The sequence below is a fragment of the Clostridium sp. AM49-4BH genome (genome assembly GCF_003478335.1).
Classification (GTDB): domain Bacteria; phylum Bacillota; class Clostridia; order Lachnospirales; family Lachnospiraceae; genus Butyribacter.
The window spans coordinates 1-57,671 of record NZ_QUFB01000004.1; the positions used below are offsets into that span (position 1 = coordinate 1).

Annotated in this window: 56 protein-coding genes, 1 tRNA gene, 2 pseudogenes, 1 riboswitch and 1 other annotated feature (1 of these 61 running past the window's edge); of the genes and pseudogenes, 47 read left to right on the top strand and 12 right to left on the bottom strand. The window is 42.2% G+C overall.

The window, feature by feature from the left end:
• The first annotated feature begins 507 nt into the window (after positions 1 to 507).
• From DW981_RS01815 to DW981_RS01835, 5 genes are all read left to right on the top strand, one after another.
• Complete coding sequence (locus tag DW981_RS01815) at positions 508 to 1,491, top strand: Rpn family recombination-promoting nuclease/putative transposase (protein ID WP_118506570.1); 984 nt, start codon at positions 508 to 510, stop codon at positions 1,489 to 1,491.
• A 76-nt stretch (positions 1,492 to 1,567) separates the two neighbouring features.
• On the top strand, positions 1,568 to 1,774 hold the full coding sequence (locus tag DW981_RS01820; RefSeq protein WP_147352585.1) for a hypothetical protein: 207 nt from the start codon (positions 1,568 to 1,570) through the stop codon (positions 1,772 to 1,774).
• Positions 1,775 to 2,028: 254 nt separating this feature from the next.
• Positions 2,029 to 2,874: a hydroxyethylthiazole kinase gene (gene thiM, locus DW981_RS01825; RefSeq protein WP_182434086.1), complete on the top strand. Its 846-nt coding sequence runs from the start codon at positions 2,029 to 2,031 to the stop codon at positions 2,872 to 2,874.
• Between the two features lie 40 nt (positions 2,875 to 2,914).
• Complete coding sequence (gene thiE / locus DW981_RS01830; protein WP_243034635.1) at positions 2,915 to 3,550, top strand: thiamine phosphate synthase; 636 nt, start codon at positions 2,915 to 2,917, stop codon at positions 3,548 to 3,550.
• 188 nt (positions 3,551 to 3,738) lie between these two features.
• Positions 3,739 to 4,392, top strand: coding sequence for an HAD family phosphatase (locus DW981_RS01835; protein ID WP_118506572.1), 654 nt, complete (start codon positions 3,739 to 3,741; stop codon positions 4,390 to 4,392).
• Here the strand turns inward: DW981_RS01835 and DW981_RS01840 are convergent.
• Complete coding sequence (locus DW981_RS01840) at positions 4,382 to 5,272, bottom strand: hydroxymethylpyrimidine/phosphomethylpyrimidine kinase (protein WP_118506573.1); 891 nt, start codon at positions 5,270 to 5,272, stop codon at positions 4,382 to 4,384. The genes DW981_RS01835 and DW981_RS01840 overlap by 11 nt on opposite strands.
• Before the next feature lie 207 nt (positions 5,273 to 5,479).
• On the bottom strand, positions 5,480 to 6,787 hold the full coding sequence (gene thiC, locus DW981_RS01845) for a phosphomethylpyrimidine synthase ThiC (protein WP_182434087.1): 1,308 nt from the start codon (positions 6,785 to 6,787) through the stop codon (positions 5,480 to 5,482).
• A 150-nt stretch (positions 6,788 to 6,937) separates the two neighbouring features.
• Positions 6,938 to 7,047, bottom strand: a riboswitch (TPP riboswitch).
• 196 nt (positions 7,048 to 7,243) lie between these two features.
• Between thiC and DW981_RS01850 the strand changes: the two genes are divergently transcribed.
• The 6 genes from DW981_RS01850 (at position 7,244) to DW981_RS01875 (ending at position 14,470) form a co-directional block, all read left to right on the top strand.
• Positions 7,244 to 7,693, top strand: coding sequence for a hypothetical protein (locus DW981_RS01850; protein ID WP_022025845.1), 450 nt, complete (start codon positions 7,244 to 7,246; stop codon positions 7,691 to 7,693).
• 193 nt (positions 7,694 to 7,886) lie between these two features.
• The gene (locus DW981_RS01855; protein WP_118506645.1) at positions 7,887 to 8,348 is read left to right on the top strand and encodes an Lrp/AsnC family transcriptional regulator; all 462 of its coding nucleotides are present in this window, start codon (positions 7,887 to 7,889) and stop codon (positions 8,346 to 8,348) included.
• Positions 8,332 to 8,820 (top strand): deaminase, encoded by a 489-nt coding sequence (locus tag DW981_RS01860; protein WP_022025843.1) that lies wholly within the window; start codon positions 8,332 to 8,334, stop codon positions 8,818 to 8,820. The genes DW981_RS01855 and DW981_RS01860 overlap by 17 nt, the downstream gene beginning before the upstream one ends.
• 456 nt (positions 8,821 to 9,276) lie before the next feature.
• Entirely contained in the window at positions 9,277 to 10,221 is a 945-nt protein-coding gene (locus tag DW981_RS01865) for an ROK family glucokinase (RefSeq protein ID WP_118506575.1), read from the top strand.
• Between the two features lie 187 nt (positions 10,222 to 10,408).
• Positions 10,409 to 11,575 carry an exonuclease SbcCD subunit D gene (locus tag DW981_RS01870; RefSeq protein ID WP_118506576.1) on the top strand — a complete coding sequence of 389 codons (1,167 nt, stop codon included), beginning with the start codon at positions 10,409 to 10,411 and terminating at the stop codon, positions 11,573 to 11,575.
• Between the two features lie 141 nt (positions 11,576 to 11,716).
• Entirely contained in the window at positions 11,717 to 14,470 is a 2,754-nt protein-coding gene (locus tag DW981_RS01875; RefSeq protein WP_182434088.1) for an SMC family ATPase, read from the top strand.
• 50 nt (positions 14,471 to 14,520) lie between these two features.
• Here DW981_RS01875 and DW981_RS01880 read toward each other — a convergent pair whose 3' ends face one another.
• Positions 14,521 to 14,817, bottom strand: a complete 297-nt coding sequence (locus DW981_RS01880) for a helix-turn-helix transcriptional regulator (RefSeq protein ID WP_118506578.1) — start codon at positions 14,815 to 14,817, stop codon at positions 14,521 to 14,523.
• A gap of 372 nt (positions 14,818 to 15,189) precedes the next feature.
• Here DW981_RS01880 and DW981_RS01885 point away from each other — a divergent pair, with 372 nt between their 5' ends.
• From DW981_RS01885 to DW981_RS15505, 5 genes are all read left to right on the top strand, one after another.
• Complete coding sequence (locus DW981_RS01885) at positions 15,190 to 17,775, top strand: leucine-rich repeat domain-containing protein (RefSeq protein WP_118506579.1); 2,586 nt, start codon at positions 15,190 to 15,192, stop codon at positions 17,773 to 17,775.
• Positions 17,776 to 18,543: 768 nt separating this feature from the next.
• Positions 18,544 to 19,587 (top strand): reverse transcriptase/maturase family protein, encoded by a 1,044-nt coding sequence (locus tag DW981_RS01895; protein WP_118506581.1) that lies wholly within the window; start codon positions 18,544 to 18,546, stop codon positions 19,585 to 19,587.
• Positions 19,588 to 19,660: 73 nt separating this feature from the next.
• On the top strand, positions 19,661 to 20,035 hold the full coding sequence (locus DW981_RS01900) for a hypothetical protein (protein ID WP_118506582.1): 375 nt from the start codon (positions 19,661 to 19,663) through the stop codon (positions 20,033 to 20,035).
• On the top strand, positions 19,963 to 23,883 hold the full coding sequence (locus DW981_RS15500; protein ID WP_243034640.1) for a DUF6273 domain-containing protein: 3,921 nt from the start codon (positions 19,963 to 19,965) through the stop codon (positions 23,881 to 23,883). The genes DW981_RS01900 and DW981_RS15500 overlap by 73 nt, the downstream gene beginning before the upstream one ends.
• Positions 23,884 to 23,930: 47 nt before the next feature.
• Positions 23,931 to 24,236 carry a leucine-rich repeat protein gene (locus tag DW981_RS15505; protein WP_243034636.1) on the top strand — a complete coding sequence of 102 codons (306 nt, stop codon included), beginning with the start codon at positions 23,931 to 23,933 and terminating at the stop codon, positions 24,234 to 24,236.
• Positions 24,237 to 24,276: 40 nt separating this feature from the next.
• On the opposite strand, the gene DW981_RS01910 is transcribed toward DW981_RS15505, so the two are convergent.
• The 3 genes from DW981_RS01910 to DW981_RS01920 are packed head-to-tail and all read right to left on the bottom strand — an operon-like array spanning position 24,277 to position 26,152.
• Complete coding sequence (locus tag DW981_RS01910) at positions 24,277 to 24,720, bottom strand: hypothetical protein (RefSeq protein WP_118506584.1); 444 nt, start codon at positions 24,718 to 24,720, stop codon at positions 24,277 to 24,279.
• Positions 24,698 to 25,168, bottom strand: a complete 471-nt coding sequence (locus DW981_RS01915; protein ID WP_118506646.1) for a DUF3990 domain-containing protein — start codon at positions 25,166 to 25,168, stop codon at positions 24,698 to 24,700. Before DW981_RS01915 ends, DW981_RS01910 begins: the two co-directional genes overlap by 23 nt.
• A 33-nt stretch (positions 25,169 to 25,201) precedes the next feature.
• Positions 25,202 to 26,152, bottom strand: coding sequence for a Gfo/Idh/MocA family oxidoreductase (locus DW981_RS01920; protein ID WP_118506585.1), 951 nt, complete (start codon positions 26,150 to 26,152; stop codon positions 25,202 to 25,204).
• A 206-nt stretch (positions 26,153 to 26,358) separates the two neighbouring features.
• On the opposite strand from DW981_RS01920, the gene DW981_RS01925 reads away from it, so the two are divergent.
• Both DW981_RS01925 and DW981_RS01930 read left to right on the top strand, forming a co-directional pair.
• Complete coding sequence (locus tag DW981_RS01925; protein ID WP_118506586.1) at positions 26,359 to 27,777, top strand: ATP-binding protein; 1,419 nt, start codon at positions 26,359 to 26,361, stop codon at positions 27,775 to 27,777.
• 41 nt (positions 27,778 to 27,818) lie between these two features.
• The gene (locus tag DW981_RS01930) at positions 27,819 to 28,778 is read left to right on the top strand and encodes a DNA methyltransferase (RefSeq protein ID WP_118506587.1); all 960 of its coding nucleotides are present in this window, start codon (positions 27,819 to 27,821) and stop codon (positions 28,776 to 28,778) included.
• Between the two features lie 66 nt (positions 28,779 to 28,844).
• On the opposite strand, the gene DW981_RS01935 is transcribed toward DW981_RS01930, so the two are convergent.
• Both DW981_RS01935 and DW981_RS01940 read right to left on the bottom strand, forming a co-directional pair.
• The gene (locus tag DW981_RS01935; RefSeq protein WP_022024284.1) at positions 28,845 to 29,432 is read right to left on the bottom strand and encodes an NADH peroxidase; all 588 of its coding nucleotides are present in this window, start codon (positions 29,430 to 29,432) and stop codon (positions 28,845 to 28,847) included.
• A gap of 218 nt (positions 29,433 to 29,650) precedes the next feature.
• Positions 29,651 to 30,046 carry a transcriptional repressor gene (locus DW981_RS01940; RefSeq protein ID WP_022024283.1) on the bottom strand — a complete coding sequence of 132 codons (396 nt, stop codon included), beginning with the start codon at positions 30,044 to 30,046 and terminating at the stop codon, positions 29,651 to 29,653.
• Positions 30,047 to 30,260: 214 nt separating this feature from the next.
• Between DW981_RS01940 and DW981_RS01945 the strand changes: the two genes are divergently transcribed.
• From DW981_RS01945 to DW981_RS01960, 4 genes are all read left to right on the top strand, one after another.
• Entirely contained in the window at positions 30,261 to 31,541 is a 1,281-nt protein-coding gene (locus DW981_RS01945; protein WP_243034637.1) for a chloride channel protein, read from the top strand.
• A gap of 141 nt (positions 31,542 to 31,682) precedes the next feature.
• Positions 31,683 to 31,823, top strand: a sequence feature (ribosomal protein L10 leader region).
• A 99-nt stretch (positions 31,824 to 31,922) separates the two neighbouring features.
• A complete protein-coding gene (gene rplJ / locus DW981_RS01950) occupies positions 31,923 to 32,423 on the top strand; it encodes a 50S ribosomal protein L10 (protein WP_118506589.1) in 501 nt (166 codons plus the stop codon).
• Between the two features lie 104 nt (positions 32,424 to 32,527).
• The gene (gene rplL, locus DW981_RS01955) at positions 32,528 to 32,893 is read left to right on the top strand and encodes a 50S ribosomal protein L7/L12 (RefSeq protein WP_182434089.1); all 366 of its coding nucleotides are present in this window, start codon (positions 32,528 to 32,530) and stop codon (positions 32,891 to 32,893) included.
• Between the two features lie 484 nt (positions 32,894 to 33,377).
• Positions 33,378 to 34,133, top strand: coding sequence for an SDR family oxidoreductase (locus tag DW981_RS01960; protein ID WP_118506590.1), 756 nt, complete (start codon positions 33,378 to 33,380; stop codon positions 34,131 to 34,133).
• Between the two features lie 120 nt (positions 34,134 to 34,253).
• Here DW981_RS01960 and DW981_RS01965 read toward each other — a convergent pair.
• The 4 genes from DW981_RS01965 to DW981_RS01980 form a co-directional block, all read right to left on the bottom strand.
• Positions 34,254 to 34,326 (bottom strand) — tRNA-Lys (locus DW981_RS01965).
• Between the two features lie 135 nt (positions 34,327 to 34,461).
• Positions 34,462 to 35,352, bottom strand: a complete 891-nt coding sequence (locus tag DW981_RS01970) for a hypothetical protein (protein ID WP_118506591.1) — start codon at positions 35,350 to 35,352, stop codon at positions 34,462 to 34,464.
• Positions 35,349 to 37,919 (bottom strand): HAMP domain-containing sensor histidine kinase, encoded by a 2,571-nt coding sequence (locus DW981_RS01975; protein ID WP_182434090.1) that lies wholly within the window; start codon positions 37,917 to 37,919, stop codon positions 35,349 to 35,351. The genes DW981_RS01970 and DW981_RS01975 overlap by 4 nt, the downstream gene beginning before the upstream one ends.
• A gap of 81 nt (positions 37,920 to 38,000) precedes the next feature.
• Entirely contained in the window at positions 38,001 to 38,690 is a 690-nt protein-coding gene (locus tag DW981_RS01980) for a response regulator transcription factor (RefSeq protein ID WP_022024276.1), read from the bottom strand.
• 705 nt (positions 38,691 to 39,395) lie between these two features.
• Between DW981_RS01980 and DW981_RS01990 the strand changes: the two are divergent.
• From DW981_RS01990 to cyaB, 25 genes and pseudogenes are all read left to right on the top strand, one after another.
• Positions 39,396 to 39,614, top strand: a pseudogene (locus tag DW981_RS01990) (hydrolase); the annotation flags it as partial.
• A 134-nt stretch (positions 39,615 to 39,748) separates the two neighbouring features.
• Complete coding sequence (locus DW981_RS01995; protein WP_118506594.1) at positions 39,749 to 40,624, top strand: C39 family peptidase; 876 nt, start codon at positions 39,749 to 39,751, stop codon at positions 40,622 to 40,624.
• A 73-nt stretch (positions 40,625 to 40,697) separates the two neighbouring features.
• Complete coding sequence (gene vanR / locus DW981_RS02000) at positions 40,698 to 41,393, top strand: VanR-ABDEGLN family response regulator transcription factor (RefSeq protein WP_118506648.1); 696 nt, start codon at positions 40,698 to 40,700, stop codon at positions 41,391 to 41,393.
• A 424-nt stretch (positions 41,394 to 41,817) separates the two neighbouring features.
• Positions 41,818 to 42,501 (top strand): annotated as a pseudogene (locus DW981_RS15510) (HAMP domain-containing sensor histidine kinase); the annotation flags it as partial.
• Positions 42,479 to 42,616, top strand: coding sequence for a hypothetical protein (locus tag DW981_RS14965; protein ID WP_182434091.1), 138 nt, complete (start codon positions 42,479 to 42,481; stop codon positions 42,614 to 42,616). The pseudogene DW981_RS15510 and the gene DW981_RS14965, both read left to right, overlap by 23 nt.
• A 178-nt stretch (positions 42,617 to 42,794) precedes the next feature.
• Positions 42,795 to 43,811, top strand: a complete 1,017-nt coding sequence (locus DW981_RS16030) for a PTS transporter subunit EIIC (protein WP_118506595.1) — start codon at positions 42,795 to 42,797, stop codon at positions 43,809 to 43,811.
• Positions 43,694 to 44,932 carry an EAL domain-containing protein gene (locus DW981_RS15870; RefSeq protein WP_347474488.1) on the top strand — a complete coding sequence of 413 codons (1,239 nt, stop codon included), beginning with the start codon at positions 43,694 to 43,696 and terminating at the stop codon, positions 44,930 to 44,932. The genes DW981_RS16030 and DW981_RS15870 overlap by 118 nt, the downstream gene beginning before the upstream one ends.
• Positions 44,933 to 44,961: 29 nt before the next feature.
• Positions 44,962 to 45,369, top strand: a complete 408-nt coding sequence (locus DW981_RS16035; RefSeq protein WP_347474481.1) for a cation:proton antiporter — start codon at positions 44,962 to 44,964, stop codon at positions 45,367 to 45,369.
• A complete protein-coding gene (locus DW981_RS02020; RefSeq protein ID WP_347474482.1) occupies positions 45,357 to 46,157 on the top strand; it encodes a cation:proton antiporter in 801 nt (266 codons plus the stop codon). The genes DW981_RS16035 and DW981_RS02020 overlap by 13 nt, the downstream gene beginning before the upstream one ends.
• 124 nt (positions 46,158 to 46,281) lie before the next feature.
• Positions 46,282 to 46,677: a C-GCAxxG-C-C family protein gene (locus DW981_RS02025; protein ID WP_118506597.1), complete on the top strand. Its 396-nt coding sequence runs from the start codon at positions 46,282 to 46,284 to the stop codon at positions 46,675 to 46,677.
• Between the two features lie 184 nt (positions 46,678 to 46,861).
• Positions 46,862 to 47,854, top strand: coding sequence for a Fic family protein (locus tag DW981_RS02030; protein ID WP_118506598.1), 993 nt, complete (start codon positions 46,862 to 46,864; stop codon positions 47,852 to 47,854).
• A gap of 347 nt (positions 47,855 to 48,201) precedes the next feature.
• Positions 48,202 to 49,065 carry an EamA family transporter gene (locus tag DW981_RS02035; protein ID WP_118506599.1) on the top strand — a complete coding sequence of 288 codons (864 nt, stop codon included), beginning with the start codon at positions 48,202 to 48,204 and terminating at the stop codon, positions 49,063 to 49,065.
• 29 nt (positions 49,066 to 49,094) lie between these two features.
• Positions 49,095 to 49,385, top strand: coding sequence for a nicotinamide mononucleotide transporter (locus DW981_RS02040; protein ID WP_118506600.1), 291 nt, complete (start codon positions 49,095 to 49,097; stop codon positions 49,383 to 49,385).
• A gap of 128 nt (positions 49,386 to 49,513) precedes the next feature.
• Positions 49,514 to 49,975, top strand: coding sequence for an S-ribosylhomocysteine lyase (locus tag DW981_RS02045; protein WP_118506601.1), 462 nt, complete (start codon positions 49,514 to 49,516; stop codon positions 49,973 to 49,975).
• Positions 49,976 to 50,047: 72 nt separating this feature from the next.
• The gene (locus DW981_RS02050; RefSeq protein WP_118506602.1) at positions 50,048 to 50,740 is read left to right on the top strand and encodes a 5'-methylthioadenosine/adenosylhomocysteine nucleosidase; all 693 of its coding nucleotides are present in this window, start codon (positions 50,048 to 50,050) and stop codon (positions 50,738 to 50,740) included.
• A 41-nt stretch (positions 50,741 to 50,781) separates the two neighbouring features.
• A complete protein-coding gene (locus DW981_RS02055; protein ID WP_118506603.1) occupies positions 50,782 to 51,585 on the top strand; it encodes a PfkB family carbohydrate kinase in 804 nt (267 codons plus the stop codon).
• A gap of 108 nt (positions 51,586 to 51,693) precedes the next feature.
• Positions 51,694 to 52,158 carry a GNAT family N-acetyltransferase gene (locus tag DW981_RS02060; RefSeq protein ID WP_022024056.1) on the top strand — a complete coding sequence of 155 codons (465 nt, stop codon included), beginning with the start codon at positions 51,694 to 51,696 and terminating at the stop codon, positions 52,156 to 52,158.
• 420 nt (positions 52,159 to 52,578) lie between these two features.
• On the top strand, positions 52,579 to 53,580 hold the full coding sequence (locus tag DW981_RS02065) for a calcium/sodium antiporter (RefSeq protein WP_022025719.1): 1,002 nt from the start codon (positions 52,579 to 52,581) through the stop codon (positions 53,578 to 53,580).
• A gap of 106 nt (positions 53,581 to 53,686) precedes the next feature.
• The gene (locus DW981_RS02070; RefSeq protein WP_022025720.1) at positions 53,687 to 54,577 is read left to right on the top strand and encodes a TMEM165/GDT1 family protein; all 891 of its coding nucleotides are present in this window, start codon (positions 53,687 to 53,689) and stop codon (positions 54,575 to 54,577) included.
• Between the two features lie 24 nt (positions 54,578 to 54,601).
• Positions 54,602 to 55,444, top strand: coding sequence for a hypothetical protein (locus DW981_RS02075; protein ID WP_118506604.1), 843 nt, complete (start codon positions 54,602 to 54,604; stop codon positions 55,442 to 55,444).
• Positions 55,441 to 55,698: a PqqD family protein gene (locus tag DW981_RS02080; RefSeq protein ID WP_022025724.1), complete on the top strand. Its 258-nt coding sequence runs from the start codon at positions 55,441 to 55,443 to the stop codon at positions 55,696 to 55,698. Before DW981_RS02075 ends, DW981_RS02080 begins: the two co-directional genes overlap by 4 nt.
• The gene (locus tag DW981_RS02085; protein ID WP_118506605.1) at positions 55,695 to 56,090 is read left to right on the top strand and encodes a S24/S26 family peptidase; all 396 of its coding nucleotides are present in this window, start codon (positions 55,695 to 55,697) and stop codon (positions 56,088 to 56,090) included. The genes DW981_RS02080 and DW981_RS02085 overlap by 4 nt, the downstream gene beginning before the upstream one ends.
• A gap of 147 nt (positions 56,091 to 56,237) precedes the next feature.
• Positions 56,238 to 56,471 (top strand): hypothetical protein, encoded by a 234-nt coding sequence (locus DW981_RS02090; protein WP_347474483.1) that lies wholly within the window; start codon positions 56,238 to 56,240, stop codon positions 56,469 to 56,471.
• A gap of 1 nt (position 56,472) precedes the next feature.
• Positions 56,473 to 57,408 (top strand): cysteine-rich small domain-containing protein, encoded by a 936-nt coding sequence (locus DW981_RS16040; protein ID WP_118506606.1) that lies wholly within the window; start codon positions 56,473 to 56,475, stop codon positions 57,406 to 57,408.
• Between the two features lie 36 nt (positions 57,409 to 57,444).
• Positions 57,445 to 57,671, top strand: partial view of a class IV adenylate cyclase gene (gene cyaB / locus DW981_RS02100; RefSeq protein WP_118506607.1) — the start only. It continues 421 nt past the right edge of the window; only the first 227 of its 648 coding nucleotides appear in the window; the start codon lies at positions 57,445 to 57,447; its stop codon lies off the right edge, out of view.

Consider the following 57,671-nt stretch of genomic DNA (forward strand, 5'->3'; position numbering starts at 1 on the left):
TCTGTTAGCGTTCATCGCTGTAATATTGTGTTGTACTATCATAGTAGTTACCTCCTTGTGATAAATGTTCGGGGTGAATCCTTTCGCCCCGGTGTTAATATGTTTCGATGTTCCATGAATGGCGTGAACCATCTGGAAATATCATGAATTACATGTTGTTGTGCGGTTGCCTCCTTCCTCTTCAAACAGAAACAATTGTTTACAAAGTGTTGCGTAGAAAGCGTTTTAAGATTTATGCCTCTTTAGAAATGGTAATTATTGATAAATGCCATGTTTATTGTGACAAATGAAATAAAATATTGAAATGATGCTGAAAATCTTATATACTAAAATTCAAACAAGCAACATTCAACGATATAGCAGGGTAGGAGGGATATTATTAAGGATACAATCGTTAAAGAGTACATAGGAAACCCGGAGATTTTTGCGGATGTCTTTAACTTTTTTCTTTATAATGGAGAACAAAAGATAAAGCCGGAGAATCTTACGGAGAAGGATGTTACGGAGTTGGTTACGTTGCCGGCAGCAATTGGAGAACATGGATCGTCACGAGAAGTGGACATTAGTACAGAAGGTTCTCAAATGAAGAAGCGTACCAAGAAGAAAACGCGCGACAGTAATTTGGCGCAGAAACATCGTGATCTGCTAAAGTTTGCAGCAATGATGCAGGACTCTCACGCAAACTATGTGATATTGGGGGTTGAGAATCAGATGGAGGTGCATTATGCAATGCCGGTGCGTAACATGGTTTATGATGCGCTGCAGTATGATAAACAGGTTGCTATGATCGCAGCAGCTAATCGAAGGAATAAGAGGTTTTCCAGTGGAACCATGCGAAATAACGGAGAGTTTTTGTCGGGATTTTTAAGGACAGATAAGATACTTCCTGTTATTACGTTGACATTATATTTCGGGACAGAACCATGGGATGGACCGCTTTCTTTGCGGGAAATGTACGACATTAATGACAGTAAATTACTTGACTTCGTTCCTGACTACAGAGTACAATTAATTCAACCAATGACACTATCAGAAGATGATTTTGAGAAGTTTCACACAAGTTTGCGGGAGGTGCTGCAGACGATAAAGTATTCTGTGGACGCTCAGAAGCTGACAGAATATATAACGCAAAATGAACGGATGCATCGTCTTGATCTGTCAGCAGCTAATGTGATCAATACGGTTGCAGGGATAGGATTGGAAATTAAGCAAGACAGGGGGAAAGTGGATATGTGTAAAGCGATTGAGGATCTAAAGGCGGAGAGCAGAGCGGAAGGTCGCGAGGAAGGACGTGTAGAGGGTCGTGAGGAGGGTCGTGAGGAAGGTCATACAAAAGGCCGTGCGGAAACTATAGAGCAGACAGTAGCCATGCTGAGAAATATGAAGATACCGAAAGAAACGATATTATCAGAATTGCAAAGAACATTTTCACTCAGTGAGGAGGAAGCTGACAGAATATATAACGCAAAACGAACGGATGCATCGTCTTGATCTGTCAGCAGCTAATGTGATCAATACGGTTGCAGGGATAGGATTGGAAATTAAGCAAGACAGGGGGAAAGTGGATATGTGTAAAGCGATTGAGGATCTAAAGGCAGAGAGCAGAGCGGAAGGCCGTGAGGAAGGTCATACAAAAGGCCGTGCGGAAACTATAGAGCAGACGGTAGCCATGCTGAGAAATATGAAGATACCGAAAGAAACGATATTATCAGAATTGCAGAGAACATTTTCGCTTAGTGAGGAGGAAGCTGACAGAATATATAACGCAAAATGAACGGATGCATCGTCTTGATCTGTCCAGATAAGAGTGCATCATCTTGATCTGCCTAGATTTGACAAGTTTTATGTTATATGATAACCTTAATATAGATTTTGTCGTGAGGCAGAAGAAGGGGCATACCACCATCGGTATGGCTTTTTCTTCTGCCTTTTTCTTTTAAGGATAAGGATGCAGGATGATGCGACTTCCCTTGGTTGGCGTAAACCTTATGACAAAATAACATAGCATAAGAAAGATGAGGTATACAGATGACAGGCGATATTTTAAAAGACAGTGCAGAGATTTTTGCAAATATTCAGGAAAAAGCACCAGTGGTGCATAATATTTCGAATTATATTACGGCAACAGATTGTGCCAATATGACATTGGCGTGTGGAGGGTCCCCAACGATGGCAGATGATCCGGATGAGGTTGAGGAGATTGCAGCGGCATGTGCGGGCAGTGTTATTAATATGGGAAATACGGCGGGACATTATCAGGAGAGTATGTTGCGCACAGGTATGGTTAATAACAAGGTAGATCATCCGTTGGTGTTTGATCCGGTTGGAGCAGGAGCGGCTGCACATAGAAATGCAGTGTTGGAAAATTTATTGGATAAAGTTCATTTTTCGGTAATTCGTGGAAATATTTCGGAGGTGAAATTTGTCGGAGATAAAAGTTCTAAGGCAAATGGGGTAGATGCAGCATCGGAAGATCTTGCATCGGAAGATACAATTGATGGAATTGCTGAGTATGCGAAGAAATTGAGCGAACGATTGAATACAGTAATTGCCATTAGTGGCCCGATCGATGTGGTGGCGGATGCAAATAAGGTATATCTTATTCGAAATGGGCATCCAATGATGTCACGAGTAACGGGTACGGGATGTATGTTATCCAGTGCAGTGGGAGTATTTGCGGCTGCCAATCCCGATAACTTGCTGGAAGCGACGGCAGTTTGTATTAGTGCGTATGGATATGCAGGAGAGCTTGCTTATGAAAAGGTGCAGAGCACGAATGGTGGTACGGGATCTTTCCGTATGTTTTTGATGGACGCAATGAGCAATATGGATAATGAAACCTTTTTGCAGGGTGCCAAAATTGAAGAAGTGTAAGAAAGAGTGCAGAGAACTTGTAGAAAGAATGGAGACTAAAATGAAAGCGGAAGATTTGATGGTGTACGCAATTACGGACAGATATTGGCTGAATGGGGCTAAGCTGGCCGATCAGGTGGAAGATGTATTGAAAAATGGAGCAACTTTTTTGCAGTTGCGTGAGAAATCATTCACACATGAGGAGATGGTGGCAGAGGCAAAGGAAATTAAAGCTATTGCAGCCAAATATCAAGTGCCTTTTGTCATTAACGACGATATTTATGCAGCAAAAGAGATTGATGCAGATGGTGTTCATATTGGACAAAGCGACATGGAGTATCGCAAGGCGCGTGAAATTTTGGGAGAGGATAAGATTATTGGTCTGTCGGCAGGAAATTTACAGGAAGCGATAGACGCTGAGAAGATGGGAGCAGATTATATCGGTGTTGGAGCGGTATTCCATACGGATACCAAAAAGGACACGACGGCGATGAGTTTTGAGGAGTTAAAAGAAATCACAGATACCGTGTCAATTCCGGTGGTTGCCATCGGTGGAATCAGTGCAGACAATTTGATGCAGCTTGCCGGAACAGGAATTGATGGGATCTCTGTAATTTCAGCGATTTTTGGTCAGGAAGATCCGGGTGCAGCAACAAAGAAACTGGTGGAATTGACTCGTGAGATGCTATCAAAGTAAAGTGTCGTAATGCACTGAAAAAATATTAGGTTATAGGTAAGGGCGAGATAATCAAATATCGAGCCTAAATTAGTATAACAACTGATATAAAGGGTGGGATGATCGGATACAAAGATTGTATTAGTATAACAACTGCGTATAAAAGGGTGGTATATCCGATCATAAAACATAGAGAGGATTTCTGAATCATGGATAGGAATGATATACGTAAAGTGTTGGCGAAGGACGCAAAACTTTACATTTTTGATATGGATGGAACAATCTTGAATTCTATGGTAGAGTGGTTCCATCTTGGACGTAATTATCTGGTTGCGCAGGGAGTGGCGGTTCCGGATGATCTTGAGCAGCGGATAGAGACAATGACGATGGACGAATCGGCGGAATATTTTCAGTCGCTTGGAGTGGATAAATCTGTCCCGGAAATTAATGAAGGAATTTTTGCCTATATTCGAGAAAAATATCGTACGTCGATCCCGGCAAAGGAAGGAATGTTAGATTTGATCCGGCAACTATCCCAAAAAGAGGACAGCATTCTTTGCATTTTGACGACATCGGAGCGAAAATGTGCAGAGATGGCAATGGAGAGATTGGGTGTTTTGAATTGTTTTCGGGATATCTTTGACAGTGAGCAGATTGGCTTGAATAAACGCAGTGGGGCAATATATCAATGGGTATGTGAACATTATGATGTTGCACAGAAGGATACGATAATTTTTGAAGATGCAATATATGCAGTGAAAGCGGCAAAAGAAACGGACTGTTATGTATATGGTATGAAAGATTCTTCCAATAGCACAGTGTGGAATGAAATTTGTGAAATGGCAGATGATATTATTTGCTAATATTCCAACAGTGATTAAGTGGCCCGTTTCCGTGTCCAAGATCAAGTCCGGTAGACATTGCGCCACGGACATATTCTTTGGCTGAGTATACCGCATCGGGAAGTGTTTTGCCTAGACAAAGGGCACTTGCAATGGCAGAGGATAATGTACATCCGGTACCGTGTGTGTTCGTGCAGTTTATGCGGGTGGCGTGGAACCAATGAACAGTTCCATTGTAAAGCAGATCGTCTGCATTCCCGGTGGCATGTCCGCCTTTTAACAAAATAGCACATCCATAATGGCGGTACATGATTTGTGCCGCTTTTATCATATCGTCAGCATTTGTTATCGCGCAAGGTTTTGGTAACGCATTGAAAATACGATTGCAGAGATATTCACTTTCGGGAATATTAGGGGTTATGAGCGTTGCCATTGGGAAAAGCTGTTCGGTTAGAACACGGATACCATCCTCGTCAAGTAAAGTTTTGCCACTGGTAGAAACAAGTACAGGGTCTATCACGATGGGCATAGTATTCGCATGAGATGGGATGGAAGAATTGGGAATAGCATTTTCGTGAGCTTGTAAGGAAAAAGGTGATTGCATTGATGGTGAGAAAAAATCCTGTAAGATTTCGGCAACAGCAGTGGCAATTTGTCCATTTCCTAACATACCGATCTTGATGGCGTTTGGGGTGATGTCCGACAATACGGACATAAGCTGTGCAGATACGACGTCAGCATTTATTAAATTGTTCTGTGTAACGCCAAGTGTGTTTTGCGCAGTCAGGGCAGTGATAACACTCATTCCATATACGCCATAGGCAGTCATTGTTTTTAGGTCGGCTTGAATACCTGCGCCGCCGCTGCAATCAGATCCTGCAATAGTAAGTGCTGTTTTCATAATCCCATCTTCCTTTCTCTTTCTACTGAAAATGTGGCCTTCGCATCTGATGTTTTGTATGCGAAGGCCAAAATATAATCATTATAAAATATAGCTCAATAGTTGTAATTGCTTCATCAGGCAATAGTTAATATAGCTGTGATTATTTTGTCAGACAATAGTTAATATTACTGTGATCATTTATTCCGCAGCTATAACTGCTGTCAATTATTCGTCAAAAATGGATACGATCTCGCCATCCAAAATACGGTTCATATTTTTGACTGCACAGAAGTTACCGCACATAGAACAGGTATCTTCTTTCTCTGGTTTTGCACCTTCACGGTAAGCCTTTGCCTTTTCCGGATCGATAGACAGTTCAAAGGTTTTGTCCCAATCAAGATCATGACGTGCGGCGCCCATTGCGTCATCCCAGTCGCGTGCGCCCGGCAGTCCCTTGGCAATATCTGCAGCATGAGCAGCGATCTTGGAAGCGATAATTCCTTCTTTTACGTCGTTAAGATCCGGTAATCTAAGATGCTCGGCCGGTGTAACATAACACAGGAAAGATGCACCATAAGTAGCGGCGATCGCACCACCGATTGCGGAAGTGATGTGATCGTATCCCGGTGCAATATCAGTAACCAAAGGTCCTAATACATAGAATGGGGCACCTTTACAGATTGTTTTTTGAATTTCCATATTTGCCTTGATCTGGTTGAGCGGCATATGTCCCGGACCTTCGATCATTACCTGGACATCTTTTTCCCAAGCGCGGGTTGTTAATTCGCCCAAAGTAATAAGTTCCTGAATCTGAGAAATGTCAGATGCATCTTTGAGGCAGCCCGGACGGCATGCATCACCGAGGCTCATCGTGACGTCGTACTCGCGGCAAATATCAAGAACTTCATCATAGTATTCATAGAATGGATTCTCTTGTCCGGTCATTTCCATCCAAGCGAAAATAATTGAACCACCGCGGGAAACAATGTTCATCAGTCGCTTGTTACGCTTAAAACGGGCAGCAGTTTCTTTGTTGACACCGCAATGGATCGTCATAAAGTCAACGCCGTCTTCTGCGTGCATACGCACAATATCGAGCCATTCTTTAGCGGTGATGTCTTTTAATGCTTTGTGATAATAAACAACAGCATCATAAATTGGTACAGTACCGATCGTAGCCGGACATTCACTCGTCAGCTTGCGGCGGAATTTCTGTGTATCGCCGCAGGAGCTCAAGTCCATGATTGCTTCTGCACCCATGTCTACCGCACTTTTTACTTTTTCCATTTCCATGTCTAGGTCCGTCCAATCTCTGGAAGTTCCGAGATTTACGTTGATCTTGGTGCGTAAGCGGCTGCCGATACCGTTTGGCTTTAAGCATTTGTGATTTTTGTTGGCAGGAATAATAACCTGACCGAGAGCGATCAGCTCACGAAGTTCGTCTTCGGCAATGTGTTCGCTTGCTGCGACCGCTTTCATTTCCGGTGTGATGATGCCCTGTCTGGCAGCATCCATCTGTGTTGTATAACTCATAATTTCCTCCTTGTCTGAGGGGCTGCATTGGCAAAAATAATAGCTGGAGTTTCCTATTAAGCAAAAAAGCACCTCAAAAAGTATCTGAGGTGCTTATTATAAGCGAAAGTACATATAGTCTGAAACACATTTCGGATAGAATGTGTGCCTTATATATGGAATCCATCTCCCTACGCCGGTATTAGCCGGATCAGGTATATGGGTCGGAACAGGTCCCTCTCAGCATAGGAGTAATCTCCTTAGCTCCCCAGATTGTATTAGTAATAACATTTATCAGTATAAGGTGGTTTGGCAATTCTGTCAATCATCAACCATATAGAAAAGAGAATTGCGCACAGTACAGAAAAGAGAATTGCGCGTGGCATAGAAAAGTGATTTGTGGTATGATGAAAGAAGTTATTTGCAGGACAAAGATTGTGTTTATTGAGAGATAGCACATGGAAAGGAAAGATGCGTATGGCAGATTTTGCAAAGTTGACCCATGTTGCCAGTGAAGTAGAGGGAAATATGCTGGTAGGACGATTAAAAGATGCAGGATTGCAAGCTTTTGTGCAGCCATCAGTCAGTCCGGTGCAGGGAAAGCTGTATACGGGCGAGTTGGGAATGGCGGCTTCCGGTGCAGATGTTTGTGTTGCTGCAGAGCGCTTGGAAGAGGCGAAAGGCTTGCTAAATCAGTGGAATGCAATACAGCCGGATGAAGCAGAGCTTGCGGCAGAGTCTGAGGAGACCGGAGAAATTCCGCCGGAAATATTAGAATATTTGGAAGAGATCACAAAGGACAAGCAGCAATCAAGGTTAAATAGTATGCTTTGGATGGGAAGATCCAAAATGATTGCACGCATTTGTGCGGGAATTATGTTTATCATGGCGGTGATCTGCATCATATTAAGCGTGACCATGCAGTGATTCAAATGAGGGCTGCCGATGTGCGATCGTGCAGTGATTCAAATGATGGATGTAAGTATAAAGAATCACTATCAATTGCCATGTTGAGCAGGGGCTGCGAAAGTGAATATAGTGATAGAAATTGTAATTCATAGCAACGGAAGAAATTGACAGAATATATGGGCATGGAGGTTTTGCGATGAAGAATAAGGAATTGGATCATGTAGACAGGGAAATATTGCGTATGCTGCAGGAAAATGCGAGAATGTCATTAAAAGACATTGCGGAAGCAGTGTTTTTGTCATCGCCTGCGGTATCGGTGCGCATTGACAATATGATTGAAGCTGGTTATATAGAGGGCTTTCATGCGACGGTTAATCCGGTCAAGATGGGCTATCATATCAAGGCGTTTATCAACTTGGAAGTATCGCCGATCGATAAGGAGCAGTTTTATCCGTATATCAAAGCCTGCCCGAATGTGGTAGAGTGCAATTGTGTGACGGGAGATTATTCTATGCTTTTGGAAGTGTGGTTCCCTAGTACACATGAGTTGGATCAATTCATTGGTGAATTGCAGCAATATGGACGAACCAAAACACTGATCGTGTTTTCTACTTCTGTAGAACACAGAGGGGTTCATGTGGATGGAGGTTTTAATGATGGAAAGGCGCGATAAAGTTAATTATTATTTGGATCTGGCAGATGTCGTGTCGCAGAGGGGAACCTGTCTGCGAAAGCGTTACGGTGCTGTCATTGTAAAAAATGACGAAGTAATTGCAACGGGATATGTAGGAGCGCCGAGAGGCCGCAAGAACTGCACAGATATTAATCGATGTATTCGCGAAGAAATGAAAATACCGCGCGGAGAGCGTTATGAATTATGCCGCAGTGTGCATGCGGAAGCGAATGCGATTATCAGCGCAGAGCGGGAAAAAATGATTGGATCGACGATGTATTTGTCGGGTCGTGAGGTGTCAACAGGAGAATATGTACACAATTCTAATAGTTGTTCGATGTGTAAGCGAATGATCATTAATGCGGGAATCAAGCAGGTGATCGTACGTGATGATGAAGAGCATTATCGGGTGATCGAGGTGCAAAGCTGGATAGACAATGATGAGTCCTTATCCGGGATTTCAGGATATTAAGATGTGAATTTTGCTGGGAAAGATGTGGAAATTGGTTTGGAAATGGGACAGGTTAATAAATTGGACAGAGAGCCGAAAACAGGGACAGACCAATAAGCCGGACAGGGAGCCGGAAACAGGGACAGACCAATAAGCCGGGCAGGGAGCCGGAAACAGGGACAGACCAATAAGCTGGACAGTGTGTCGGAATAGGGACAGACCATAATACAGGTCATTTGTCCGGAATTGTGGATAACTGTCCTGTTTTGCGGACAATTAGTGGATAACTCAACAAAAATGGGGAGAAATCCACAGGTTATCAAAGTTATCCACGAAAAATCAGTACATTTATTTTCTTTCGGATGACAGATTACAGAAAATTTGGTACACTTATTACAAAATATTATGAAGGATGTACGCTCGAAATTCTTCGTTCAGTAGATTCGGAGAGTACATAAGGAAGAAATGGAGGAAACTATGGCAGACTATATATATGGTATCGATATCGGGGGAACAACGGTAAAGATGGGACTTTTTGATGAAGAAGGAACCATGATCGATAAATGGGAGATCGTGACACACAAAGAAGATGGCGGGGAGCAGATTTTGCCGGATATTGCGGCATCGATCAAAGAAAAGAATGAGGAGAAAAATATTGCGACAGAAGATATTCTTGGAATCGGCATGGGTGTACCGGGACCGATCACAGAAGAGGGTGTTGTTTTGAAATGCGCAAATCTCGGCTGGGGAATCTTTTCGGTGGCAGATGAGGTAACCAGACTGACAGGGGTTCAGAAAGTCAAAGTTGGTAATGACGCAAATGTGGCAGCTCTTGGCGAGCAGTGGAAAGGCGGCGGCCGCGGATTTAACAGCATTGTAATGGTGACGCTTGGAACCGGTGTCGGCGGTGGAATCGTTATGAATGGTAAGATTGTAACAGGTTCCCATGGTGCGGCTGGTGAGATCGGTCATTTGACGGTCAACCTGCATGAGACGAGAGTGTGTGGCTGTGGTAAGAGGGGCTGCTTGGAGCAGTATTCTTCCGCAACAGCAATCATGCGCAGTGCCAGAGAAAAAGTTGCCAATACGGATACGCCTTCTTTATTGCGTGATTATCCGGAGATCACCGGCAAAGAAATTTTCGATGCATACAAGGCCGGAGACGACATGGCAGAGGATGTGGTTAATGAATTTGCAGAGTATTTGGGACTTGGACTTGCTCATACAGCGCAGGTTATTGATCCGGAGGCATTTGTTATCGGTGGCGGTGTTTCTAAAAACGGACAGGTCGTAGCTGATATCACCAAAGAAAAATATGAGAAAAATGTTATGTTTGCATTAAAAGATAAAGAATTTCGTCTTGCAGAGCTTGGAAATGATGCGGGAATGTATGGTGCAGTTCGCATGGTATTAGTAGATTAATCGCGGTTTCAAAAGATAGGTAACAGGGACGTCACACGTAATTGGTGACGTTCTTGTTGCCTATTGTTTTCTTATTTATTGGGATATTGCTGCTTTGCAATGTAGCTCATTACAAAATGTTGGTGTTGCTCTTACTTTTTAGGCAGTAGTATATGTTTGCAGATGGAGAAAGGGATGAGAAATTAGCATGAAATTATTTCATATATCAGACTTGCATATTGGAAAACAATTGTACGCGTATAGTTTGCGCGAGGAACAAGAAGATATTTTGCATCAAATTGTGGAACAGGCTGCAATTCACTGCCCCGATGCGATATTGATCGCGGGTGATATATATGATAAATCGGTGCCGTCGGGTGAGGCGTATGAGATCTTTGATCATTTTCTAAATGAGATAGCATCGTTGGATCCACAAATCCCGGTGTGTATGATCGCAGGAAATCATGATAGTGCTCTCCGATTAAAATATGCAAGTTCTTTTTTGGAAAGACAGAAGATAGTCGTATCAACTATGATCCCGACGATAGAGGAGGAACATCTGCGCAAAGTGATCTTGCAGGATGAGTATGGAGAGGTGGCGGTATATTTACTGCCTTTCTTGAAACCGGGTCAGGCTAGAGTCCTTTTTCAGGGACAGGAAATTACGGACTATGACATGGCGGTCCGTAAAGTGTTAGAACGGGAAGAAATCGATTTTACGAAAAGAAATATATTGGTGGCGCATCAATTTTTTGTGGGTGGTAATGGCGAAGTTGAGCGCTGCGATTCGGAACTAATGTATTTGTCAGTGGGTGGTATCGATAGTGTTCATACTGATATGGTAGAGGCGTTTGATTATGTTGCACTGGGACATATTCATGGAGAGCAGCCGGTGGGCAAGGCGCATATTCGTTATAGCGGAACGCCGTTAAAATATTCTGTCAGCGAAGAGCATCATGAGAAAGGAATTACCATGGTGACGCTGGGCGAAAAAGGGGACAGTCCGAAAATAGAACGAATACCGCTGCGACCGCTTCGGGATGTCTGCAGTCTGCGGGGAACTTTGGAAGAGGTAATTCAGGGTGCCGAGGCGCATCGGGACGATTATGTGAGCATTGTTTTAACAGATGAAACGGGTTTATACCGTCCAAAAGATCAGCTGGATGAATGCTTTGACCGTATTTTGGAGGTACGGATTGAGAATACGCGTACCATGGCAAGAATGAAACAGCAGGAAATAGAGAATACACAGTTAAGTCCATTAGAAGCATTCCGGGAGTTCTATCAGATGATGAATGATCAGCCGATGAGTGAAGAGGAAGAATTGGAATTACAGCAGATTATTGCTAAGTGTGATGGAAGCAAAGAGGGTTGAGCTATGGCGTTGTGTGATGAGAGAATGTGATAAGCATAACTGCAAGATGTTAATTGGCTTGGAAATGTGAAATGGAAAGCAGGAAAAGCATAGCTGCAAGTTGTCAATTGTCTTGAAGATATTATTTGAGAGGAAATGAGTATGAAACCAATATATATTGAAATGAAAGCGTTTGGCTCTTATCGGGACGAAAAAATTGATTTCACCGGCAAAAGTCAGGGGTTGTTTTTGATCACAGGAGATACCGGTGCGGGAAAAACCACAATTTTTGATGCAATATGCTATGCGTTATATGGGGAAACCAGCGGTGGCAAGCGCAGCGGTGAGATGATGTGCAGTCAGTTTGCAAAACCCGGAGAAAAGACAGAAGTAAGATTTTGCTTTGACTACGATGGTCGGGAGTATTTGGTTACGAGAAGTCCGGATCAGCCCAAATGGAACAAAAAAGGGGAGCGGTTAAAGACAACGACGGGCACAAAGGTGAGTCTTATATTGCCGGATGGTACAGAATTTGCCGGGAAAACCAAGGAAACAAACGAAAAAATACAGCAGATCATTGGATTGGGGTGTAATCAGTTCACACAGATCGCAATGCTTGCGCAGGGCGACTTTATTAAGCTTTTGCATGCGACATCGGAAGAGCGCAAAGAAATTTTTGCGCGGATTTTTGATACATCGATCTATGAACAGATTCAGCGGGAATTGGCGTTGGAGGCAAAAAGCGTTTATGGAAAGCTGATCGGAAATCGAGAAGATATCATCAAAGAACTTGGGCGCATACAGGCGGTTGATGCGGTACTTGACGAGCAGTGGAATGATTTGGAAGTGCTATTTAGTGAGACACATCGCGATGAATTGCTTGCTCTGGCAAAGCGTATATGTGAAGACAGCAACCAGCAGCTTGGACAAGTGGAAAATGACAAGGAAAATGTAGGAAAGACATTAGAAAAAATATCGGCACAGATCGAAGCGGGCACCAATATCAATCGATTGTTTGAAGAGTTAGAACGCCACCATAAGAAAGCAGAACAGTTGTCAGTGCAGAAGGAAACAGTGGATGTAATGCGGCTTAAGCTGGATGCTGGTCGGCGTGCGATGGTTGTCGACAAGGATGCCAAAATTGTAACGGAACGCAGAAAAGAATCTGCAGATTGCAAGCAGCGATTGGAACAGTTAAAACAATGGTTTGAAGAAAATGTCCCGAAAATGGAACAGATAGAAAACGATTACCAGTCATTGGGAAAGCAATTGGAAACAGAAGTTCCTGTGCTGGAAGAAAAGGTACGTGTCCGTAAAGATGGACTTATTCGGTTGCAGGAAATACAAAAATTACAGGCAGAGTTTATGGCGTGCCAAGGAAAACTGCAGGAAGCGGAGACTCTTTTGCAGCAAAGTGAACAGGAGTATGAGGAAATTCATGCCCAGATCATGGATAATCAGGCATTGCAATTGCGTTTGACGCTGGTGGAGGGGGAACCTTGTCCGGTGTGTGGAAACGTGCATCATCCGGTGATGGAACACGATGTGGATCATGATCAGAAATCTGATAGGATGGACAATAGTGAGCAGCCGGTGGGAAAGAATCATGGTCGGAAATCTAATGTGATGGGATCTGCGGATACTGTGTTTGAAACAATGGTAGAGCAGGAAAGACGTTTGCAATCGAAACGGGAACAGGATCAAAAACAGGTAGTGCAGTTGCAGCAAAAGTTGGCGGGGATACAGGGGAAATGGGAAGCCCTGCAGTCGCAACTACACGACGATGAGATGCCAACTGTTTCACAACGAACAATACAAGATGCCGTGTTGCAGGATATCCCGGATCAGTTCCAAAATGACCTTAATGAATGGCAGGCAAGGATTGCGCAGATCAAGCAGAAAGCAGCCGCTGCAGAAAAGAAGCATGAAAAATTTGCTCGGGAAAAGCAGGAACGAGAGGGAGAACGTAAGGCAGAGACTGCTCATTTAGAGCGTTGTGTTGAGGCAGTGGCGCAGGCAGAAACGGCGTATACACAAAGCTTAACGGAGCAGGACTTTGAAAATGAGGAAGCGTACCAAAATGCGCGCATGGACAAACAGCGATTAGATGCATTTCAGCAGCAGATTAATGAGTATGAGCAAGCGTGCAAGCTGACCGAAGAACGTGTCCGTGATCTGGAACAGCAGACCAAGGATAAGAAACCAATAGAACTACAGCAATTATTGCAGCAAAGAGAGGAACTTGGGCGCCGACAGAAATCATTAGAGGCACAGGTGAAAGAACTTTATCATGTGGCGAAAGAAAATGAGCGTGCATATGAAGCCGGAACGAAGCTGTACGAAAAAAGGGACAGCATGAAACGGCATGCGGAGATATTAGCCAACTTAGATAATACTGCGAATGGAAGAATCTCTAAACGGCACGTTAATTTTCAAACATATATTCAGCGGCGTTATTTTGCACAGATTATTGACCGCGCTAATCAGCGTCTGGTGCGGATGACGAATCATCAATTCGAACTTCGATGTCGGGATCTGGAACATTTGCGGACCGTGGGACAGGTTGGTCTGGATCTGGATGTGTATAGCATCGTCAATGATCAGGTGCGTGATGTGAAAACGCTATCGGGTGGCGAATCTTTTGTTGCAGCGCTTGCGATGGCGCTAGGGATGGCTGACATGATACAGGACAGCCGAGGCAGTGTACACATAGATACGATGTTTATCGATGAGGGATTTGGAGCGTTGAGCGAGGAGACGAGAAACCAAGCAATCGCTGTGTTGAATGAATTGTCAGGCGGCAAGCGCTTGGTTGGAATCATCTCGCATGTCAGCGAATTAAAGGCGCAGGTAGGAACGAAGCTTGTTGTGACAAGAACGGACAAAGGCAGCCATGCGCACTGGGAGATGGATTGATCATAAAGAAAGGCTGTGATTTTTGGTAAAAGTCACAGCCTTTCTTTATATTATTTTCTAAGTAATTCTTTATAGTCATTAGCAATTTGCTGAAGATGAACAATTTGTTGATCTTCCAAACCATAGGTATCAATAAACAGTTCCGTCGAGCTTTGATTTAATTCTAACAGATAATCAGTTGAGCAAGAAAAATAGATAGATAATTTTTTTAGTAATTCTACAGAAGGCATAATATTGTTGTTTTCCCAATTGCTGACGGTCTGCTTCGTGACGCCGATTTCTTCAGCAAGCTTCACTTGACTAATTTTGTGCAGATGACGCAGGTATTTAATTTGGTCTCCAAGCATATTTTCCTCCATTTCCCGTTAGGTATATTATTAAGAACGTATTCCACATGTTGAAAAAGTCGTAAACATGCAGAAATCACTCCTTGTTAAAGTTAGTGATGGAGTCCTCTAGGGGTTCTTATAATTATTAGTTTATAAAAGAAAAGTATATTTACAAAATACATTAGTATTGTTATAATTGACCATATAGTAATCTAGAGGAAGATATTTAATTGTCATATGCAGGAGGTAAATATGGAGATAGTTATTAAAACATTGATTGAATGCGTAGTGAAGAGGTAACGGTTGCACTTGAAAAAGTATGAAGAGAATCAAAAACTGTATTGTAATAGAGAGATACAATATAGTATAGCAAGCAGGGAGGAATGAAGAATGATACACAGAAAAAGAAGATTTGAAATTGCCGTAGGATTAGTGCTGGCACTGATTGTAACATCGTGTTGTGAGGGAACAGCAATGGAAACGATGCGTGCATATGCAGCCAGTGCAGAAAATTGGTCAGTAGTTTATTCTGATGATTTAGGATTTTCCAAGGTCTACGCAGTAGGAGGGCATGTAGTTGTCGGAATGAAAGACGGTGTGGTATGTTTCTATAACTTATCTACTAAAAAAGAAACAAAGACAAAATATGATGGGATATATGCTTTTTGGAGGACATATAGACCGGTATCCGGGGCGGATTGTGGTTCTGAGGAAAAAGCAACCATACTATGTTATCAGACCATTAATTCTGATGAAAAACAATATGATGTGGTGAAATTGGATGGAACGATAAAAAAGGAAATAGGAAGATATTATGATGTAGATTCTGAGGGCTCTATTTGTAGAAAAGAAGGAGATAAGTTGTATTACGGTGCCATTGACCAAGAGGGAAATGTTGTAGTGCCCGCAAAATATGCCAATGTAAGTTCGTACGGCGACAAATATATGGTTAATGAAACTGAGGATGGTTTGTGGGCGTTATATAAACCAGGTGAGGGATTGATTACAGATTTCGAATATGAAACATTTAATTATGAAAATAGGGATGTAATTTATGGGGATGATTATGATGTGATTAGTCGAATGGAAGTAGGAGAAAAGGCATCCGGAGAAATCGGAATCATTCTGGATGGTAAGGAATTATCTTTGGATAGTAAAATTTATGGCGCAACAGGAGAGCAGTATATGGTCTTTAATAGATTTTATGCGAATGGTACAATGTATTTTCGCAAATTAATCTGCCCGGATTACGATTATTATCGTAAAGCAACTGAGCCGGAGTCATCTACGCATATAGCTGGTATTCACATATATAATAGTATGTCGGAAGATGGTATCTTAGATTCTATTGAAAGCCTTATGAAAAATACAGATGTGGAAGTTGTATATTATACAGCACAAGGAAAAGAAATTAGTGTAGAAGATATGCACACGATGGTAAAGGCGGTGGTTGATGAAAATGACGAAAAAAATGCAGCCGCGATGCAAAAGGTAAATGCTTCACTAAAAAATATAAACTATACAAAATTTTATACTGGAACATCGTATAAGATTACTAAGATAGAGAAACCGGAAGTGGAGCCTTCATGGGGAGATGGAGATAAGTACTATAAGGTTACGGTTCCTATAGTATTAGATGCAAATGAATCGCAGGAAAAGATTGTATCATATTATAATCACGAAGGCGATTTGATGGTACAGGGATGTTTAATTGCAGGTAGGCAATATCTTAGAGATGAAAAAGGGAACATTCATTATATCGAGGAGGAACCTAGTAAGGGGAAAATAATAGATGATATTATTTATAAGGATTCTAAAGGTGATTTTAGAAATTATGTAGACCTTCAGTTTAATTATGAGAATAATATAGGAGAGGACTATTATGTAATAGCAAAAAAATTAGTACCTGATGATGAGGAGTATATAGATCATACAGTGGATGATAACGAGCGAGGAAATACAAAGTATTTATTATTATGGAAACAAGATGTGTCACAGATGCTGTATTCATTTGATATCTATGGATATGGAAACGAATTTGAAATATGCGAATATAATAATGGAAAAAGCGAATTTGAAATCTATTATTATTACAATGGCAAATTAAATAAGGATCCACAAACAGAAGATAGAAAAGTGGAAATTCGTAAGACACAAATTAGTGATACTTTGAAACAATATGAGGTGTTTGATGAGGATGGCAATAGTATATTTGACATTACTCAACCAGATAGAGAGTATTATACTTCGGTATTCGCATATCAAGACTGCAAAATTATATTTTGTATAGATAAGGGATGGTATGCTCAGGAAGATGATATAAATATGGAACCAACAGTAAAGCCAACCATAAAACCAACGGTAAAACCGACAAAAACGCCAGAAGTAACCAAGACGCCAAACGCAACTGATGCTCCAACTCCAACTGTATCCCCTAGTCTGACACCTGCACCAACACCTGGTGTTGCACAAGATACACAGGGAACAGCAACACCAAGTACACCCCCTTCAAATACCAAGGCTACATTATCTCCAGCAGCGGTCGGCACAACAATAAAGGACAAGACTGCTTCATACAAGGTCATATCAGCAGACAAAAAGCAGCCTGCGGTAGCTTATACCAAAGCAATCAAGAAAAATGCAAGCAGTGTTACCGTTCCTGATAAGATCAAGATCAACGGAGTGACATACCAAGTGAAGAGCATTGCGCCAAAGGCATTTGCGAACAATAAAAAGCTGAAAAAGATCACGATCGGAAAGAATGTTACTTCCATCGGAAAGCAGGCATTTGCCGGATGTAAGAAGTTGAAGAAGATCACGATCAAATCGGCGAAGTTAAAGAGCAGTTCCATTGGCAAAAATGCCTTCAAGGGAACGGCGAAGAAGCTGACCGTCAAAGTGCCAAAGAAAAAATATAAGGCATATAAGAAGTTCCTGAAGAAAAAGGGCAATAAGACGGTGAAGGTAACCAAGTAAAGGATTAAAAGAATAAAGATGTTGAAATGAGTAAAATAACAAGCGAATTATTTGTAATAACAAAAGCTAAGGAATTATCGTCATATATATTGGTAATTACGGACAAATCACCAAAGAAATTTCGATTTACATTGACGAGTCGATTACAGAACTTGTCACTTAATGTATTGGAATATCTTATTAGAGCTAACGATGTATATATAGGCAAAAATGCAAATGTACATCAGATTAGACTTAGATCTGAATGGCAGCAAAGGGCAATTACTGATTTAAAATTATTGAGTTATATGTCGATGATAGCAATGGAACAAAAGTGTATATTGTCAAAACAATATGAGCAAATTGCGAAGCTTAGTACGGAGACATTGGCACTGACAATCCGTTGGAAACAAGGTAATAAGAGAGATCTATAATCTCTCTATTATCGGGATGAGGTTATAAGAGCTTAGCGACTATTGGTGGTTGCGTTCGCCGGGCGGCTCTGCTAATAATGCATCAAATGTCAATAACAATGGCTACGGCAACTACAACAATAACAATGTCAACAATGAAAGTGTCGCTGTACGCCCCGATTTGAATGTACTTTGCCTGAAAGCAATATCAAGTGATACTGCTCTGTGCACACCTTCAAAGGAATCTCATTCCGTTTCTGTCAGACTATGACAGAAAGAATATATGCTGTTGGATATAAAGACGATTTGAATCTTTTTTATTTTGAAAGCTGAGATTTGTTCTTGGCTTTCCCAACAGCCAAAGGAGAAAGATAATGTGAATAGATTGGATAATATGGCAAGTTTTGAACATTTATACCAAGCACATAAAAAATGTCGTTTGGGCAAACAGGGGGAAGAGGCGGTAATACAGTTTGAGATGAATCTTGCTTTTGAATTAACGATGCTCCATAATGAGCTGCTGGATTATTCGTATCGCTTAGGGGATTATCATGAATTTGTGATACATGATCCAAAATTGCGGATAATACAGGCGTTAGGATATCGAGATCGAGTGGTGCAACATTCACTATGTGATAATGTGTTGCAACCTACACTGGAACCAAAACTGATATATGATAACAGTGCTTGTCGAGTTGGAAAGGGGACACATTTTTCTTTGGATCGGCTTGAAAGTTTTTTTCACAAATATTACAAATTGCATGGATCAGATGGGTTTATATTGAAATTTGATATTCGCAAATATTTTGATTCCATTGATCATCAAGTGCTATTTGCACAAATGAAAAAAATTTTCTTTGACGACAGAGAGATACAAGGGCTTTTGAAAATGATTATAGAAAGCTATTCCCAAAAAGAAGGAAGAGGATTGCCTATGGGAAATCAAAGTAGTCAGTGGTTTGGAATTTATTATTTAAATGAGCTTGATCATTTTATTAAAGAAAAATTGCAAATGAAATATTATACAAGATATATGGATGATGGGATTATTTTGCATCACAATAAAGAACATTTAAAATATGTTTTGCAACAAATGGAATCGTATATTAACGAGAAACTTAATTTGGAATTTAATGAAAAGACGCAAATAGTGCCAATGGCACAAGGGGTGGATTATCTGGGGTTTCATTTTTATTTGACTGATTCCGGTAAGGTGGTTCGTAGATTGCGTACATCCTCTAAAAAGCGTTTTAAAAAGCGACTTCGTGCTTATGAGAGGGCATATAAAAAAGATAAAATCTCCATGCAAGCAATAACACGTAGTTTAGCAAGTTACAAAGGACATTTGTCACATGGTGATACGCATGCGCTATGGAGAGAGCAAATGCAACAGTTTGTCTTGACAAAGAAACAGTATTAGTTGTGTAATGATGGTAAAGGGAATTTATGCATTTATTACAATAAAAAAATAAAAGACGAGGAGGAGACACAAGATGAAACAACACAAAACAACACTCAAACGCTCCATCGCCATACTCATGACATTGGCGATGGTATTGTCGCTGCCGACAGGGATCACCACATCCCGTCAGGCACAGGCGGCTGATTATGGATTAAACAATCCGACCACAGATAGTAATGGAGTGACGACATGGGACTGCGTATACTTCGGAAACTACTGGCAGAATGACACAAACGGTGACGGCGTTGCCGATGAGAATGATGCCAAGCAGCCGATCAAATGGCGTGTGCTGTCGGTAGATGGTGATGATGCGTTCTTGTTGGCGGATCAGAACTGGATGCAGGATCATATAATAAATCCTATACGGATGTTACTTGGGAGACTTGTACCAGACGCAGTTGGCTGAATGGATATGGTGCATCATCTAATGTGGACAGCATTGATTATAGCAGTGACAATTTTATCGATGCAGCGTTTACATCGGCAGAGAAGAATGTCATTAGGCAGGTGACGGTTGTGAATGAAGATAATCCCTACTATGGCACAGAGGGCGGAAATGATACGAAAGACAAGGTGTTTCTATTGTCTATCGCAGAGGCAAGTAATGCGTCATATGGATTTAATAGTACATTTGATACGGATAGTAAGACTCGAGTGGCAACAAATACTGCATATGTTGCCGGAAAAAGCGGGATATCTGGTGTCGGTAAAGCCGACTATTGGTGGTTGCGTTCGCCGGGCGGCTCTGGTAGTACTGCATCGAGTGTCAATAACTATGGCTGCGGCCACTACAACAGTAGCTTTGTCGACTATGTTAGTGTCGCTGTACGCCCCGCTTTGCATTTGAATCTTTCCTCCTCTAATCTTTGGTCCTATGCGGGCACCGTATCTTCCGAGGGAGGAAGCGTATCCGTTGCAACCCCCACGCCGTCAGATGCTGCGAGTGCGCAGGAAAGAAAGTTACAGTGCGATGCCGTATGCACCGTGGATGTAGGTCACACAGCGACAATGTGTGCCAAGGCGTATGAGGATAGTCTGGATGCATTGAAGCAGATGACAAGTCAGGTCACATGGACTTCTTCGAATCCGAGCGTGGCACGGGTCAATTACTATGGATTTATCCTGCCTACGACAGCGACAACGCTTGCTACGGCAAATGGCTCTAAGGAAGTATGGGATGCGACAGGTTTGTGGTCCGTGGACGGAATCTCGGAGGGAACGGCAACCATTACCGGAACGGCGGCTGACGGTTCTACGACCACCTGTGAAGTGACGGTGACAACTCCGACATCGGATAGTGAGACCAAAGGAAATGGCGGCAGTTTGATATTGGGAGAGGATGTTTCCGGTACGACAGACGATGAGACAGCCCAATTCTTTCCGCAGAACTGGACTTTAAAAATTTCTTCTTTTCCGATCACGATAACTCGTAAAGTGGATCAGGAAGATGGCAGCTATACGATCCGCGGAAGTGTTGGAATTGGAAAGAGCGACTGGTTGGATGAAGATGCGAAGTGGACGACTTTCAAGAAAGATGTAGAGGAAGCGAAAAAGAATTCAGGGCAATATAATTGTCTGAACGAATGCAGAAACACATGGGGTGTACAGGCACTGAATGTGATGGATGTCAGTAAATTAAGCAAAAAGCCAACAATATCTGCGATGGGATATTTTGAAAACAAATATGACAAAAATGGCAATAAAATATCAGGGACAGGAGCACTGGCTATGGACGCGGAATGGAAAGGGAGTGTAAGCTGGCAGTTTGCGACACCGATCGGTCCGATGTACCTGAATTTGAGCGGTTCCGGAAAACTGTCCGGAGAGATTAAGGGGGAGTATGACTATGCACAAAAAACATTTCCGTCACTTGGCGGAAGTGTAAAAATCACACCGGCCATCGGCTTAGAAGGTGGTTATGGAATTGATAAGGTTGCGGCAATTGGTGCGAAAGGATCTGCTTCATTTCCTGTCACGATACTTCCTGCAACAAAGGGGGAGATTCAAGTAGAGGCAGGGGTTCATGTCAAGGTGGCATTTGTCATTGATTGGAATCACACTTTGGCAAAAAAGAGTTGGACAATGTGGGATACGACAGGCAAAAAGAAGCTGGGGATCCTAGACGATGTTTCCCTGAGTGACGGGGTTCTGTCTGCGATGGACACATCCTTTGCGAAGGCAGAAAGCAAATGGTATCCGAAGAAGGATCAGACGAGCTCTTCCCGCAAGAAAGCACAGGCGCAGTCGGATACAAGGGGTATCGTGACGACTTTGAAGGAAGGCATCCTGCCGGCATCGCTGCCAAAGCAGGTACAGATCGGAGACCGGAAAGTTATGGTGTATCAGGCATATGACGCAAGTCGTGAGACGCTCGACAGCTCTGTGCTGAAATATTCTGTATGGGAGAATGGCAGATGGTCCGAAGATCGTGCGGTCTGTGATGATGGCAATGCGGATTTGTTTGCGGATATGAAGGTCGTGAATGGAAAGCTTGTTCTCGTATGGCAAAAGCAGAAAGCGAAGACGGCAGGAGACATCAGTGCCGACAGTGATGCAGTGCTGAAAGAGATGGCACAGAATTCGGAGATTTATTGTTCGATCTTTGATGAGGAGACGGGAACTTTTGGAGAGGCAGTCCGTGTGACGGACAATGATGTTTGTGACATGATGCCGCAGATTTGTGCCAACGGTGAGGATATTACTGTCGCATGGGTCAGAAACGATGCGGGAGACATGATGCAGGAGAGTGGAAACAACAGTATCTGTACGGCTAAGTGGAATGGTACGGGATTTGACGGCGAAGAGGTGCTGTCACAGGCACCCGGCACGATCGATTCTTATACGGTATATGAGAAGGATGATGAGACGGAGACGGTCTATGATGGACAGGCAAACGGCATCAATGCTGTTTTTAATACGAACGGACAGGTAATACCGGCATTGGAAGATTTGATGATGGACACAGAGGATGGTGCAGTATCCGGTCTGCAGTATACAGACGGGGCTGTCAGTATGGTGGTAAATGGTACATTGTATCGTTATCAGATATCCGATGGCAGCGTCGCTTCCTTCTCGGCAGGGGAGAGTGCGTTTGGTTCTGCCGTGCAGTATTGCACCAATGGGGACAAGAGCGGTTATATCTGGAGCAGATATGAGGAAGAGACCGGCAAGGGGCAGATCCTGGCATCTATGAAGACAGGCGATGGATGGTCAGAACCGGTCGTGGTCTGTGAGCAGGAAGGCACTTACTGGAGATATTTCTCACCGATCCTGAAGGAAGACGGTAACTGGGAGATCGTGGCAAATGCGGAAAATGCCGATTCCGGTCTGAATGCTTTGGTGGACATTACGAAAGAGCAGGCAAATCATTTGCAGCTTGTCAGTGCGTATGTGGATGAGAGTGACATACAGGATGGCAAGACAGCGGTCAGATATATGGTTACCAATACGGAGGATACAGCGATCGATCATCTGGATCTGCTGGTGAAGCTTGCGGATGGAACCATCGTGAAGAAAACGATCTCCGTAAATATCGCACCGGGAGCGAGTGTGGTCGATACAGCGTATGTGGATCTGAGTGATGTGGATACGGAACAGAGTGTGAACATATCGGCAGTGGCAGAGGGCCAGGACGACACGACAGACAGCAGTGTGACGGATCAAGTCGGTCAGGCGGATGTTGCAGTTGAAGCGTCCGGTGAGGAGACAGAAGATCAGCTTACGATCACGGCAGTTGTGAAAAATACAAGTACCATGGCGGCAGACACGGATGTATATTTGTATGGAGATGAGAAAAAGTCATCCCTGCTACAGAGCAGGAAAGGGATTACTCTGCAGGCCGATGGCTCCAAACAGCTCACTTTCACGGTGGATAAGAAGGACCTTACCTATAACAAGAACAAAGCGGCATATCTTACGCTGTATGCAGAGCCAAAGGGCGGAGATTATGATATGAATAACAATACGGCATATGTGATCCTGTATCAGGAAGATCAGGAGCCGTCTGCAACACCAACGGTGAAACCGACCGTTACACCATCCGTTAAGCCAACGGTAAGCCCAACTATTAAGCCATCAGTAAGACCAACGGTCACTCCGGGGGCAAATGCAGCGAAAAATCCAACACATTCATCCACTGCACCGAATACTTCTGTACAGAGCTTCGCAAGGGACAGCGTGTCAAAGACACGAAGACAAAGGCTTACTATAAGATCCTTTCCATCACTTCATCGGGCGGCACAGTTGCTTATGTGAAGCCTGTCGGCAAGAAGAGCAAGAGCATTACGATAGCAGCTTCCGCAGTGCTTGATGGTCATACCTTCAAAGTTGTCGCAGTGTCAGCAAAGGCATATAAGGGTTGCTCGAAACTTCAAAAGGTAACGATTGGTAAGAACATTACATCCATCGGTAAAAATGCGTTTGCCGGATGTAAGAAGTTGAAGAAGATCACGATCAAGTCAACGAAACTAAAGAGCAGTTCCATTGGCAAAAATGCCTTCAAGGGAACGGCAAAGAAGCTGACCGTCAAAGTGCCAAAGAAACAATATAAGGTATACAAGAAGTTTTTGAAGAAAAAGGGGAATGGGATGTTAAAGGTAATAAAGTAAAAATATACAATATTTAGTTACGAGATTATGTTATCATTCCTTAGTCCAAAAAATGCCCCTCTAAGTAAGAGTGCTCTAGATAACTTGGATTTTCGTAATACACACCGGTCCTAAAGTTTGATATTTCATCGCTGATAAAGGAGTTGAAGATTTTAATCAACTCCTTTATTTCTTGACCGGTTTTTGTACAATCAAGAATCATATAACAATATAATTTTCCAATAGAAGTAAAACTGGGGATTTTATACGAACATCCGGAAATAGTATCAAAATCACCAGCCTTTATATGATATGCGTTGATCAATTCCTCGGATACCTGATCGAACGAAAGGCAATGATTTACGGGAGCGTCCTGCAATTGCTTTGCGATTCCCTGTTCGCCAAGCGCATTCACAATAACTTTTCGGCGGTTTTTAGTCTTGCGCCCGGTAAATTCAATTAAGGAACAAATATAAAAAAGGTCATCTTTTTTCACTGTTGTCATAAGCAATTTCGCTCCTTTCGAATGTTAAGCAATTAAGTGCGGCTAATGTATGAAAACTGATTTGATGTGTCGGATATTTAAATTGTGCTAAAGCCCAAAATTGTTCTCTTGAAATATCGCCATATAAATAGTCATTTACATAGTTCCAAATTGTATCATCTGCCATGGGCCCCTCAACTATATCATAATCATGGATGCCGCCTTGGCGGCAAGTGGCAATAAAATCCAGCCATTCATCGGTCATTTTTTCAAATGATAATATATTAAGACGGTTGTTGGGGGTATATTGATAGACGTTTATTGTGGGAGTACCCTCGCCGCGATTTGCCCATCTCACTGCCTGATCGTAGTTATTGGTGCAGTAGAATCCCCAGGAGAAGTCCTTGGTAAATTTGGATTTACGGATTTCTGGAAATTCGACAATCTCTTTGCGCGCATGATATAGAATCAAGTTGTCACCGCCCTTTCTGTGGACTATATATTAGCGTAAATGCAGCACTTCTGAGGTGATGCGGGCCGCATCTATCGTCATCTGATGTGGGCAGATCGGGCTTTCTAATAATCCGTTTTTGATGCAGCGAACGACCTCTGCCACTTCATAAACAAATCCATTTTCTTCACCGCTGTCAAAGGAATCGATGCACTCGTCGGCACTGTTATACAGTTCTGCCCTAGAACCAAAGTGCATTTTAGGAAGGCGAATATATCCGTCTTCGCCGTAAATGTAAGCATCTTCCGGCATTTTAGTGGTAAAAGAGCACTGTAAATTTGCAATACAGCTTTCGAGCTGCAGATTCATACTGACCAGATCATCTACACCTGTAGAATGTCTTGCAACAAAAGCATCCATATCCAGTATTTTTTCATCCACGAGATAAGGCAGCACCTCGAGTGGATAAATGCCGAGATCATACAGAGAACCACCGCCGAGTGCCGGGTCAAAGAGTCGTTTATTGTAGACAGGATCAGCTTTCCAACCGATAGTTGCCTGCATTAATTTTACTTTGCCGATACGACCCTCCCGGATCCATTGCTTGGCAGTTGTTGTTTTTGGCAAAAAACGCGTCCACATTGCTTCCATCAAAAACAAGTTTTTTTGTTTGGCAAGGCTACAGACGGTAAGCGCCTCGTGAGCAGACCGTACCAAAGATTTTTCGCAGAGAACATGTTTGCCGGCTTGCAGACATTGCAATATGTTATCGTAGTGAGCGTTGGTGGTAGTTGCGATGTATACGGCGTCGATGCGAGGGCTGGCGAGTAATTCTGCATAATTTCCGTAATAGGACGGAATATGCTCGCGCGCCGCCCATTCCTGTGCGCGATCCAGTGATTTGCTGGCAACCGCAATGACTTCGGCGTTATCCAGTTGTCTGACGGCGTCTGCAAATTTGCGTGCAATGTCGCCTGCTCCAATAATTCCAAAATGTATCATATTTCATGTGCCTTTCTGTGTTCTGTGATTTGCAGTGGTGCTGCATCGTGATTTGGCAAAAGAATAACATAGGAAGAAAGGCGTGTCAATTTGTAAGCTAATTAGGAAAATAGGATTGATATACCAACATTTTTGTGATATATTTAATTCAAATCAATTTTGTTCAAATGAATTTGAATTAAATATGACGCGGGGAGGCGGTATCAATGTTTATAGGCAGAGAACGAGAACTTGCATCTTTAAAAGAGTTTTATGATAAAGATGGAATTGGAATGACGGTGATATATGGACGCAGACGCATTGGAAAGTCTACGCTTATTGCTGAATTTGTCAAAGATAAAAAAACAATTTTTTATACAGCTACAAAAGTTGGAAAAACCAGAAATCTCGAATTGTTTTCAAGACAGGTAGTGGATCTGTTTATGCCTGGGATGGAGAATATTAGTTTTGGAACATTAGAAGCTGTTTTTGATTTTATTGATAAAAATATAGGTGATGAAAAAATCGTTCTTGTAATAGATGAACTGCCGTATTGGGCTGAAAAAGATGAAGCACTTCTGTCTGTGCTGCAGAAATATATAGATACAGTGTGGAATGACAAGAATCTAAAAATAATTCTGTGCGGGTCTGCGCTTAGCTTTATGGAGAAGAAGGTGTTGAGCGAAAAGAGTCCGTTGTTTGGGAGGCGCAATTCTCAAATTAAATTGGAGGCGTTTAACTATTTGGACGCAGCAAAATTTGTTCCAAATTATTCGAACGAAGATAAGGCAATCTGTTATGGAATTACCGGCGGTGTTGCGAAGTATCTTTCTATGATTGATTCCAATAAAAGCATTGATGAAAACATCGTCAGGCTCTTTTTTAGGACAGATGGATATTTATATGATGAGACAAGAAATCTTTTGACGCAGGAATTTTCAGATATATCATTAGTAAATAATATTATTGAGCAGATCGCATCCGGCGAAAATGCACTTAATATTATTGCGGCAAAGATAGGAGAAAAAGCTCAAACGGTATTGTATTCGTTAGAAAAATTAAGGAATGTGGGGTTGATTGAGAAGAAAAAATGCATCACGGATGAAAAAAATAAAAAGAAGACGCAGTATGTTTTGAAAGATTATATGTTCAAGTTTTGGTATGAGTTTATTCCGAAAGCGACCAGTGTTATTGAGATGGGGCAGGGAGAGATTTATTACACCAAAGTTGTTAAGCCGGTATTGCACTCTTTTATGGGATCAATTTTTGAAGAAATGTGCAGATATTATACGTTGATGAAAGGAATAACCGGTGAGTATGGGTGCTTTATTACTTCTGTTGGTACGTGGTGGGGTGTAGAAAATATCACAGAGAAAGATGGAGAAGTGCGGGCTCAATCTGCAGATATTGACGTTGTTGCTTTATCTGAAGTTGACAAAAAGGCAGTCGTTGGCGAATGTAAGTTCAAGAATGAAAAGATCGACAAAGGTATATATGAAACGCTGATTAGAAGGAGTAAACTTATTTCTGCAAAATATAAAGTTTCAAAGTATATATTCTTTTCGTTGTCCGGATATACGGACTGGTATGACTCGTTTGCCGATGAAGATGTTTTATTGCTTACATTGGATTCGCTGTATGAGTAAAAAACAGGAATACGGTAGGACAATGGGAAAGGAGGAGTATCATGAAACAAAAGGCAGCCAGAAATAAAACAATAGATTTCTCTTTAGAGGAAGGCCATGAGTATTTGGAACGATGCATTTTGGCAGAAAACGGCGATCAGCTTAAAACTGCATTGCAGGACGGCAGTACTATGACTCCGGATGCGCTTTATGATCAATATATTATTGGAGATACATTTCAGGTAATGAAACAATTGCCGCTAAATTTTGTGGATCTGCTGATCGTGGATCCGCCCTATAATTTGGCAAAAGATTATCATGGCAATAAATTTAATGCGGTTGGCAGAGAAGAATATCGGGAATATACCATAAAATGGGTGCGGGAGGTTCTTCCTTTGCTCAAAAAGACAGCGTCTATTTATGTGTGTTGTGATTGGAGATCAAGTTTGATCATAGGTGACGTGCTTCAGGAATATTTTTTGGTGCAGAATCGGATCACGTGGCAGCGCGAAAAAGGACGCGGCGCGAAATCCAATTGGAAAAACGGGATGGAAGATATTTGGTTTGCGACGGTGAGCAGAGATTATACGTTTCATTTGGATGAGGTGAAAGTGCGTAAACGGGTTTTGGCTCCGTATCGGGTAGATGGAAATCCTAAGGATTGGGAGGAAACGGATGAGGGGCGTTTTCGAAATACCTGTCCGTCAAATTTTTGGGATGATATATCGATTCCATACTGGTCTATGCCGGAGAACACGGCACATCCGACCCAAAAACCGGAAAAGTTATTGGCAAAGCTGCTGTTAGCAAGCAGCAGCAAAGGCGATGTTGTTTTGGATCCTTTTGCGGGATCGGGGACAACGGCTGTCGTGGCAAAGAAACTTGGGCGAAAGTTTGTTGCAATTGAGCAGAATCCGTTGTATGGGGCATGGGCGCAGAAACGGCTGGAAATGGCTGAGACAGATGCATCGATTCAAGGCTATGAAGACGGTGTTTTTTGGGAGCGTAACGCCAGAAGATAAAAAAAGGGGCAGGAAATATCCTTGCCCCTTATCTTATAAAATTCAACGGTTATTTTTCAGATTGCATTAACCGAAATATCTCTCAAGCAATCCCTTAAGAGCCTTGCCGTGTCTAGCCTCGTCACGAGCCATTTCATGAACGGTATCATGGATCGCATCCAAGTTATTTTTCTTAGCGCAAGTAGCAAGATCAACTTTACCTGCTGTTGCACCGAACTCGCAATCAACTCTCCAAGCGAGATTCTTCTTAGTGGAAGCTGTCATGTTGCTTTCCAGATCGGATCCTAACATCTCTGCAAATTTAGCTGCGTGCTCAGCCTCTTCGTAAGCTGCCTTTTCCCAATAAAGTCCGATTTCCGGATATCCCTCGCGATGTGCGATGCGTGCCATGCAAAGATACATACCAACCTCGGAGCACTCACCATCGAAGTTTGCTTTCAACTGGTCGAAGATGAATTTCTTGTCTTCATCGCTGATATCAGGATTATTCTTAACGGTCTTGTCATAGATTCCGAACTCATGCTCTGCAGCAAGTGTAAGCTCGCCCTCTACTTTCTTGAACTTGTCTGCGCCAACGTGGCAAACCGGACACTCTTCCGGAGCCTGATCTCCCTCATAAATATAACCACATACTGTACAAACCCATTTTGCCATAATTGTAATCTCCTTTTCTTTGTAATTGTTGTTTAAGATATCCAAAGGTTTCGCTTGCTATGCATTCCTTTGTCATCTCAAGTTATTTGTTGTTAAATACTATCTAAGAATTTCTTAAATAGTAATGATTATCATTTACAAGACTCATTATATCATCTGATCTGATAATGTCAACAGTTTTTTGAAAAAAATTATCAAAAACTTTTCTGCACAATGTTTTACGGCATTTTAGCCTGTGCGCAGTCTGGGCAAAGCCCGGTAAAATAAATCGTATGTCCCTCGATGATGCCGTCAAATCCTGCATTGGCAATCACGTCAATGTGATTGATGCCGTCCATTTCCAGGTCTAAAACATGGTGGCACTTGCGGCAGAAGAAATGGTTGTGAGGCATAACATTGCCGTCGAAGTGGTCGTTGCCATCTCCCATGTCTAAGCGAAGTGCTTCGCCGTGATCTACGAGAAAATTCAAATTGCGATAAACGGTTCCAAGACTGATGTTTGGAAAGTCGTTCTGCAACTGCTCGTAGACGGCTTCTGCGGTAGGGTGTGATGTTGTTGAGAGCAGATATGCTTTGATAGCATCTCGCTGTTTACTATGCCGAACACGTTGCATAAGCACACCTCCTTAAATAGTAATCATTATTGATATTATAAAAATAATATTAGAAAAAGTCAATACAAAATCGGTTTTAGACTTGGCAAAACATCAAAAATACAGATATAATAGAAAAGTGTGTGCAAATGAAAGCAGCATAATACCAAAGGTTTGAAAGTACAGGGGGTGTCCGGCTGTAACATTCCGGACCGGGAGAATATGGAGGATGAGAATGAATTCGATATCACGACAAATGGCGATGGTGAAATTTTACGTTCGCCGAATATATCATAATCTAAAAGTATTTGCCAAATGGGCTGTATTTTCATCGATCACAGGATTGGTCGTCGGTGCATTCAGCACATTGTTTGCGGAATGTTTGAAATTGGTGACGCAGTTTCGGACAGCAAACCCATGGATGATCCTGCTATTACCGCTTGTTGGTATTGTTATTGTATTTTTGTATCATATTTTTCATTATAAAAATGATAAAGGAACAAATATGGTACTTTCCACAATTCATGCGGAAACGGAGCTGCCGTTCAAAATGGCACCGCTTATCTTTATTTCTACGACCCTGACACACTTGTTTGGCGGCTCGGCAGGGCGCGAAGGTGCAGCTTTGCAGTTGGGCGGAAGTATCGGTAATCAGCTTGGCCGCTGGTTTTGCTTTGATGAAAAGGATCGCCGCATTGTTGTTATGTGCGGTATGAGTGCCGCATTTTCGGCTATTTTTGGGACTCCGATCGCTGCCGTGGTCTTTGCGATGGAGGTTGTCAGCGTAGGTGTTATGTATTATGCAGCGTTGGTTCCCTGCGTTTTTGCGTCGCTGATTGCGTCAAAGTTTGCAAGACATATGGGGATTGGACCGGATACATTTCTTATAAAGAAGATACCGGATTTTTTGATTGTGCCAAGCATAAAAGTGATCCTGCTCGCCGTTTGCTGTGCGGCGGTAAGTGTGATCTTTTGCGTGACGCTGCATTCGTTGGGAGATTTTTATCGGGATAAGCTCAAAAATCCATATATAAGGATCGTGGTTTCCAGCTTGGTGATCGTGGCGTTGACGATGGTGTTACATACTACAGATTATATGGGGGCGGGCGTGCCGATCATAGAGAGGGCGATTGCCGGACATGTCGTTCCGCTTGCTTTTGTGTGGAAAATCATTTTTACAGCGTTGACGTTGGAGGCGGGATTCAAGGGAGGCGAGATCGTGCCATCTTTTTGCGTCGGAGCGGCGTTTGGCTGCTTGTTTGGACAGTTGATCGGATTATCGCCGTCGCTTTGCGCTGCGCTTGGTATGGTGTCTGTATTTTGTGGTGTAACCAACTGCCCGATCACGTCGTTATTGATCGCTTTCGAGCTCTTTGGATATCATGGAATTCCGTTTTTTATGATCGCGATCAGTGTCAGCTATTTGCTTTCCGGGTACTACGGGTTGTATCACGACCAAACGATCGTGTATTCCAAATATAAGACGGAGTACATTAACCGCAAGGCGCGCGATTAGAAATAGACTCAAACTACGCACATCTGAAGCAGCTCTCGATAACGTTATTGTGGTGTTTGTTCAAAAAGGGTGAATTGAAAGGGAAAATAGAAAAAAGCTTGACAATTGCGAAATAGTGTGCTAATGTAGTAAAGGTTTTGCGAAAAGTAAAACTCACTGCCGTAGACAGTAGGTGCGGATTTCCGCGTAAGTCTGATTATAGCCGCCTACCGAGGAAGATGAAGTATCTGATATGATAATTTTACTCCTCTCTCTACGTAGAGAGGTTTTTTTATTAGAACTTTTGCGTGCAGTGCAGGGATCTTGCCAGAGCCGGTTATCGGCAGATCTGGGATGATCCTACAAAATAATGGGGCACACCCATAGAAAGGAGATACACTCATGGCAAAAGTAGAGTTGAAACAGCCTATCGTTGATGAGATTAAGGCTAAGATTGATGGTGCTGCAACTGTTGTTCTCGTTGATTATCGTGGACTTACAGTAGAGCAGGACACAAAGCTTCGTAAAGGACTTAGAGAGGCAGGATGCGAGTACAAAGTTTACAAGAACACACTGATGAAGCGTGCTTTCGAGGGAACAGATTTCGCACAGTTGGACAACCTTTTGGATGGACCTTCTGCAATCGCTATTTCTAAGGAAGATGCAACAGCTCCGATCCGCGTATTAAATAACGTAGCAAAAGAGGCTGAGGCATTAGAGTTCAAGGGTGCTGTTGTAGAGGGTACACTTTATGACATTGATGGCATCAAGTCTTTGGCAAGCATTCCTTCCAGAGAAGAACTTATTTCCAAGTTGCTTGGTTCCTTACAGTCCCCTATCACCAATCTTGCTCGTGTTCTTAATCAGATCGCTGAGAAGGGTGACGGTGCTGCAGAGGCATAATTCATGCAATGCAGATGACGCATTGTGCGTCGCAATTTTATGAAACAACGAACCAATTGGTTCACAAAATTACGATTATTACAAATTTTATGGAGGTAAACGAAATGACTACACAGGAATTTATTGATGCTATCAAAGGCATGACTGTTTTAGAGTTAAATGATTTAGTAAAGGCTTGCGAGGAGGAGTTTGGTGTATCCGCAGCAGCAGGCGTTGTTGTTGCAGCAGCAGGTGCTGGCGCTGATGCAGGTGCTGAGAAGGACGAGTTCGACGTTGAGTTGACAGAGGTTGGTCCTAACAAGGTTAAGGTTATCAAGGTTGTCCGTGAAGTAACTGGTCTTGGCTTGAAAGAAGCTAAGGAAGTTGTTGATGGCGCTCCTAAGGTTGTTAAAGAAGGCGCTTCTAAGGATGAGGCTGAGGACATCAAGACTAAGCTTGAGGCTGAGGGTGCTAAGGTTACTCTTAAATAATTTAATGTTGATTCACATCCCAAATTATCGGGAAAAGGATAAACGAATGATGGAAAACGGATCATGCAAATGGTCCGTTTTTTCTCTATACAGGAACATTGACATCTCTGTATAATGTGTCTGAATCAAAACAGTATTTGCATAGAATGTCTGCAATGAAGGGCTATTTGCCTTTTCGGCGTCTGCAGGCGCAATGTTTGCTGGCGGTCATCAAGAGAAAGCTAACTTCATCCCATGATTTTTTCATCGCAACGATACGGCGGTTAAAACCCTGACAGCAGCAAAAGCGTCGGGAAATCCATTGTTTTAGACACATTGTAGATACATCTCCTTCCTTATTTGCAATATGTGGCTGCGGAGAATTTGAGGTATGGGAAGTTTGAGTGGTTTACTATAATATATGCTTTTGGATGGAGGATGTGTTAATACAGGCGAATAATATTATCTCGTGTGATATGTGTGAACAGGAAAGGAAGGACGTGCCATGAAGAAAACAGTATTGATCACAGGTGCTACCGGAGGGATCGGTTTAGCGTTTACAAAGTTATTAGCGAAGAAAGAATATCGTTTGTTGCTGGTATCTTCCAGTGAGAAGCGTTTGCAGCACTTGAAAGAGTTATTGCTGCGTGTAAAGCCCAATTTAGCAGTGGAGATATACGCAGAGGATCTTGCGGTGCAGGGAGCGGCAGGACGATTGTATGATCGGATCGGTAAAGACGGCTGGCAGGTTGATGTGCTGATCAATAACGCAGGCTTTGGTATGGTAGGTGCCGCGCATACGCTGGATATGGAAAAAGAGGAACAGATGCTTCAATTGCTCGTGGTAACGCCGACGCAGTTGTGTAAATGCTGTCTGCGTGACATGTACAAACGTGGTTCGGGAAAAATATTGAACGTAGCATCCGTAGGTGCATTTCAACCGGGACCGTATACGGCGTCTTATTATGCTTCGAAGAGTTATCTTTACCAATATAGTCAGGCGATCCGCTTGGAAGCAAAAAAACAGGGTGTTCAGGTGTGTACGCTGTGTCCTGGTTCTACACGAACACATTTCTTTGAAAAAACAGGAGCTAAGACGCCAATTTGGGCAATGTCGCCGGAGCGCGTTGCAAAAGAGGCGTGGGAAGGATTAAATGCGGATAAGGCAGTTGTGGTTCCGGGGATGATAAATCGGCTGCTGCGTCTTGTGCCGGCACAGATCAAAGCTTACGGCGTGGCGCTGCTAAAGAAACATACCTAAAAGGACACTATTAAAATCGAAAGAAAATGGTAGCCATAGTGCTATAAAAGAAATCTGCCTAAAAAGAGCAACAAAAAAAGCCCCTACCCAACAGTCCGTGCTGTCAAATTGGGACTTTCATGCGCGATCAGGGGTTCGAACCCTGGACACCCTGATTAAGAGTCAGGTGCTCTGCCAACTGAGCTAATCGCGCAAAACGTATTGTTTTACAACGAAATATATTATAGCAAAGCAACCTGCGAAATGCAAGCGTTTTTTGAAAAAAATTACAAAAAACTAAAAAACATAAAAAATGCGTAATGAAAAGTCTTTATAAACAATCACCGATTCAAAATTGTTTGTCATAGTTTTTGCCCACATAATAAGTCAATACAGCATCTTTCGCGCGATACCATTCTTTAAGGATGGTTTTGCTTCCGCAGAACAGATCAAAGGATTGCAGCTCTTTGGTGTCATATACCTTTTTGGGTCTGATCGTTGTCAGATTTTTCTCTTTGGAAAGGCGCAGACCGGTATCGAACAGTGTTCCGTAATCCAGACAGTAGTAAGTGCCGTTTTTGGCACCATGTGAGCGCAGAGTGTTTAGTGTGCTTGGCCCAGCCGGATCGCCGTAAACTAAGAGATAACATTCATTCTTGCGCAGCAAAGGTGTAATGTTGCTGCTTTTATAGACGGCAGAAACGGAATTCGCATCCAAACAAGGACTGTCGAAAGTATAAGCATCGATCGTATTGCCGACTTGCAAAGGATGCGTCGACTTGATGTTCTTTAACAGTTTTAACTTATACGTTGCAAAGAGAGAATTGTATTTCACATCTTCGGTCACCTGAAAAATGCCGACGTTTTTGTATTCGTCATATAAATGCTTGATGTTCTTTTTGCGCTGCGCCGTCCGGATACTTTTGAGCCAGTTGGTGGATGTCTCGTCTTTATCGAGCAGCATATCACGCTTGAGAAACTGCACTTTTGAGATGGAACGAGCGCCGTATCGTGCTGTGTAGGAAGCAACAGGAGCTTTGGGAGTGGAGAGCTTTTCACTCAAAAGCTTTTGCGAGTACAGCAATGCTGCCCCCACACAAAATAATGCAAGTGCGATGAGGGTTACGGAAAACCAATAGTTTTTCTTGTTTTTCTTAAGGTTTTCTTTGCTCATAGCCGATTCTGATTTATGATTTCCTGTATTTCTGCGAACTGTTTTTAATCTGCTTTCTATACTCAATTGTATTCCTCCTCTATGGCCAATGGAAATGTAACGATCACTTTGAACAGATCGCCGTCAACGTGCAATGCGAGAGTACCATTCATTAACTCGGCCAGATTTTTAGCAATGGACAAGCCAAGCCCATTACCTTGTGTGCTGCGAGAACTGTCACCGCGTACGAAACGCTCCAGTAATGCATCGGTGCTCTGTTCCAGAGGGTATTGCGATGTGTTACGGAAAGTGATCTGTGCACATTGGTCGACTGTGGCGAGATCGATATAAACACGGGTGCCGGGTTGTGAATATTTACATATATTACCCATTAAATTATCGAATATGCGCCAGAGATGTCGACTGTCTGCGGTAATGACAAGGTCCGGTAGATCTGCGTTATCGACGTTCGGATCGATCATAGGGGTACTTTGCTGCTTGCGAAGGATCAATTCTAAACCTGCCTGAGTTAGTTTGTCGGTAAATTCACCGGCAGTTTGTGCCAGCAGTATATTTAAGTTGCAAGGTTCCGGGCAAACGGTTAGATTGCCGGTTGATGCTTTGGAGGCCTCGATCAGGTTCTCGATCAGCTTTTTTAGCTTGCCGGATTGACGATCAAGGACATCTAAGTATTGCGCCTTTTCTTCCTCCGACAGATTATCTGCTTTTAACAAGTCTACATAATTTATAATAGAAGTTAAAGGTGTTTTTATGTCATGTGACACATTTGTGATCAATTCTGTTCGAAAACGTTCGCTTTTCATCTTGTCCTGCACTGCTATTTGGATGCCGTCCTGCAGTTGATTCAGTGTTTCGGCGTGGCGGCGGAAAGGTCCAAACAATTTTGAGGTGTCCAATTTGGTGGACAGAGCATCTTCGGCGAGACTGCGGCTCGCATCTGTCAGTTTGGTAAATTGTTCCACACAGAATAGAAGAAACAATGCTTCTGCAACTTTGTAAATAGCAAAGGCAATAATTTCAAGATCCGTATTCATGTCGGTTATGCCGATCACAAACAGTTCGATCAGCGTGAGTACGATCCATATGACGCCAATCCTCACTGCTAAATGTATATGTGTGCCGATAAACTCTGACGCCCATTTCAAGTTGTGGGTCAGATTGGATTTAATACGACGTAACAGCTGCATAACGCCGTGGCATACTGTGTATTTGCGGAACGTTTTGGTACCAAGCCGTTCACCCAGATTAACGAAAACAGAGCTTAACAGGAAGAAGAAAAGCACTATTCCGCCAACGGCGAGAAGCAGATTTCCGCTCATTAATAATTTCTTGGACTGTAGTGTGCGCAGCAATAAGAAACTTATAAAGTAGACAACCCAAGCCGATATAAAGGTCATACTACTGAGATAGACCAATAAGGGAATGCGTGTCGTGAAGGAAGGTTTCCCGGATGACTTTAGCAGTATTGTCTGGTGGCAGCACTGGTATAATGCACCAAGTAAAGCAATCAATAATAATGCCGTTACCAAAGGAATGGCATAGCAGATCGGATACAATGTGTTAACAAGCTTGGTCGTGTAGGCAAACAGGTCGTGTTTTGAAGTGTCTACAGGAGTAGAAACTTTGGAACTGATGGAATAGAAGTGTGTTTCGTCCGTGGTCTGTATGCTATAGTATACGGTTGCGTGAACCATTTGTAATGGAATCTGCCTGCCGTTTTGTGTGACGGTCTTTGGATGGTTGTAGGCACCCAGATAATAAATGGCGGCATCTGATTTTGATAAAAACTCAGATGCAGGAAACTGACTTTCCTCGGAACCCCAATAGACCACAGGATCGGTAAGCTGCCAAGAGGCTGCTATACGATCGCTTTTGATATCACGCATTTCAATATCTTTGGTGTAATAAGGTATATCATCTAATATGATGCGAACGGGATTTACGTCATGGATATAATTACGTATATTCAAGTTCTTGTAGCTTTTGTCTACACAGACGTAACAGCTCCGGCGCTTGGAATATTTAAAGGTCAATGAACTTCTGGCACTTGCTACTCCTTTAGCCTTAACCACAGCGAAGGCGGTTGGAATTTCGACGGTCCTGACCGGAAAATAGTATTGTGATTTGGTTCGATAGTACAACAGTCCATTGGTAGTGCATTGAATCTGGTCTATCGTTGTAGAGTGTTTTCGGTATAGATCGACATCTGTTCCGTCATAGTCTGTGGTAATGTTGTTTTGCAGGATCGTAGCAAGATTTGGATCCGGCACAGATCGTGTTGCCTTTGTGTCGGTAAATGTAGTGTGATACAGATGTGCAGACGCTGGCTGAGCATCAATTTCCGTATTCCATACACCGAACACGCTGTATTTGAAGTTGGTGATCTTTTTTTTGTTGACAACGGCATCTTCATCTTTCTTTTTGTTGATCTCGCTCATGATGGTAGCTTCGTAATATTTCGTCAACAGATCGTACTTGTTGTTCAAGATTTCTTTCTTGGACTGGTCTTTATACATTCCAAGTTGATAGCATAATAGCGACAATAAAATACCAAGGATCAGACCGGTACCGGTGATCATCGCAATGGCAATAGCACCGATCTGCCGTTTTTGGATTTGGTGATTTGTTTTCATATACTCCTCCAATCTGAAGTGGATCACTTCATTCCTGCATCGCATTGTATCGCAATGTTATGACGCAGATCTTCCAAAATATTAATTGTTATCCAGTTTATAACCGCGTCCCCACACTGCTTTTAAATAACGTGGTTCTGCCGGGTTATATTCGATTTTTTCTCGTAAGTGTCGGATGTGTACGGCGACAGTGCTTTCTTCACCATAAGCATTGTCGTGCCATACGTTTTGGTAGATTTCACGTGGTGTAAAGGATTGTCCGACGTGCTGCATCAAAAATAACAGTATATTGTATTCGATGCGTGTCAGCGCAATGGGATCAGAGTCTAACGTGACTTCCTTGGTAATTGGATTTAATACGATACCGCCAACAGAATAAACATCGCTTTGCGTTTTGCCGCCGCCAAGCTGCATATAGCGGCGAAGCTGTGATTTAACACGTGCCTGAAGCTCGATGGGATTGAATGGTTTTGTTATGTAATCATCAGCGCCGACTGTTAAACCGAGCACTTTGTCAATATCTTCGCTTTTGGCGGTTAACAAAATCACAGGAACATTGCTAAATTCGCGTAGCTTCGTGAGTGCAGCGATGCCGTCCATATGAGGCATCATAATGTCCAGAAGAACCAAATGGATTTCCTCTTCTGTTAGAATTTTGAGTGCATCTGCGCCATTGTAGGCTTTGAAAATTTTATAGTCGTCGTTGCGTAAGTAGATTTCTAATGCGGTAACGATATCTTTTTCATCGTCACACAGTAATATTTGGTACATGTTTCCCTCCGTAATATTTATTGCCTCCTTACAAGATTTATCTTGCATAGTTCTATTGTAGAGAAATGAATCTTAAAATTCAACATGCTATTTGTTTAAGATTTTATTAAGAAACTGAAACTTCCCATACCGGAAGTTCTTGTCCTCGCCACATATTGCTTATTATGTCGGCAATAAATAGAATATTTTGCAGTCGACAAACTAAATTGTTCTGTCATCCAAGAACTAAGATAATTGCCGCAGAACGCAACTTTTTTTGTGTGATTTCTTATTTTGTTAAGTCTCTGATAAATACATGCCCGAAGGATTGTCTGAGATGTCCTGGTTTAGCAAGGTATCATCCATTTTTGGACGGGACGCTTTCGCTACAATGCACTACGTCACGTTACTTAATGTCTCTGAAATACGAGACATAAGTAACGACGAGCGCAAAGTCCCTTTCAAAAATGATGAATACCTTGCTTCCAGGACTTCGAGTTTCCGAAGGGCATGTAAATCAATCATCAGAGACAACAAAATTTAGAAATCACCAAGAACGAAAATGCGGCAAGGCAATTACTATAGTTCTCGGATGGCAGAAATCACTCTTTGGTGACTGCAAAATGCAATATAGTCATCGACATAATAAGCAATATGTTGTTCTTGCAGCAACTTCCGGTATGGGAAGTTTCAATAAATTAATTCATACAAGCGGATCCAAGAGGACGTCCATCGAAGAGCACGAAGGACATGGAGTTAAAATCCTTAAAGAAAAAGTATAAAGCGAAAGGTTTTGCGGCGGGATGCTCTCGTGAGGTCATCGCACGAGGCGCTGAGCAGCTTGGCTGGGAGTTGTCAAAACTATTGGGGATGACATTGCAGGCAATGGCGGCGTCTGAAGACACGATCAATGCGGAGATGGCCGCGATTGAGGCGCAAAGGTAGTTTGCACAGATGCAGTCATAATTTTGTAAGAAATTTGGAATAAAAATATCACAAAGTCGTGATACGAATTATAAAAACAGTCTTTTTTATTTTGCTAGGATGTTATCAGAAGCAGATAAAGGAGGCTATTTTTTATGGAAAGAAGGAAATACAGAAAACATAGATTCATGAAAGTGCTGGCGTTTATTTTGACGGTGATCGTAATGTGGAAATTGATAGGAAATGTGGGAAGCTGGGTCAGACAGTGGCAGTCGGATGAGGAGTATGGCGTGTCTGCACAAAATATGTCTATTCATGATGCGAAGGAGAAGGCACCGCAAAAGCTTAGTACAACGCAGATTAAGAAGAGACTGCACAGTTTGTCTAAGAAGGATTCAGCCTATATAAATATTTATGACAATCGGGATAAATATCCCACCGTGTTGTTGCGTTCCCTTTGTAATAATGCGGAGATGTTGGAGTTTGTGAAAGGTTATTTGTCAGCGGATGGCTTAGCACACGGTCATTTGACGAAGAAAGAATGTAAGGAAAAGATACCACTTTTGCTGCAGTGGGATCAAAGATGGGGATATGTTTCCTATGGAAGCAGCGACATTGCGTTATCCGGTTGTGCACCTACCTGTTTGTCAATGGTGATCGTGGGTTTGACCGGAAATCATAATGCAACGCCGGATAAGATTGCGAAGTATGCACAGGATAATGGGTACTATCTAAAAGGAACGGGAACGAGTTGGAGTCTTCTTACTGAGGGAGCTTCTCATTTTGGTGTTGTGGGATGTGAGATCAGTTTAAGCAAGGAAACTGTTTGTGGTGTCTTAAAACAGGGACAGCCGGTCATCTGCAGTGTGGGGAGAGGAGATTTTACGACAGAGGGGCATTTTATAGTATTGACGGGAATGAAAGATGGCAGAATTAAGGTGAATGATCCAAATTGTATACACAGGAGTTGTTTATGGAAGTATGAGACATTGGAACCACAGATTAAAAATTTATGGGCGTATCAGGGATGAAGGATATTTGCAGAAGCTATTTGCTTGTAGTACAATGACCTCAAATAAGCAAACGAAAGAGGGGAATAGGCAGATGGCGGAGAGTATTTTAGTGGTAGACGATGAGCAGGAAATTGCCGATCTGGTAGAGGTATATTTACAAAATGAGGGGTATACAGTGCATAAGTTTTACAATGCAAAAGATGCTCTGAATTGCCTGGATAAGACCACGATCAGTCTGGCATTATTAGATGTTATGCTTCCAGATATGGATGGCTTTTCGCTTTGCAGGCAGATCAGACAGAAGTTTTATTTCCCGATTATCATGTTGACGGCAAAAGTGGAAGATATGGATAAGATCATGGGTCTGACGGTGGGCGCTGATGATTATATTACCAAACCCTTTAATCCGTTAGAACTTATGGCGCGGGTCAAAACACAGTTACGACGATATACGCGCTACAATACGGCAGGTGTTACGCAGGAGCGGGATGAGGAGATTGATATACGAGGTATGCACATATCAAATATTAGTCACAAGTGTATGCTCAATGGACAGGAAATTGCATTGACACCTTTGGAGTTTGACATTGTGTGGTATTTGGCAAGAAAACAGGGAAAGGTTGTTTCTTCCGAGGAATTGTTTGAAGCTGTTTGGAAAGAAAAATATTTGGATAACAATAATACCGTGATGGCGCATATTGCCAGAATACGGGACAAAATGCATGAGACGGCACGTAAACCAAAGTTTATCAAAACGGTTTGGGGGGTAGGATATACCATTGAGTAAGAACATAACATTAGAGGCGAAACAAGGGGAGCAGCATGATCATAAAGCGATGCAGTTTTTGATGCAGTATGTAGTCACGCTGGGAATATGCATAGGCGGTTTGGTAATACTTGTGGTATTATCAAAATTGGTGTTATCCACGAGAATATGGTATCAGACAGATCCTTATTGGCCGATGCTACATTGGTTGAATTTACATGTGATCTCAGTCTGTGTTGCAGCTAGTGGCGCAATCTGTCTTATTGTGACGATTTATTATTTGTTCCGTGCTTTCCGGCAGATGGATGAAGTCGTGGAAGCAGCAGGAAAGTTAGTGCATCAGCCGGAACATCCTTTACGGTTGTCGCGTTCTCTGCAGGGGGTGCAAAATGAGTTGAATCTTGTGCGGGAACAGGCATTGCGCAATGAGATGGCGGTGAAAGAGGCTGAGCAGAAAAAGAATGATCTGATTGTATATTTGGCGCATGACTTAAAAACACCACTTACTAGTGTGATCGGGTATTTGTCATTGCTTCGAGATGAGCCGCAAATATCGGAACAGTTGCGACAGCGGTATACAGGCATTGCGTTAAATAAAGCAGAACGATTGGAAGAACTGATCAATGAATTTTTTGATATTACACGTTTTAATCTGTCGGTCATGACCCTGGAAAAGGAAACAATCCATCTGAGCCGTATGCTAGAGCAGATTGCCAGTGAGTTTGCACCGATTTTGCAGGAAAAAGGTTTGACATTGGAGCTTGCAATAGAAAAAGAGGTCGATCTGTCCGGAGATCCGGATAAATTGGAACGCGTCTTCGATAATCTGCTTCGCAATGCGGTCAATTACAGTTATCCGAATACAGTGATCCAGTTGTCGATGGAGCAACGGAAAGAAGAGCATAAAGTATTGCTTCGTGTACAAAATCATGGGCGGACGATTGCAAAAGAAAAATTAGAGCATATTTTTGAACAGTTTTTTCGTGTGGACGCGTCAAGATCCTCTGCAACGGGTGGGTCCGGACTTGGCTTAGCGATCGCCAGACAGATCGTGGAGATGCATCATGGACAGATTCGGGCAGAGAGTGTGGATGAGATGATAGTGTTTGAGGTGGAATTGCCAATATAAAGAGCATTCCTTTGGGATTGGAACGGTCGTTTCAGTACTTGGTGTTGGAAGAGTGATCGCCGCATTTAATCATTTCTTTATGGAACGCATGGTTGCCGCGGCAGGTGTAGAATGAGGGGAACCAGGGTGAGATCTTTCGCACAGCATATGTGTATGTACGAAATGCGGGAGTGTTATGGATTGCGCTAGGATAGTAGAAGAATTGTATTTCAAGGAATAACGTGGTAAAATATGGCTAAATACAGGTGGCTGTGATTGTGGGGATCCGGCCTGCCTAAGGAACGATAATTACGATGTTAGAAGTAATAGATATAGAGGGACAGAAGATGGAAAAGGTAAAGAAAATTATTATTCGTGTTACGGATAAACTAGAAGAGAGTTGTGTACTGGGGGCTATCAGGCAGGCGATGATCATGATGATCCCGCTGTTGGTGGTTGGCTATATGTCGGCAATGTTTCTTAATTTGCCGATTCCTGCATATCAAACGTTTATTACAACGTTGTTCGGAGGACGTGTTACTGAAGTGCTGCAGTGCGTCTATTCGACAGTTAATGATTTTTTCTCTGTATTTTTGGTTGTAGCAACAAGCGTGAGTTATTCGATCATAAAACAGAAAAAGCAGGGAATATATGAAGGTACCGGGAATATTATTATTCTTGTCATTATTTCTTTGGCAGCATTTGCCGGGTATTCCGGAATACAGTATGATGATTTTTCTATTACGAAGTTTAGTAATATGTATGCGTTTAGTGCATTGCTGGTTTCCTTGGTTTCGAGTGAGATGTATTGTGTGCTGAAAAATAGTGGGCTTTTTCGCTTGAAAAAGCAAAGAACGAATACGGATAGTGTTTATGAAGAAGCAATTGAGGAAATTATTCCGGCAGTGATCATTGTTGGCTGCTTTTCTTTATTGCATCAGTTCTTTCGTGTGTGTTTTGGAGTAGATGGTCTGCAAGAGTTGATGGAGAGGATGTTTAATTATATTTTAGGACCTTTGCAGAATGGTTTGGGAGCGGGGCTGATCGTCATTTTGCTGACACATGGATTGTGGTTTTTTGGTATTCATGGGCATAATATGTTGGACACAGTCATCAAACAACATTTCGCAGATGTGACAGCGGGGATTTTAGCAAAACAATGCAGGATGTATTTGTACTGCTTGGCGGAACGGGAGCTATGCTTTGCTTGGTCGTGGCACTATTGCTTTTTGCTAAGAAAAAGGGTACTCGTAATCTTGCGTGGATGGCGGCACCGACAGTTGTATTTAATATTAGTGAGATCGTGTTGTTTGGTATTCCGATCATATTAAATCCAATTTTTGTTGTGCCGTTTATGCTTGTTCCACTTGCTAATTTTTTGATAACTTATGCGGCAATTTATTCGGGACTGGTACCGCATCTTGTTAGTGAAGTGAATTGGACAACACCGATTTTCCTAAGTGGCTATCAGGCAACCGGTTCTTGGGCGGGAGCAATACTACAGATGGTATGTCTGGCGGTTGGCGTATGCATCTATATGCCATTTGTTCGCTTGTATGAGGAGCAGAGTGTTCGTAAAATGGAGCGTGATCTTAAGCTGCTCGTTCAGGAAATGCAGCGTGAGGAAGAAAATAATGCAATTATGACACTGACAAAACGTGAGGATGAATTAGGACATGTAGCACGAAGTTTGGCGGTAGAACTTGTAGAGGCGATACAACATCAGGAATTGTACCTCATGTATCAGCCGCAAGTAAATTGTGAAGGTGTGTGTGTTGGTATTGAGGCGCTGATTCGTTGGAATCATCCGGAACTTGGTTTTATTTATCCGCCACTGATCATTGAATTGGCAAAAGAAAAGCATGTATTATATTTGCTGGAACAATATATTTTTGATACAGCGGCAGCTACCGCAGAAAAGTTAAAACCATATGCAGGAGAGGAATTTAAGGTATCCGTCAATATCACCAATGAGTCTTTAGAGTGGGAGGGCATTGAACAATGCATTGATGATACGGTGGCCAAATATGATATCCCGAGCGAGTGGTTCTGCTTAGAGATCACGGAGCAGGATGCGCTTTCCTCCTCCATTGATATTGCAGATAAGATCAAAAATATTAAGGCAAAAGGACATAAATTCCTGATTGATGATTTTGGAATGGGACATACTTCATTGACATATTTACAGACAAATTATTTCGATGTAGTGAAATTGGATGGATCATTGACTAGAGATGTTTTATGCAATGAGCGAAACAGTGACATTATCGGTTCCATTGTGTATCTTAGTAAGTCATTGCATTTTAAGATCATTGCCGAATATGTAGAGGATGAGAATCAGAGAGATGAGTTGAAGCGGCTTGGCTGTGATGCGTTCCAGGGTTATCTTTACAGCAAACCATTGGAGGAAGATGCACTTCTGACATGGATGGAAGAGAGACAGAACGTGTGAATTGAATTTTCAGGAAAAAGGTAGTAGATATGTTGACATCATTAGCGTTTATTTTTCTGGTAGGACTGGCGATGGGATCCATCTGCCAAAAGTTAAAGCTGCCAAGGATCATTGGCATGCTTGTAACGGGTATCGTATTAGGACCGTATATTTTGGATCTGTTAGACCCATCAATTTTGGGAATCTCAGCGGATCTGCGCAAGATGGCTTTGATCATTATTTTGTTGAAGGCAGGACTGTCATTAGATCTGGCGGATCTTAAGAAAGCGGGGCGTTCGGCAGTAATGATGGCGTTTGTGCCGGCATCTTTTGAAATCGTCGGGTATATCGTATTTGCGCCGATGATCTTAGGCGTGAGCAGAGTGGAGGCGGCTGTGATGGGAGCAGTGCTTGGAGCGGTATCACCAGCGTGGTTGTGCCAAGAATGGTTAGCCTGATGGAGAAGAAATACGGAACAACAAAAGCGATACCACAGATGATCCTAGCAGGGGCATCTTGTGATGATATTTTTGTGATCGTGCTTTTTACGACCTTCTTAAGCATGGCGCAGGGTGGCAGTGCTCATGTAATGGACTTCGTTAATATACCGATATCTATTGTTTTAGGCGTATTACTGGGCGCTGTAGTCGGTTATGCCTTGTATTTGTTTTTTGAAACAGTGTATGCGAGAAAACACTGTGTACGCAACAGTATGAAAGTTATTATTGTACTGGGATTTTCCTTCCTGTTGATCGCTATCGAAGGATGGCTGGAAGGAAAAGTGTCGGTATCCGGTCTGCTGGCAGTTGTCAGCATGGCGTGCGTCTTGAAGTTCAAAAGTACCGAATTTGTATCCAAAAGATTATCCGAAAAATTTGGCAAGCTCTGGCTTGCAGCGGAAGTTGTGTTGTTTGTGCTTGTCGGTGCGGCAGTGGACATTCGTTATACGCTGAGTGCCGGACTGGCGGCGGTACTGATGATTGCGGTGGCACTTGTCTGTCGTGCAGTTGGTGTGCTCCTTTGCGTTACAGGGACACAGCTTTCTTGGAAAGAGCGAATCTTTTGCGTGATCGCCTATCTGCCTAAGGCAACTGTGCAGGCAGCAATTGGTTCGGTGCCTCTGTCTGCAGGACTTCCTTGCGGCAAGATCATTTTGTCCGTAGCGGTGCTCGCCATTATCATTACGGCACCGATCGGAGCAATCGGCATTGACTGCAGTTACAAAACGTTATTAGAAAAAAATTAGGATTTGGTGTGTGTAGTACGATAGGTCTGGATCTAGACGGTTATATCGGGAACATGGACATTTTCACAGGAATTGATTATAATAATAACATTAGAAACAATAATGCTATACGGAGGACAAGCAGATGTGCGATACGATACAAGAAAAATGCGAGAAGGCAGTAGCAAAAAAACATAGCGGTTATAATTGTGCGCAGGCGGTTGCCTGCACTTTTTGCGAAGAGGCAGGCTTAGATGATGAAACAATGAGAAACCTCATGCAGGGGTTTGGTGCGGGGCTGGCAACGATGGAAGGAAATTGCGGTGCGATCGCCGGAGCGGTAGCGGCAGCAGGAATGATCAATAAGGATCAGATGAACACTTTTCAGGATGCGCGTTTGATTATGCAGCAGTTTATGGAGCAGAATGGAACGGTTATCTGCAAAGAACTGAAAGGAATAGAAACAGGACATGTGGTCCGCGACTGTGATGACTGCGTCAGAGATGCGGTTCGCTTTTTGGAGGAAGCATTACAGAAATGATCGCTTATTATAATAGGCAATGATAGTTGGAAGAATGGTTAAAAAGAATTTGTATAGATGGTAAAAATATGGATTGGCTGGCTTATGTAGAGGTGTTTAAAGTTTTATTGAAATTATGTATAATTTTGCCTATAATAGGGGAAGATAATGCGCAAGATAATGCGCAAGATAATGGAGGGCATTTATGGAAAAATATCAACCACCATATACGATTACCAACCAAATGTTATCATATGTAGCATCGATTTCAGAAAAAATAGGGCGTATTACACTGATCAGTAATATGGAAAAAAAGCCTCATCTTAGGAAGAATAATCGAATTAAGTCCATTCATTCTTCTTTAAGGATTGAGGCTAATTCGCTTACCTTGAATCAAGTGAGAGATGTTATTAATGGTAAAATAGTGTTAGGGGAACAAAGAGAGATACAAGAAGTTAAAAATGCCTATTGTGCTTATGGAAAGATAGCAGAAATTAATCCTTATAGTATTCGGGATTTGAAAAAGTATCATGGAATTATGACAAAATATCTCGAAGAACAATCGGGAGATTTTCGTAGAGGGGAAGAAGGTGTATTTCATGGTGATGAGTGTATTTTTATGGCACCTCCGGCACAGTATGTCCCACAGTTGATGGAAGAACTTTTTGCATGGATGAAGGAGGTAGCGAGAGAAATACATCCACTGATTCTTAGCAGCATATTTCATTATGAGTTTGTATTTATCCACCCGTTTTCAGATGGAAATGGTCGAATGGCAAGGCTATGGCATACGGCAATTCTCTATCGATGGAAACCAATATTTGAGTATATTCCGATTGAAAGTCAGATTGAAAAATTTCAGGATGATTATTATGAGGCAATAGCAAAATGTCATGTTGCTGGAGAATCTACCCTGTTTATTGAATTTATGCTCGCACAGGTTGATAAAATTTTGGATGAGATAACTGTTCAGGTTGATGAAGACAATGAACAGCTTACTGAATATATTAAGAAACTACTTGGAGTTATGGAATATGATGTTCCCTATACAAGTAATACGCTTATGGAAAAGCTAGGTTTGAAATCTAGAGAAGGTTTTCGCAAAAATTATTTGCGACCGGCATTGGATTTGCAGATGATTGAAATGACCATCCCGGACAAACCGAATAGCAGAAACCAGAGATATAGAAAGGTTTGAACTGTAGGTGGAATGAAATGGTGCAGTGCCAGAAATGTGATCACCACAGATAAGGAGAGAAACAATGCTTAGATACACAGAAGAAATGATCGCAGAATGAAGATGTTAGACCGCATTACGGATGAACGATTGATGCCGATTGTTGGACAACTTCAAAAATATAGAACGGCAGGTTATCAGGAAGGATTGGCATGGGATGAATTTGTTTGACAAGTATTTTTCTTTGTATATAAGATAGAGATGTTTACTATGCGCGTAGAGAATAGCGGTTCGCAATTGTGATGACTGTGTTAGAGATGCGGTTCGCTTTTTGGAGGAAGCATTACAGAAAGGAATGTGATTTTATCATGTGGTTATTGTATGCGGTAGGTTCTTCCTTTTTTGCAGGAATTACATCTATTCTTGCAAAGTGTGGAATTAAGAAAACGGATTCCGATGTAGCAACCGCGATCCGTACGATTGTAGTCTTGTTATTTTCGTGGCTGATGGTTTTGATCACCGGGACGAGTGGTCAGATCACACAGATCAGTGGCAAGACATTTTCGTTTTTGGTACTTTCGGGATTAGCGACCGGAGCCTCTTGGCTGTGCTATTTTCATGCATTACAAAAGGGTGACATCAATAAAGTTGTGCCGATTGATAAAAGCAGCACCGTATTGACGATCTTGTTAGCGCTTATTTTTCTGCATGAGGGCATTACCGTTCCTAAGATCATTTCTGTTGTATTGATCGGTGTGGGTACTTTGTTGATGATCGATAAAAAGCAGGATAGTAAGGCGCAGACTGCAGGCAAAGAATGGATGATTTATGCGGTGTTATCAGCAGTATTTGCAAGTCTTACTGCCATTTTGGGCAAAGTCGGCATAGAAGGTGTAGATTCTAATCTTGGAACGGCAATCCGTACAACGGTCGTGCTCGTTATGGCTTGGCTAATGGTCGTGGTTAAAGGGAAATGGAAGCAGGTCAAGACGGTCGAAAAAAAGGAACTTGCCTTCGTGATGTTATCGGGACTGGCGACCGGAGCCTCTTGGCTGTGCTATTACCGCGCACTTCAGACAGGACAGGCAAGTGTTGTTGTACCGATTGACAAACTCAGCATTTTGGTGACGATCGCATTTTCATGGATCGTCTTTCGTGAAAAACTTTCCGGCAAAGCAGTGTTTGGGCTTATCGGCATTGTAGCGGGAACACTGTGGCTGGCATTATTGTAGGAGGCTTTAGGAGGAGTTTTAGAATCAATATGAGTGATCCAATTGCAAGTTTAACAAGGAGAGAATGGTGGGTGTGGATCTGTTCGTTGGTAGTGATCGTTATGGCAAATATTTTTCCTGGGGATTTTGATCTTCTCACATTAATTGCATCATGCATAGGAGTTACCTCTCTTGTCTTGGCAGCAAAAGGAAATGTGTGGTCGCAGATTTTGATGATCATATTTAGTATTCTTTATGGTATCATTTCTTGGCAATTCCGTTACTGGGGGGAAATGATCACCTATCTGGGAATGACGATGCCGATGGCTATTCTTTTATGATGTCTATGGTTTTATCAGTTGGAAGAAAAGAGAACGGGAAATCACCGTTTAGATTGTAAAAAAAGACAAGAAATGGTATGCTATAAATGTTTTGATTTGGACGAACAAGAAAGGAATGGTGAATTATTATGGAGAGAATAACAAGTTTTACGATAGATCATGATGTATTGGTTCCGGGCTTTTACATTTCCAGAAAAGATGGAGATATTACAACCTATGATCTTAGAACGAGAAGACCGAACAAAGGAGATTATATGAGCAATGCGGATATGCATTCTGTAGAGCACATGTTTGCAACTTATATCCGCAATTCGGAAATCGCCGATTCGGTTATTTACTTTGGACCGATGGGATGTCAGACCGGATTTTATCTGCTGGTCAGAGAAGTAGAACCTAAGAAAGTTTTTCAGATCACGAAAGAGGTGTTATCTCAGATCATTGCTCATGAAGGAGAGGTATTTGGAGCATCTGCGGCAGAGTGTGGTCATTATGAGAACCTTGATCTGGAGATCGCAAAGGAAGAGTGCAGAACTTATCTTGCTGTTTTGGAAAAACAGACTAACATGGAATTTTCATATCCAACAAAATAAATACGGTAAATTTGCGCTTGCGGCAAAGTGATAAAGCGCCTGCAAGTGTGCGAATGAAGAAAGGAATATACGATGAGAATAGGTGTGATCGGTGCCATGCAGATTGAGATCGACAATCTGAAGAAGTCACTGGAAAATAGTACAACAGAGGAAATCAGCAGTGTTCAATTTGTCAAGGGTAATATTGGAGAGGTAGAGGTAGTTGCTGCAGTGTCCGGCGTAGGAAAAGTGTTTGCGGCAATCTGTACGGAAGCCATGATATTAAAATATCAGGTGGATATGGTGGTCAATATTGGTGTTGCCGGAACGCTGTGCAAGGAACTGGGCGTGATGGATGTTGCGTTAGCAAGTCAGGTGGTACAGCATGATATGAATACTTCTGCTTTGGGAGATGATATTGGTTTGCTTTCCGGAATCAACCAGATTTATATTCCAAGTGATGAGAAGATGACGGCATTGATGGAACAATGTATTGCAGAAAAAGAAATTCATTACAAGGTAGGAACCATCGCTACCGGAGATCTGTTTATGCAGGGAGAACGGCAGAAAGAGAAACTTCATCAGCGATTTGATGCGATCGCGGCAGAGATGGAAGGTGGCAGCATTGGTCATGTTTGCTATATGAACCATGTCCCATTTACCGTACTTCGCACAATCTCCGATGGTGAGGGCGGAGCGATGGATTATGCTCAGTTTGCCAGGAAGGCAGCTAAATTGGGCATCGAGATCGTTATTGAGTTTATTAAGAAAATTATTATTTCATAAGGTGACGCGATGAATAAAATCAAGATGACCGAGGTGACGCAATGAATAAAATCAAGCTGACTGCACTTCCATGTATATGTGTAGATGTTTTTGATGGGATTGAAATGATCAGACCGGGCGGAGAAGCGTTAAATTTTGCTGTTCATGCTTCACGTTTTACGAATATAGATGTTACGCTTCTTGGTGTTATCGGAAAAGATAAATATGCAGAAGTGATAATGGATTCAATAGCAAAATTTGCTATTGATAAAAAACATATACGGATTGATGAAAGGCATCAGACTGCAAATAATATGACGTATCTTACGGAATCAGGCGATAGGTATTATAAAGATGATTCTTGGAATGGTAGTATTCTCGATAATATCGTGCTGAATGATGACGAAATCAAAATCTTATCAGAATCCGATGTGGTATTTGTTCATTTTTGGGCCTCGTGTCTTTCACAGGTAATCGAACTGAAAAAAACACATGGCTTTAAGCTTGTGGTGGATTTTGATGTATATAGAGATTTTGCTGATATGGAACGCTTTGCTCCGTATGTTGATTTCTTTATGATAAGCGGATCGGAAGAACTTCTGCCGATGTTTAGGGGGTTATCGAATAAATACAACTGCCTGTTCAATGTGTCACTTGCAGAACATGGAAGCGTTACATACTTTAATGGACAGGAATACAGAGTGCAGGCTGTAAAAGTTGAAAGCATAATAGATACCACAGGATGCGGCGACAGTTATCACGCCGGCTTTGTTTGTTCATATATGCTTGAAAATGATATTAAAAAGGCAATGAATGTTGGATCTGAAATTGCAGCAGAAACCTTAAAACATTATGGTGGATTCTGAATTGCAAAATAGCTATTGTTTTACTGACATAATAAGCAATATGTGACAACATGATAATTTTTGATGTGCGAAGATTGAGTTATATCAACAAGTAAAGGAGAACAGATTATGAGCGAAAAATTTATCGTAAGAAAAGCAGAGAAAAATGATATAGCAGAGATACAAACACTGATAAAAGGTTTGGCAACATACGAGAAAAGACCTCAAGATATGACAGCTTCCCAGGAAGATTTGTGCTACTGGATTTTTGAGAAGAAAATAGCAACAGTATTGATCGCGGAATATAACGAGGAGATCATCGGGTATGCTATTTACTATCCTATATTTGGATCGTTTGCGGCAGAAGCAGGGGTTCACTTGGAAGATGTGCTTTTAAATGAGAAATATCGTCATTGTGGATTAGGAAGAAAGTTCTTTTCCAAAATAGAAGAATTTGTTAAGGAAGATGGATATTCAAAAATGGAATGGAGCTGTCTGGACTGGAATACACCGTCAATTCGTTTTTATGATAAAATTGGTGCCACGCAAGAGCAAGGACGAGTATATTTTTCGTATAATTGTAAACAAATTTGAAATCGTATTGAAAAGATGAGATGTTATCAATGGTTGAATGAAAATGTAAAAAGTTAAAAAGTTATCAGTCGTGAAAATGATGTTGACATAGGCACTTTCATTTGATATTATTTATCAAGTAACGAAAAGTAACGAAATATTCCATGAGGGAGTAGTTGGCGCGAAAGTGTGATTTGTCAACATTCTGATTATAAACTGAGAGTATAATCTGGCAAATCTTAAATAATGAGACTCATGTATATCGATTAACTGCTCGTGCAGAAAGCGCAGGTGGATAATTGATATACATGAGTCTTTTTAATTTTATAGGAAATTGCTGTTATGTAGCGTGACAAAAGCAAAGCGCTGGCTTTGCCTTTTTGTTTCGGCATAGACTTCGGCTGACAACACTGCCTTGGGAAAGAGAAAAAGGAGAAGAATATGGAAAAATTGATTAATGACGCCCCATTTGTTCTTGTACTTGTGTTCCTTGTAATTGGTTTTACATTGTTGATCAAGGGTGCAGATCTATTCGTGGAAGGAAGTTCAAGCGTAGCCAAGAGACTACATGTGCCATCTATTATTATCGGACTTACGATTGTAGCAATGGGGACATCGCTTCCGGAGACGGCGGTAAGTGTATCGGCTTCCCTTGTAGGCAATAATGAGCTTGCAGTTAGTAATGTGGTTGGTTCCAATATCTTTAATCTGATGGTTGTTATCGGCGTATGTGCAATGTTAGCAACGGTTAATGTTGCTAAAGAAACCATAACGAGAGATATTCCGTTGTCATTGATCTGTGCCGGACTCTTGATGTTGTTTGGAAGTGTCGGAATTGGTGACAAATCAGATTTAACATTAGGACGTTTTGACGGTGTGATTTTAATTGCTTTCTTTGCCGGCTATTTATTCTATATGGTTAAGATTGCATTAAAGGCAAGCAGAGAAGGCAAGAGCGTTGAGATTGAAGGTGGATCTGATGAGGACATTAAGATTGTTTCTGTTCCGGTAAGTATAATATTTATTGTCGGTGGAGCGATCGCAATAGCATTTGGTGGAGATGTTACTGTAGATGCCGCATCGAGGATCGCAAGCGATCTCGGAATGAGCCAAACGCTTATCGGACTTACGATCGTTTCGATAGGAACATCGCTTCCGGAGCTGGTAACTTCTATTGTTGCAGCCAGAAAGAATGAAGTTGATATGGCACTCGGTAATGCGATAGGATCCAATATATTTAATATACTTATGGTGCTAGGTGTGGCTTCTGCAATCAGTCCGATCAGCATAATCAAAGAGAACATTATAGATATGTGCGTACTTATTGTGTTTACCGTGTGCGTATGGATATTTGCAGGGACTAAGAAAAAAATTGGGAAGATGGAAGGTTTCTGTATGGTTGCGTTTTATTTAGCGTATGCGGTGTACATCATAATAAGATGATGTTAAGGGCAAAATGATCTTTGAACGAAACATTATAGTAAGATGATGTTGAGAGCAATATATTTTCGAACGAAACATTATTGGAGATATATGAGGGATAAGACAAATGATATTATTTTTAAAAATTTTTTTCACGGAATTTATAGCAGAGATGGGAGATAAAACGCAGCTTATGCTGATTGCTCTTACATCTAAGTACAAGTTAAGAGATATTATATGTGGAACGGCTATTGCTATCCTTGTACTAAATGGACTTGCTGTTCTTGCCGGCGGATTGGTTAGTGAATTGATTCCGGAATGGCTTATTAAAATGATCGCAGCATTTGCTTTTCTTTATTTTGCAGCATCAACGATCGCAGGGGATGAGGAAGAAGAGGAAGAAGGCAGCAGATCAAAGATTCAGTTTGCTCCACTTGCAGTATTTTGCACATTTTTTGTAGCAGAGCTTGGCGATAAGACACAGCTTACTGCCATTACTTTTGGTGCTAATGAAGGTATGAGTGCAGCATTTGTCGTATGGATCGGCTGTTCTTTGGGACTTTTTGCAGCAGATATTCTTGGAATGTTGATTGGCTATTTGTTAAAGAGCAAGGCGCCGGATGGACTGCTGAATACACTTGCTGTTGCCATCTTCTCCGTATTTGGTGTATACACACTTTATCAGGGGCTAAAGCTGATAAGAGCAAGCGTTTATGCAATTCCGGTATTCTCGATCCTAATTGTGGTAACGGTTATTTTTGCAGGTTTGTGTGGCTGGCTGTTTTACAGAAAATCAGATACCAAAATTGAGGATTCCAATGAAAATGTAGACAAGGAAGATACCGATGAAAACGGAAAGTCAGATCCGTTCGATGCCACAGACAATAAGAAGGACGATAATTCAGGAAATAAAGATGCCGATACGGGGAATTATATTGATAGTAATTGCGGCAGTGATTGCAGTGACAGGAACGGTTTTATTTATCCGGAAGAAAAAGAAACAGAAGTAGAATTATAATTTGAATGGAATCAGAGGTCGCATATGAAGAACTTTACAATCCGTCTGGCAGGACAGTATTTTACCATCTGCCCTGTCTGTGATTATATCAGAGAATATTGCAAAGATTATATCGTGGCAGATGTTAAAAGGGGTGCAGCTACAGAAACTGGTGGAACTGTGTCAGAGAGTACGCCGGGAAATTCCGTAGCTTGTGTGACTGAGTCACCGGTTTATTTCTCGATTGTCACAACTCAGTCGGATATCGACTTTGAGCGTGAAAAATCCGCCAGAGAAGATATCAAAGAGGGCATTCCCATCAGGCATTTTTCCGATGCCTACTTAGAGACACTTGCGGTCTATCGCAAGATTGCAGACCACCTCTTATCTTGCGATACCCTGCTTTTTCATGGATCGGTCATTGCCATAGATGGCGAAGGCTATCTTTTTACCGCAAAAAGCGGTACCGGCAAGTCCACACATACACGACTGTGGAGAGAGTATTTCGGGGAGCGTGCCGTCATGGTAAATGACGATAAGCCGCTTCTTCATATCACCGACTCCGGCGTGACCGCCTATGGCACACCCTGGGATGGCAAGCACAGATTAAGCACGAATACTGCAGTACCGTTAAAGGGCATTTGTGTATTGACAAGAGACACCACAAATCATATCGAGCAGGCAGAGCCACATGACACATATCCGATGATCGTTCAGCAGACGAACCGCAGTCTTACCGCAGACGGAATGAAGCAGACACTTTCCCTCATAGACCGGATGCTTAATATAGTGCCGGTCTACCGGCTTGGCTGCAACATGGATATCGAGGCGGCGAGAGTGGCTTACGAGGGAATGAACAGACTTAAGAACAGGAGGAAAGACACATGAAGTTAAAAGATATATTTATCACACACGACAGCGATGGAGAGCAGGTTTTGATTGATGTGACAAGCTCATTTGCGGGACTTGTCAGAAGCAACAAGACAGCGGCATTTATTGTGGAGTGCCTGAAAACAGATACTACCAAAGAGCAGATTGTCGAGGCAATGTATGAGAAATACGATGCTCCGAAGGAAGTGCTGCAACAGGATGTGGATTCGATTGTGGAGAAGCTGCGTGGCATTGGAGCGATAGAGGAATGACCAGATTATCTTATGAGGAATATCTACGGAAATATCATACTCTCACATACAAAAATGTAGGAGTGAGTATGCTGCCGCTGTTAAAGCAGGGACGGGATTCTTTTACGGTGCGTGAGGTAAAACCGGGCGAAAGCTGTAAGGTATGGGATGTCGTGTTGTATAAAAGAGGCACAGACCAATATGTGCTTCACAGAATTATCAAGGTATATGAAGATTCCTATGATATCCTTGGCGATAACTGCATTGGGATAGAGCGTGGAGTCCCAAAGACCGATGTTCTTGGGGTTATGACAGACTTTACCCACAAAGGGAAGCAGTATAAGACCGATGACCTGAGATACCGATTGTATGTGTGGCTGTGGTGCAGGCATATAAGCTGCGGATATTTTTAAAGAAGATCAGAATGAGATTACAATCTGTTTTGAGAAAAAAGAGAGAAAAATGAACTTCAAAATCGAAATCTTCACATATGAGGACTTCTGAATAAAGAAAAAGTGGATATTCAAGATACAAAAGTGGACATTGAAAGCATACTTTCCGTGAACAGCAGGAAGAGCAGATATTTTAATGGACATGATAAGACGATATGGGTTATGATACAGGGAGTGGTGCAGACATTGTTTGTGCGTCTGCCATTAGCGTATATTATGAGTATTCAGCCGAACGCCAGTCTGACGATGATCGGATTGGCGGCACCAGTTTCAACGGTGGTTGGAATCGTGCTGAATTTGAGCTTTTACCTGTGGTATAACCGAGGGGAAAGGAAAGAATAATTTGGACGCAAGTTATCGTTTTTTTCAAAATAGAGCGTGTGAATTTTTTCCATGTCATGCGGTAGAAGATGTGGAAAAGTTTAACTGTCTATTTTGCTATTGTCCGCTATATTTGCGGGAGAAATGTCTTGGAAATCCGTCTTATTTGGTTGACGGGCGAGGATGTAAGATCAAGGACTGTAGTAATTGTACGGTAGTGCATCGACCGGAGATGTATGATGAGATCATGCATCAGCTTGGCAGACAAGATCAAGTGTTGGAGTTATCGATTCGCAGTTTTTGGAATGAAATTTTGGAGCGGATGGCAGAGATTGCCGGATGGCATCAAATGGACGAGGAGATGAGAAGGGAGCATCGATCTACTGCAGTAAGTGCGGTCACCAATCTGTTGCAAAAACATAAATATTTTTATCGGGTAGAGGTGCTTCTACAGCCATTTGATAAGTCTTGTGTGCAGGATGGAAAATTTCAGTTTGGCGGACAGGAGATCCGATGCAATGTGTTAGAGCGGATCGATCGCAGCCAAGTGGAAAATGGCTATATCTATGCGTTTCATGCACCGGATATCAATGTAGATGAGGGAGAGTCGCTACTTGCTAAATATTATTTGGAAGTATTTCAGATTGCCTGTATGGATGTCTGTAGACAACAGATACAGGACTATTTGGAACGTAAACACAGTGTCCTTCAGAAACAATACTGCAGTCCGTCTTTTGGACCAGGATATTATGGAATGGACATTGATGCAGTCCCTAAATTAATCTCATTTCTTGAGGCTGATACAGTTGGCGTGAAGTGGCAGGAGGATAAGTTGTATCCAATCATGAGTTTGGTTGGGGTGTATCTGATCAGTAAGGGCGAACTGTTAGCTGAATGCAAGGACTGTGCCGGTTGTCTGGGACAGGCGGGTGGATGTCAGTATTGTATGAATCGATAATATAGATAATATATTGGCAAGATTGGGGAGATTACAATGATAGAAGTTGAAGTCAAGCTTGCGCTGACTGACAGTAAGCGTGTAGAGCAAAAACTGCGGAAAGACGGTTTCGTACTGCAAAAGATTGTACGGGAAACAGATACTTATTTTAACGGTGTTGATCGGGATTTTCGCAAAACAGATGAAGCATTGCGAGTGCGTAAAACAGAGGTGCTAAAGAATGTAACGGATTTATCAGAGACGGATATTTTATCGGAACATTC

Excerpts from the sequence above, each read along its gene's own strand:
- DW981_RS01820 (WP_147352585.1), top strand. The coding sequence starts at position 1,568 with ATGTGTAAAGCGATTGAGGATCTAAAGGCAGAGAGCAGAGCGGAAGGC.
- thiM (WP_182434086.1), top strand. The coding sequence starts at position 2,029 with ATGACAGGCGATATTTTAAAAGACAGTGCAGAGATTTTTGCAAATATT.
- thiE (WP_243034635.1), top strand. The coding sequence starts at position 2,915 with ATGAAAGCGGAAGATTTGATGGTGTACGCAATTACGGACAGATATTGG.
- DW981_RS01835 (WP_118506572.1), top strand. The coding sequence starts at position 3,739 with ATGGATAGGAATGATATACGTAAAGTGTTGGCGAAGGACGCAAAACTT.
- DW981_RS01840 (WP_118506573.1), bottom strand. The coding sequence starts at position 5,272 with ATGAAAACAGCACTTACTATTGCAGGATCTGATTGCAGCGGCGGCGCA.
- thiC (WP_182434087.1), bottom strand. The coding sequence starts at position 6,787 with ATGAGTTATACAACACAGATGGATGCTGCCAGACAGGGCATCATCACA.
- DW981_RS01850 (WP_022025845.1), top strand. The coding sequence starts at position 7,244 with ATGGCAGATTTTGCAAAGTTGACCCATGTTGCCAGTGAAGTAGAGGGA.
- DW981_RS01860 (WP_022025843.1), top strand. The coding sequence starts at position 8,332 with ATGGAAAGGCGCGATAAAGTTAATTATTATTTGGATCTGGCAGATGTC.
- DW981_RS01865 (WP_118506575.1), top strand. The coding sequence starts at position 9,277 with ATGGCAGACTATATATATGGTATCGATATCGGGGGAACAACGGTAAAG.
- DW981_RS01870 (WP_118506576.1), top strand. The coding sequence starts at position 10,409 with ATGAAATTATTTCATATATCAGACTTGCATATTGGAAAACAATTGTAC.
- DW981_RS01875 (WP_182434088.1), top strand. The coding sequence starts at position 11,717 with ATGAAACCAATATATATTGAAATGAAAGCGTTTGGCTCTTATCGGGAC.
- DW981_RS01880 (WP_118506578.1), bottom strand. The coding sequence starts at position 14,817 with ATGCTTGGAGACCAAATTAAATACCTGCGTCATCTGCACAAAATTAGT.
- DW981_RS01885 (WP_118506579.1), top strand. The coding sequence starts at position 15,190 with ATGATACACAGAAAAAGAAGATTTGAAATTGCCGTAGGATTAGTGCTG.
- DW981_RS01900 (WP_118506582.1), top strand. The coding sequence starts at position 19,661 with ATGAAACAACACAAAACAACACTCAAACGCTCCATCGCCATACTCATG.
- DW981_RS01910 (WP_118506584.1), bottom strand. The coding sequence starts at position 24,720 with ATGACAACAGTGAAAAAAGATGACCTTTTTTATATTTGTTCCTTAATT.
- DW981_RS01920 (WP_118506585.1), bottom strand. The coding sequence starts at position 26,152 with ATGATACATTTTGGAATTATTGGAGCAGGCGACATTGCACGCAAATTT.
- DW981_RS01925 (WP_118506586.1), top strand. The coding sequence starts at position 26,359 with ATGTTTATAGGCAGAGAACGAGAACTTGCATCTTTAAAAGAGTTTTAT.
- DW981_RS01930 (WP_118506587.1), top strand. The coding sequence starts at position 27,819 with ATGAAACAAAAGGCAGCCAGAAATAAAACAATAGATTTCTCTTTAGAG.
- DW981_RS01935 (WP_022024284.1), bottom strand. The coding sequence starts at position 29,432 with ATGGCAAAATGGGTTTGTACAGTATGTGGTTATATTTATGAGGGAGAT.
- DW981_RS01940 (WP_022024283.1), bottom strand. The coding sequence starts at position 30,046 with ATGCAACGTGTTCGGCATAGTAAACAGCGAGATGCTATCAAAGCATAT.
- DW981_RS01945 (WP_243034637.1), top strand. The coding sequence starts at position 30,261 with ATGAATTCGATATCACGACAAATGGCGATGGTGAAATTTTACGTTCGC.
- rplJ (WP_118506589.1), top strand. The coding sequence starts at position 31,923 with ATGGCAAAAGTAGAGTTGAAACAGCCTATCGTTGATGAGATTAAGGCT.
- rplL (WP_182434089.1), top strand. The coding sequence starts at position 32,528 with ATGACTACACAGGAATTTATTGATGCTATCAAAGGCATGACTGTTTTA.
- DW981_RS01960 (WP_118506590.1), top strand. The coding sequence starts at position 33,378 with ATGAAGAAAACAGTATTGATCACAGGTGCTACCGGAGGGATCGGTTTA.
- DW981_RS01975 (WP_182434090.1), bottom strand. The coding sequence starts at position 37,919 with ATGAAAACAAATCACCAAATCCAAAAACGGCAGATCGGTGCTATTGCC.
- DW981_RS01980 (WP_022024276.1), bottom strand. The coding sequence starts at position 38,690 with ATGTACCAAATATTACTGTGTGACGATGAAAAAGATATCGTTACCGCA.
- DW981_RS01995 (WP_118506594.1), top strand. The coding sequence starts at position 39,749 with ATGGAAAGAAGGAAATACAGAAAACATAGATTCATGAAAGTGCTGGCG.
- vanR (WP_118506648.1), top strand. The coding sequence starts at position 40,698 with ATGGCGGAGAGTATTTTAGTGGTAGACGATGAGCAGGAAATTGCCGAT.
- DW981_RS16030 (WP_118506595.1), top strand. The coding sequence starts at position 42,795 with ATGTTAGAAGTAATAGATATAGAGGGACAGAAGATGGAAAAGGTAAAG.
- DW981_RS16035 (WP_347474481.1), top strand. The coding sequence starts at position 44,962 with ATGTTGACATCATTAGCGTTTATTTTTCTGGTAGGACTGGCGATGGGA.
- DW981_RS02020 (WP_347474482.1), top strand. The coding sequence starts at position 45,357 with ATGGTTAGCCTGATGGAGAAGAAATACGGAACAACAAAAGCGATACCA.
- DW981_RS02025 (WP_118506597.1), top strand. The coding sequence starts at position 46,282 with ATGTGCGATACGATACAAGAAAAATGCGAGAAGGCAGTAGCAAAAAAA.
- DW981_RS02030 (WP_118506598.1), top strand. The coding sequence starts at position 46,862 with ATGGAAAAATATCAACCACCATATACGATTACCAACCAAATGTTATCA.
- DW981_RS02035 (WP_118506599.1), top strand. The coding sequence starts at position 48,202 with ATGTGGTTATTGTATGCGGTAGGTTCTTCCTTTTTTGCAGGAATTACA.
- DW981_RS02040 (WP_118506600.1), top strand. The coding sequence starts at position 49,095 with ATGAGTGATCCAATTGCAAGTTTAACAAGGAGAGAATGGTGGGTGTGG.
- DW981_RS02045 (WP_118506601.1), top strand. The coding sequence starts at position 49,514 with ATGGAGAGAATAACAAGTTTTACGATAGATCATGATGTATTGGTTCCG.
- DW981_RS02050 (WP_118506602.1), top strand. The coding sequence starts at position 50,048 with ATGAGAATAGGTGTGATCGGTGCCATGCAGATTGAGATCGACAATCTG.
- DW981_RS02055 (WP_118506603.1), top strand. The coding sequence starts at position 50,782 with ATGAATAAAATCAAGCTGACTGCACTTCCATGTATATGTGTAGATGTT.
- DW981_RS02060 (WP_022024056.1), top strand. The coding sequence starts at position 51,694 with ATGAGCGAAAAATTTATCGTAAGAAAAGCAGAGAAAAATGATATAGCA.
- DW981_RS02065 (WP_022025719.1), top strand. The coding sequence starts at position 52,579 with ATGGAAAAATTGATTAATGACGCCCCATTTGTTCTTGTACTTGTGTTC.
- DW981_RS02070 (WP_022025720.1), top strand. The coding sequence starts at position 53,687 with ATGATATTATTTTTAAAAATTTTTTTCACGGAATTTATAGCAGAGATG.
- DW981_RS02075 (WP_118506604.1), top strand. The coding sequence starts at position 54,602 with ATGAAGAACTTTACAATCCGTCTGGCAGGACAGTATTTTACCATCTGC.
- DW981_RS02080 (WP_022025724.1), top strand. The coding sequence starts at position 55,441 with ATGAAGTTAAAAGATATATTTATCACACACGACAGCGATGGAGAGCAG.
- DW981_RS02085 (WP_118506605.1), top strand. The coding sequence starts at position 55,695 with ATGACCAGATTATCTTATGAGGAATATCTACGGAAATATCATACTCTC.